Genomic DNA, 56167 nt, shown 5'->3' with positions numbered 1-56167 from the left:
CTACCGGGTTATCCCGGCCTGCAATGGGGTCAGTCGTCGATGCACAAGCTGCTGCGGCGCTGGACGCGTCATCGCCCGGATGTGCTCTACATCGCCACCGAGGGCCCGCTGGGCCTCTCTGCATTGCGTGCGGCACGGCGACTGGGGATTTCCGTGGTCAGCGGTTTTCACACCAATTTCCAGCAATACTCCAACCAGTACGGGCTTGGTTTGCTCACGCGCCTGCTGACTCACTACCTGCGCTGGTTCCACAACCGCTCGACCATGACCCTGGTGCCCAGCGTCAGTCAGCGCATGGAACTGGAGCGACGTCATTTCGAACGACTGGCGTTGCTGTCCCGAGGGGTCGACAGCGAATTGTTTCACCCGGCCAAACGCTTGAATGCCCTGCGCGAGCAATGGGGACTGGCCGAGGCAGACATCGCCGTCATTCATGTCGGACGCCTGGCCCCGGAAAAAAACCTCGGCCTGCTCAAGCGTACCTTCAATACCCTCAAGGCGAGTTATCCCCAGCGCATCCTGAAACTGATCGTTGTCGGCGATGGCCCGCAGCGCCAGGAACTGGAAAACGAAATCCCCGAGGCGATTTTCTGTGGTACCCAACGGGGTGAAGCCCTGGCGTGTCACTACGCTTCGGGCGACGTGTTTTTGTTTCCGAGCCTGACCGAAACCTTTGGCAATGTAGTGCTTGAAGCACTTGCCTCGGGGCTCGGCGTGGTGGCCTACGACCAGGCGGCAGCCGCCCAGCATATTCGTCATGGCTACAACGGCGTGCTGGCGATGCCGGGAGATGAAGAAGCGTTCTGCGATGCAGCGGCATGGCTGCTGGAGGAAAGGGAAGCCTTGCGCAATGTGCGGCTCAATGCCCGCCAGCATGCCAGTCGCCAGGGTTGGGCGACGATTATCGAACAGTTCGAGGGACAGTTGCGCGGGGCTTGCATGCAGCAACAGTCAGTGCCGGATGCTGCGTTGCTGCCTTGAAAAGCTTCGCTGGCAAGCCAGCTCCTACAGGATTTGCGCGTTTTCTATAGGAGCTGGCTTGCCAGCGAAGAGGGCTTCGAAGACGCCGCTTAAACCAGCGTCATCAACGCCTCACGGCTGAACGGCAGAATGTCTTCCTCACGGCCGTCGCGCACTTTCTGCGCCCAGTCCGGGTCCACCAGCAACGCACGACCGACCGCTACCAGGTCAAACTCGTCGTTGTTCAGGCGCTCCAGCAGTTTTTCCAGGCTGGCGGGCTGTGCGACCTTGTCGGTGTTGACCATGAACTGCAGGAACTCGCCATCCAGGCCGACGCTGCCTACGGTGATGGTCGGCTTGCCGGTGAGTTGACGGGTCCAGCCGGCCAGATTCAACTCGGAACCGTCGAACTCCGGCTCCCAGAAACGGCGGGTCGAGCAGTGGAAAATATCCACGCCCGCATCCGCCAGCGGCTTGAGAAACTCGCCCAAGGCTTCCGGGGTTTGCACCAGGCGTGCGGTGTAGTCCTGCTGCTTCCACTGGGAGAAACGGAAGATGATTGGGAAACCTTCACCGACTGCGGCACGCACGGCCTGAATCAATTCAATGGCGAAGCGCGAACGGTTGGCCAGGCTGCCGCCGTACTCGTCGGTACGCTGGTTGCTGCCTTCCCAGAAGAACTGGTCGATCAAGTAACCGTGGGCACCGTGGATTTCCACGCCGTCCATGCCGATGCTCTGGGCATCCTTGGCGGCCTGGGCGAACGCGGCGATCACGTCCTGGATGTCTTGCTTGGTCATGCCGTGCACCACGACCTGACCTTCCTTCACTTTTTCCGACGGGCCATAACCCGGCACGCTGGCGTCCGGCTCGGTGCCGATACGACGTACGCTGCCCACATGCCACAACTGTGGAACGATCTTGCCGCCTTCGGCGTGAACGGCATCGACGACTTTCTTCCAGCCGGCCAGGGCCGCTTCACCGTAGAAATGCGGAACGTTCGGGTAGCCGTTGGACGCCTTGTGACCGACGGTGGTGCCTTCGGTGACGATCAGGCCGACGCCCGCTGCGGCGCGGCGACGGTAGTATTCGATCACTTTGGAATCAGGCACGCCGCCCGGGGAAAAGGAGCGGGTCATCGGCGCCATGACGACGCGGGTCGGCAGTTCGAGGGTGCCGAGGTGGAACGGTTTGAACAGGGCTTTGACGGGCATGGGACGCTCCACGGGAAGAAATTTTATGACGACGATAATATGAAGTGAGCGCCGCTTTGAACAGCACTATTGATTGCGGTGATTAAGGATCAAAAGATAGTAAATAACGTAGGAGCCGGCTTGCTGGCGAATCAGGCGACGCGGTGTGTCAGGGACACCGCTTTCGCTGGCAAGCCAGCTCCTACAGGAGAATGTCAGCCCAATGCTTTTTCGATCGCATGAACCACAGACGGATCATCCGGCGCCGTTCGCGGCGAGAACCGCGCCAGCACGCGGCCGTCCTTGCCCAGCAGGAACTTCTCGAAGTTCCAGGTGATGTCGCCGGGAAATTCCGCACCCTCGCCCGCCAGCAAGCGGTACAACTGATGACGGTCATGCCCGTTGACTTCCAGCTTGCTGGACAACGGGAAGGTCACGCCATAGTTGAGGCTGCAGAAATCCTTGATCTGCTGCTCGGTCCCCGGTTCCTGCCCGGCAAACTGGTTGCACGGCAAGCCCAACACGCTGAAGCCTTTGGCCTTGTATTGCTGGTAGAGGTTTTCCAGCGCCGCGTACTGCGGGGTCAAGCCGCATTTGGAGGCGACGTTGACCACCAGCACGACTTGGCCTTTGAAAGGCGCCAGAGGTAGCTCCTGACCATCCAGGGCTGTCAATTTAAGGTCGTGAAAAGCACTCATGGCGTACTCCAGATTCCCGTGTTCTTCTTGAAACAGTCACTTGGCGGTGTCGTCAGAGACAGCCGCATACTAAAAAGGCGCCCACAAGGCGCCTCTCCAGTTATCTGAGCTTAGCGCAGAAATCAGTGGTGATGGCCACCTTCGCCATGGACGTGGCCATGAGCGATTTCTTCCTGGCTGGCATCACGGATGGCAACGATCTTGACCTGGAAATTCAGGCGCTGACCGGCCAACGGGTGGTTGCCGTCAACGGTGACGTCGTCGCCGTCCAGATCACGGATGGTCACGATCTGCATCTGGCCGTCCGGTGCGGAAGCGTGGAACTGCATGCCCACTTCCAGCTCATCGACGCCTTCGAACATGCTGCGGCTCAGGGTGCTGACCAGTTCGGCAGCGTACTCGCCGTAAGCGTCTTCCGGTTCAACGGCTACGGTCAGTTCGTCGCCGACCGCTTTGCCTTCCAGAGCCTTTTCCAGGCCCGGGATGATGTTGCCTGCGCCTTGCAGGTAGACCAGCGGCGCGCCGCCGGCGGAGCTGTCGATGACCTCACCAGCGTCGTTGGTCAGGGTATAGTCGATGGAGACAGCCTTATTGGCGGCGATCAGCATGGGGCGAGACCTTTTGCATAAGAAGATTGAAAGGCCAAGTTTAGCGAAGCAATCGTCCGAAAGCGAACACAACACGGACAGACGGGACTCGACGATCACAGGCTTCCACCAGGACGAGGACGGACACTGGGTGGCCGAGCTTTCCTGCGGCCACACCCAACACCTGCGGCACCAGCCACCATGGCAATCGCGCGCCTGGGTCATGGACCCTGCGCAGCGCCAGGAAAAAATAGGCCAACCCTTTGATTGTGGTTGGTGCGCACAAGGCTCGGTTAGCGATAACCTTGGCGACTGAATTTCGGTAGATCGCCAGTTATAGGCGTTCACCTTTGCCATGCACCTCCAGAGAATCCGCATGCAAACTTTTTTTATCGCGCCCACCGATTTTGGTGTGGGTCTGACCTCCATCAGCCTCGGGCTGGTGCGTACTCTTGAGCGCGCCGGCCTCAAGGTCGGCTTTTTCAAACCGATTGCCCAGCCGCATCCGGGCGACACGGGCCCGGAACGTTCCACCGAACTGGTGGCGCGTACCCACGGCTTGAAACCACCCCAGCCCTTGGGCCTGGCCCATGTCGAGCGCATGCTCGGCGACGGTCAGCTCGATGAGTTGCTCGAAGAAATCATCGTCCTTTATCAGCAGGCGGCCATCGGCAAGGACGTGCTGATCGTCGAAGGCATGGTGCCGACCCGCAGCGCCAGTTATGCCGCGCGGGTCAACCTGCATCTGGCCAAGAGCCTCGACGCCGAGGTGATCCTGGTCTCGGCACCGGAAAACGAAGTGCTGACCGAGCTCTCCGGTCGCGTCGAGTTGCAGGCGCAATTGTTCGGCGGCCCGAAAGACCCGAAAGTCCTTGGTGTGATCCTCAACAAGGTCAAGACCGAGGAAAGCATGGAGGCCTTCGCCACGCGCCTGAAGGAACATTCGCCGTTGCTGCGCAGTGGGGATTTCCGTCTGCTCGGCTGCATTCCGTTCCAGCCGGAACTGAACGCCCCGCGCACCCGCGACGTCGCCGACCTGATGGGCGCGCAAGTGCTCAACGCCGGTGATTACGAAACCCGGCGCATGACCAAGATCATCATTTGCGCCCGCACCATGCGCAACACCGTGGAGTTGCTCAAGCCCGGCGTGCTGGTGGTAACCCCCGGCGACCGCGATGACATCATCCTCGCCGTCAGCCTCGCGGCCTTGAACGGCGTACCGCTGGCCGGCCTGCTGCTGACCAGCGACACCCTGCCCGACCCACGCATCATGGACCTGTGCCGCGGCGCCCTGCAGGCCGGGTTGCCGGTGCTGTCGGTGAGTACCGGCTCCTACGACACCGCCAACCTGCTCAATGGCCTGAACAAGGAAATTCCCATCGATGACCGCGAGCGCGCCGAAATCATCACCGATTTCATCGCCAGCCACCTCGATGCCAACTGGTTGCATCAGCGTTGCGGTACGCCGCGGGAGATGCGCCTGTCGCCAGCAGTTTTCCGCTATCAATTGATCCAGCGCGCCCAGGCGGCCAACAAGCGCATCGTGTTGCCCGAAGGCAGCGAGCCGTTTACCGTACAGGCTGCCGCGATCTGCCAGGCCCGTGGCATCGCTCGCTGTGTGTTGCTGGCCAAGCCCGAAGACGTGCAGGCCGTCGCCCGCGCCCAGGGCATCGAATTGCCGCCAGGCCTGGAAATCATTGATCCGGACTTGATCCGCGAGCGTTATGTCGAGCCAATGGTCGCGCTGCGCAAAAGCAAAAGCCTCAACGCGCCGATGGCCGAGCAACAACTGGAAGACACTGTGGTGATCGGCACCATGATGCTGGCCCTGGATGAAGTCGACGGCCTCGTGTCGGGCGTGATCAACACCACCGCCAACACCATCCGCCCGGCCCTGCAACTGATTAAAACCGCGCCTGGCTGCACCCTGGTGTCGTCGGTGTTCTTCATGCTGTTTCCGGAAGAGGTGCTGGTTTATGGCGACTGCGTGATGAACCCGCACCCAAGTGCCAGCGAACTGGCCGAGATCGCCCTGCAAAGCGCTGACTCGGCCGCCGCCTTCGGCATCACGCCACGGGTAGCGATGATCAGCTACTCCAGCGGTGAATCCGCCAGCGGCGAAGAAGTCGAGAAGGTCCGCGAGGCGACCCTGCTCGCCCACGAACAACAGCACTCGCTGCTGATCGACGGCCCCTTGCAATACGACGCCGCCGCCAACGAAGACGTCGCCCGGCAACTGGCGCCGAACAGTCAGGTCGCCGGTCGCGCCACGGTATTCGTGTTTCCCGACCTGAACACCGGCAACACCACGCACAAAGCCGTGCAGCGCAGCGCCGACTGCGTCAGCCTCGGGCCAATGCTGCAAGGCCTGCGCAAACCGGTGAACGATTTGCCGCGCGGCGCGCAGGTCGATGACATCGTCTACACAATCGCGTTGACCGCGATCCAGGCAGCCAACCGACCTATGGATGTGTAAATGCTGGATTTTCTACCTGCTGCGCTGCGGGGCGTGATCGCCTCGCTGCTGTTGGCGCTGAACACGATTTTGCTCTGCTCGTTTCTGTTCTGCGTGGCGCTGGTCAAGGTATTGCCGTTCGCCTTCACCCAGCGTCTCGCGGGCTGGCTGATGAGTCATACCCACGAAGCCTGGATCAGCATCAACAAAGGCTGGATGAATCTGGTGCGCCGCACGCGCTGGCACATCAGCGGCCTGCAAGGCCTCGACTATCAGCACTCGTACCTGATTACCAGCAACCACCAGAGCTGGGTCGACATTCTGGTGCTGCAATACGTGCTCAACCGGCGCATTCAGCCGCTGAAGTTCTTTCTCAAGCAGGCGCTGATCTGGGTCCCGGTGATCGGCCTGGCCTGGTGGGCGCTGGGCTTTCCGTTCATGAAGCGCTACTCCAAGGCTTATCTGGAGAAGCATCCGGAGAAGAAAGGCAAGGACCTGGAAACCACGCGCAAGACCTGCGCGAAATTCCGCGACAACCCGGTGGGCATTTTCAACTTCGTCGAAGGCACGCGCTTCACCAAGGGCAAGCATGCCCAGCAGCAGTCACCCTTCAAGTACCTGCTCAAGCCCAAGGCCGGAGGCATTGCCTTTGTGCTGGATGCAATGGGTGAGCAGCTGGAGTCGATCGTCAACGTGACCATCCACTACCCCGCCGGGCGCCCGGGTTTCTGGGACTTGCTGTGCGGGAATGTGGCGGACGTGGTGGTGCACTTTGAAGAGCTGAAAATTCCGCCGCAATTCATTGGCAAGAACTATGACCAGGATGGTGAGTACCGCCTGCAGTTTCAGGGCTGGATCAATCAGTTGTGGCAGGACAAGGATGCTCTGCTTGCGCAGATGCATCGCGAATATCCGGGCAAACACTAATCCCCTGTAGGAGCGAGCCTGCTCGCGATAGCGGTCGTACATTCAGAATTTATGTCGACTGATCCACCGCTATCGCGAGCAGGCTCACTCCTACAGTTGACCGAGTCGATCTGAAATAAAAAAACCCGCCGATGATCACTCATCGACGGGGTTCTTTTTACCGGCTAGCGCTTAGATCGCACCACGCTCACGCAGCAGACCCAGCACTTGCTTGACGCTTTCCTCCAGCGACACGGACTGGGTGTCGATCACCAGGTCGGCATCCAGCGGCACGTCGTACGGGAAGGACTCGCCCGGGATGTTATCCCCGGCCGCTGCGTACAAACCTTGCGGATCACGCTCGGCGCAGACTGTCGGCGAAGCCTGGACATAGACCGTCAGCAGACGCTCCTTGCCGATCAGTTCACGGGCCTGCTCACGACCTTCGGCACTCGGCGCAACGAACGCTGCCAGGGTCAGCAGACCGGCTTCGTTGAACTGACGCGCGACGTGCGCGGCACGACGCCAGTTCTCGGTACGCCCGGCGCGGTCCTGTGGCAGACCTTTGTTCAGGTCGTGACGCAGGTTCTGGCCATCGAGCACGAACACTGCACGGCCCAGGTCGAACAGCTTGCGTTCAACCGCATAGGCCAGCGTGCTTTTGCCCGCGCCGGACAAGCCGCTGAACAACACGGTGGCCGGTTGCTGGCCGAAGCGCTGGGCGCGTTCTTCGGTGGCGACGTGCGCGAGTTTGCCGTGATGCGTGCTACTGCCGTGCGCCACTGGTTGAGCGATGATCATGCCGGCGGCGACGGTGCCATTGGTCAAACGATCGATGACGATGAACGAACCGGTGGTGCGGTTGCTCGCGTAACCGTCCAGCGCGATGGCTGCATCGAGGCTGATCTTGACCCGACCGATCTCGTTCAGCTGCAAGGCACTGGCAGGGCCTTCTTCCAGGGTGTTCACGTCAACGCGGTTGACAATGCTGGTGATCGAACCCGGCACGTACGTCGTAGCGCGCTTGATGTCGTATTTCTTGCCCGGCAGCATCGGCTCTTCGGCCATCCACACCAGCATGGCATCGAAGCCGTCAGTCACTTGCGGCTGGTTGTCGGCATGCACCAGCAAGTCGCCGCGGGAGATATCGATCTCGTCTTCCATGGTCAGCGTCACCGCTTGACCCGGACCTGCATGCTCCAGCTCACCTTCGAAGGTGACGATGGATTTCACGCGACTGCTCTTGCCCGACGGCAGCACCACGACTTCGTCGCCCTTGTGCACGACGCCACTGGCCAGGGTGCCGGCGAAACCACGGAAGTTCAGGTTCGGACGGTTGACGTACTGCACCGGGAAACGCAGGTCGGTGTAGTTGCGGTCGCTGGCGATTTCGACGGTTTCGAGGATTTCCATCAGCGACTGGCCGGTGTACCACGGCGAGCGCTCGGACTTGTTCACTACGTTGTCGCCCTTGAGCGCCGACATCGGTACGAACGCCATGGTGGTCGGCTTGAACGCGATGCCTTCGGCGAACTTCAGGTAATCGGCCTTGATCGACTCGAACACGTTTTCGTCGAAGCCGTTGAGGTCCATCTTGTTGATGGCGACAACGATGTGCTTGATGCCCAGCAACGAGGCAATGAAGCTGTGGCGACGGGTCTGGGTTTGCACGCCGTAACGGGCGTCGACCAGGATGATCGCCAGGTCACAGGTGGATGCACCGGTGGCCATGTTGCGAGTGTACTGCTCATGGCCGGGAGTATCGGCGATGATGAATTTGCGTTTGGCGGTGGAGAAATAGCGGTAGGCGACATCAATGGTGATGCCTTGCTCACGCTCGGCCTGCAAGCCGTCGACCAGCAACGCCAGGTCGATATCTTCACCGGTGGTGCCGACTTTTTTCGAGTCGCGGGTGATGGCTTCCAGATGATCTTCGTAGATCATTTTGGAGTCGTGCAGCAGACGCCCGATCAGGGTGCTCTTGCCGTCATCGACGTTGCCACAGGTAAGAAAGCGCAGCATTTCCTTGCGTTCGTGCTGGCCCAGATAGGCGAGGATGTCCTCGCTGATCAAATCAGATGCGTGCGACATGACAACCCCTTAGAAATAACCCTGACGTTTCTTTTCTTCCATCGAGCCTGCGCCATCGTGATCGATGACCCGGCCCTGGCGTTCGGAAGTTCGCGTCAGGAGCATTTCCTGAATGATGTCGGTCAGGCTGGTGGCCTCGGACTCGACCGCACCGGTCAACGGGTAGTCACCCAGTGTGCGGAAACGGACCTTCTTCTTGACGATGCGCGCCTTGTCTTCATCGCTCAGGTGATTGAGCAGGCGTTCGTCGTCGATCATGATCCAGGTGCCATTCATCTCGATGACGTCGCGCTCGGCGGCGAAATACAGCGGCACGATCGGGATGCCTTCGAGGTAGATGTACTGCCAGATGTCCAGTTCGGTCCAGTTCGACAACGGGAACACGCGGATCGATTCGCCCTTGTTGACCTTGCCGTTGTAGACGTTCCACAGCTCGGGACGCTGGTTTTTCGGGTCCCAGCGGTGCTTGGTATCGCGGAAGGAATACACGCGCTCTTTGGCACGGGACTTCTCTTCGTCACGACGGGCACCACCGAAAGCAGCATCGAAACCGTACTTGTCGAGGGCCTGCTTGAGGCCTTCGGTTTTCATGATATCGGTGTGCTTGGCACTGCCGTGGGTCAGCGGGTTGATGCCCTGCGCAACACCCTCGGGATTCACGTGCACCAGCAGGTCAAGGCCCAGTTCTTCGACCATGCGGTCGCGGAACGCGTACATTTCCTTGAACTTCCACTGGGTGTCGACGTGCATCACCGGGAACGGCAGTTTGCCCGGGAAGAATGCCTTGCGCGCAAGGTGCAGCATCACGGCGGAGTCTTTACCGACGGAGTACAGCATCACCGGGTTATCGAACTCGGCGGCGACCTCGCGGATGATGTGGATGCTTTCGGCCTCCAGCTGTTTCAGATGCGTCAGTTTGTCGACCATGGCTACTCACGAAAACGATCTTATGGACGGCCAGCGGGCCGTGTTCGAGCGGGGAATCCTAGCACAGCGACCTCTTCTAATCAGGACGCCAACTAGATCGAAAGAGCATATGAATATGCCTGCCTGTTTGGGCTGTCGAACTGCGAACTCTTCCTTGTAGGAGCTGCCGGAGGCTGCGATCTTTTGATTTTGATTTTTAAGATCAAAAGATCGCAGCCTCCGGCAGCTCCTACAAAAGCGATCACATTGCAGTCGGAAATCAAATCGGATTCGGGCAATCGATGAAGATGTGTTCCAGCGCAAAGCGCCGCGCCAGATAATCCCCCAGCGCCTGAACGCCGTAGCGCTCGGTGGCATGGTGACCGGCGGCGATGAAGCTGATGTCGTTTTCCCGGGCGCTGTGGAAGGTTTGCTCGGAAGCCTCGCCGCTGAGGTACAGATCGACGCCTGCCAGTATGGCCTGATCGATGTAACCCTGGCCACCACCGGTGCACCAGCCGACGCGGCGGATCATCGCGCTGCCTTCGATCAACAGCGGCTCACGGCCCATGACTTCCTTGACGCGGCGGGCGAAATCCCGGGGCGTCATCGGCTCATTCAGCGAGCCGACCAGGCCGACAATCTTCAGATTGTCCGGGTCCAGCGGGCCTTCGACGGTGATGTCGAGTTGCCGCGCGAGCTGCACGTTATTGCCGACGTCCGGGTGCAGATCCAGCGGCAGGTGATAGGACAACAGGCTGATATCGTGCTTGAGCAGGGTCTTCAAGCGGCGCTGCTTCATGCCGGTGATGCACGGGTTCTCGCCCTTCCAGAAGTAGCCATGATGCACCAGCACCAGGTCGGCATTGGCCTCCACTGCCGCATCGAGCAAGGCCTGGCTGGCAGTGACGCCACTGACAATGCGCATCACTTGCGGACGGCCTTCGACCTGCAGGCCATTGGGACAGTAATCGGCGATTTTGGCGCTGTTTAGGTAACGGTCGGCTTCTTCGACCAGGGTGCTCAGGGCGACGGCCATAAAAGACTCCTAAATATCCCGTTCAGAGGCGCGTGCGGCCTCGTATAATGCGCGTCATTATGAGCGGTCTCATACCGCCTGCAACTCTCTCAGGAAGTGCTTAATGCTCAAGGCGCTGCGTTTTTCCGGCTGGCCGCTGCTGGCCGGCGTGCTTGTCGCTCTTTTGATAATCCAGCGTTACCCGCAGTGGGTCGGGCTTCCAAGCCTCGACGTCAATCTGCAACAAGCGCCGCAAACCACCAGTATGCAGCAGGGCCCGGTGTCTTATGCCGAAGCGGTATCCACCGCGGCGCCGTCGGTGGTGAACCTGTACACCACCAAAGTCATCAACAAACCCAACCATCCGTTGTTCGAAGATCCGCAGTTCCGTCGCTTCTTCGGCGATAACTCGCCCAAGCAGAAACGCATGGAATCGAGCCTCGGCTCCGGCGTGATCATGAGCCCGGAAGGCTACATCCTGACCAACAACCACGTGACCAGCGGCGCCGACCAGATCGTGGTGGCGCTCAAGGACGGCCGGGAAACCCTGGCGCGGGTGATCGGCAGCGATCCGGAGACTGATCTCGCGGTGCTGAAAATCGACCTGAAAAACCTGCCGTCGATCACTGTCGGGCGTTCCGACAACATCCGCATCGGCGACGTCGCGCTGGCCATCGGCAACCCGTTCGGCGTCGGCCAGACCGTAACCATGGGCATCATCAGCGCCACCGGTCGCAACCAACTGGGCCTGAACAACTACGAAGACTTCATCCAGACCGACGCCGCAATCAACCCCGGCAACTCCGGCGGTGCGCTGGTGGATGCCATCGGCAACCTGACCGGCATCAACACGGCGATCTTCTCCAAATCCGGCGGTTCCCAGGGCATCGGTTTCGCGATCCCGGTAAAGCTGGCGATGGAAGTGATGAAGTCGATCATCGAGCACGGCCAGGTGATTCGTGGCTGGCTGGGTATCGAAGTGCAGCCGCTGACCCAGGAATTGGCCGAATCGTTCGGCTTGTCCGGACGCCCGGGCATTGTAGTGGCGGGGATTTTCCGCGACGGTCCGGCACAGAAGGCCGGCCTGCAACTGGGGGATGTGATTCTTGCCATCGATGGCGAACCGGCCGGTGATGGCCGCCGCTCGATGAATCAGGTGGCGCGGATCAAGCCGACAGACAAGGTCGCGATCCAGGTGATGCGCAACGGCAAGGAACTCAAGCTGACAGCGGAAGTCGGCCTGCGTCCGCCGCCGGCTCCGGTCAAGGAAAAAGAAGAAGAGTAAGCGGCTGAGACAAGCCCCTGTAGGAGCGAGCTTGCTCGCTCCTACAGGGGTCAGCGGTGGTTTACAGGTCGCCCAGGCCGTCGATCAGCGCCTGATTCTGCTCTGGCGTGCCGATGCTGATCCGCAGGAACTGGGCAATCCGCTCCTGCTTGAAGTGCCGGACGATCACGCCCTGCTCACGCAACTTGGCCGCAAGCCCCGCCGCATCGTGCCGGGGGTGACGGGCGAAAATGAAGTTCGCCGCCGATGGCAGCACTTCAAACCCCTTCTCCTCTAGCTGCGTAACGACCTTCTCGCGATTCTCGATCACCAACCGGCAGGTCTTGTCGAAATACTCGCGATCCTCGAACGCCGCGGCAGCGCCGACATTCGCCATGCGATCCAGCGGATAGGAGTTGAAGCTGTTCTTGATCCGCTCCAGCGCCTCGATCAGGTCCGGATGGCCGACCGCCAGCCCCACCCGCAGGCCGGCCAGGGAACGGGACTTGGACAGGGTCTGGGTCACCAGCAGGTTCGGATAACGCTCGACCAGCGTGATTGCCGTCTCGCCGCCGAAGTCGATGTAGGCCTCGTCCACCACGACCACAGAATCCGGGCTGGCCTTGAGAATCTGCTCCACCGCCTCCAGCGCCAACAGGCAACCTGTAGGTGCGTTCGGGTTGGGGAAGATAATCCCGCCGTTCGGCTTGGCGTAGTCCGCCGGGTTGATCTGGAATTGCTCGTCCAGTGGCACGGCGTCGAACTTGATGCCGTACAACCCGCAGTAAACCGGATAGAAGCTGTAGCTGATGTCCGGGAACAGCAGCGGCTGATCGTGCTGCAGCAAACCGTGGAAGATGTGCGCCAGCACTTCATCGGAACCGTTGCCGAGGAACACCTGATTGCCTTGCACGCCGTAGTACCTGGCAACGGCCTGCTTGAGCAGATCGCTGTTCGGGTCCGGGTACAGACGCAGATTGTCATTCAGTTCGGTTTGCATCGCCGCAAGGGCTTTTGGCGATGGGCCGTACGGGTTTTCGTTGGTGTTGAGCTTCACCAGCTTTGCCAGCTTCGGCTGCTCACCCGGGACGTAAGGCACCAGATTCTTGACGAACGGGCTCCAGAATTTACTCATGTTCAGTTCCCCTTTTGTTCATCAACGATGCGGTATTCGGCGCTACGCGCGTGGGCGGTCAGCGACTCGCCACGGGCCAGCACGGAAGCGGTCTTGCCCAACTCGGACGCGCCCTGCTCGGAGCAGAAGATGATCGACGAGCGTTTCTGGAAGTCGTACACACCCAGCGGCGAGGAGAAACGCGCAGTGCCGGAGGTCGGCAATACGTGGTTCGGGCCGGCACAGTAGTCACCCAAGGCTTCGGACGTGTGACGGCCCATGAAGATCGCGCCGGCATGGCGGATTTGCGGCAGCCAGGCCTGTGGATCGGCAACGGACAATTCGAGGTGCTCCGGCGCGATGCGGTTGGCGACTTCGATGGCCTGTTCCATGTCGCGCACCTTGATCAGTGCACCACGGCCATTGATCGAGGTTTCAATGATCGAGGCGCGTTCCATGGTCGGCATCAGCTTGGCGATGCTGGCGGCGACCTTGTCGAGGAACTCGGCGTCGGGGCTGACCAGAATGGCCTGGGCGTCTTCGTCGTGCTCGGCTTGGGAGAAAAGATCCATGGCGATCCAGTCCGGATCGGTCTGGCCGTCGCACACCACGAGGATCTCGGAGGGACCGGCGATCATGTCGATACCGACCTGGCCAAACACGTGGCGCTTGGCGGTGGCGACATAGATGTTGCCCGGGCCGACCACTTTATCGACCTTCGGCACGCTTTCGGTGCCGTAAGCCAATGCGGCAACGGCTTGAGCGCCACCGATTGTGAACACGCGGTCGACACCGGCGATGCAGGCAGCGGCCAGCACCAGCTCGTTGATTTCACCGCGCGGGGTTGGCACCACCATGACCACTTCGGTGACGCCTGCAACCTTGGCCGGAATCGCGTTCATCAGCACCGACGACGGGTACGACGCCTTGCCGCCCGGCACGTACAGACCGGCGCGGTCCAGCGGCGTGACTTTCTGGCCCAGCACCGTGCCGTCGGCCTCGGTGTAGCTCCAGGAATCCTGCTTCTGTTTTTCGTGGTAGCTGCGCACTCGAGCCGCGGCGACTTCCAGCGCTTCGCGCTGCGGCACGGAGATACGGGTAAGTGCCAGTTCCAGACGCTCGCGCGGCAGGATCAGGTCGGCCATGGACTTCACGTCCAGGCCATCGAACTGGCGGGTAAAGTCCACCAGTGCCGCGTCGCCACGCTCACGCACGGCCTTGATGATGTCCAGCACCCGCTGATTGACCGAGTCGTCAGACACACTTTCCCAGCTCAGCAGATGATCCAGATGATGCGCGAAATCCGGGTCAGCAGCGTTGAGTCGGCGAATTGCAGTCGGTGCGGTCATAGCGAGAGCCTCATAGGAATGGCAAAAACTCAGGCACCCGAAGCTAGCACTCCATCCGCTTGGGCACCTGAGAATTCTGGCTATGAGGCGGATAGACGGGCGCGACTTAACGTCGCGCTGGTGAATCAGCCGCGGTGTCGAGACTCCACTGCCTTGCGCAGGGTGTCGATCAACGCCTGGATACGGGCGTGCTGCATTTTCATCGAAGCTTTGTTGACGATCAGCCGGGAGCTGATGGCAGCAATGAAATCCTGTGGCTCCAGGCCGTTGGCCCGCAGCGTGTTACCGGTGTCGACCACGTCGATGATCTTGTCGGCAAGGCCGATCAGCGGTGCCAGCTCCATCGAGCCGTACAGCTTGATGATGTCGACCTGACGACCCTGTTCAGCGTAATAACGCTTGGCAACGTTGACGAACTTGGTGGCGATGCGCAGGCGACCCTTGGGCTCGACCGCACCGACCTTGCCGGCCGTCATCAACTTGCACTGGGCAATTTGCAGGTCCAGTGGCTCGTACAGACCCTGGCCGCCATATTCCATCAGCACATCTTTACCGGCGACACCGAGGTCGGCAGCACCATGTTCGACATAGGTCGGCACATCGGTGGCACGCACGATCAGCAGGCGTACATCTTCCTGGGTCGTGGGAATGATCAGCTTGCGGCTCTTGTCCGGATTCTCGGTCGGCACGATGCCCGCTTCAGCCAGAAGCGGCAGGGTGTCGTCAAGGATGCGGCCCTTGGACAGTGCGATGGTCAACATGGGAAACGTCAGTCCTTATCAAGGTACTCATGCCCGGTCGCAAATGGCGCCGGACATACATCGAGCCGAAAACGGCCCGACTTCAACAAATCAACGGGCACGTCCTTATGCCCATGCAGCAGGTACTAGCCCGGAACGCGACGGATCTTGGCACCCAGCATCTGCAGTTTTTCTTCGATGCACTCGTAGCCACGGTCTATGTGGTAGATGCGGTCGATCAGGGTGTCGCCGTCGGCGATCAGGGCCGAAATCACCAGGCTGGCCGAGGCACGCAGGTCGGTCGCCATCACTGGCGCGCCCTTGAGTTTTTCGGTGCCGGTGACGATCGCGGTGTTGCCCTCGACCTGGATCTTGGCGCCCATGCGGTGCAGCTCATAGACGTGCATGAAGCGGTTTTCGAAGATCGTCTCGATCACAGCACCGGTGCCTTCGGCAATGGCGTTGAGGGAGATGAACTGGGCCTGCATGTCGGTCGGGAACGCCGGGTACGGAGCGGTCCGCACGTTGACGGCTTTCGGCCGCTTGCCGTGCATGTTCAGCTCGATCCAGTCTTCGCCGCAGGTGATTTCGGCACCGGACTCACGGAGTTTTTCCAGAACGGCTTCGAGGATGGTCGGATCGGTGTCCTTGACCTTCACGCGGCCGCCGGTCACGGCAGCGGCAACCAGGTAGGTACCGGTTTCGATACGGTCCGGCATCACCTTGTAAGTGGTGGTGTGCAGACGCTCGACGCCGTCGATGGTGATGGTGTCGGTGCCAGCGCCGGAAACCTTGGCACCCATGGCGTTCAGGAAGTTCGCCAGGTCGACCACTTCAGGCTCGCGCGCGGCGTTAGCCAGGACGCTGCGGCCTTTGGCCAGCGCTGCGGCCATCATGATGTTTTCGGTACCGGTCACACTGACGGTATCGAAGAAGAAGTGCGCACCGCGCAGGCCGCCTTCAGGCGCCTTGGCCTTGATGTAGCCGCCTTCAACGTCGATGACTGCACCCATGGCTTCCAGGCCACGGATGTGCAGGTCAACCGGACGCGAACCGATGGCGCAACCGCCAGGCAAGGCGACTTCGGCTTCACCGAAACGGGCAACCATCGGGCCCAGCACCAGGATCGACGCACGCATGGTTTTAACCAGTTCGTACGGTGCGACCAGGGTCTTGATGGTGCGCGGGTCGATTTCGACGGAGAGTTTTTCGTCGATCACAGGCTCGATGCCCATGCGGCCGAACAGCTCGATCATGGTGGTGATGTCGTGCAGGTGCGGCAGGTTGGCCACGGTCACCGGGCCATCGCACAGCAAAGTGGCCGCCAGGATCGGCAGGGCAGAGTTCTTTGCCCCGGAGATGCGGATTTCGCCATCAAGACGAACGCCACCGGTAATAATCAATTTATCCATAAGAATCTCGACGCCCTTGGGCTCAGGTGCGCTCGGCCCAGGCCGTGCTGCTGAAAAATTTCATAGTCACCGCGTGGATGCTGCCATCAGCGATCCATGGGTTCAAATGGGCATAGATGCTCTGCTGACGCTTCACCGGGCTCAATGCCGCCAGTTCATCGCTAATCACGTTCAGCTGGAAATTGCAGCCTTCGCCCTCAACTTCTATCTGAGTTCCGGGCAGCTTTCCTTCAAGGAAGCTCTTCACTTCTACGGCCTGCATGCTCAACCTCATTCGGCGCCCTGTGCGCGCGGGTCGGACATCATACAAAAAAGCCCCGCGCCTGCGAACCCCGCCAAACAGGACTCGGACGGGGGGCTTCTTTATAGATGCGTGTCAGGGGTGCGCCAACAGCTCGGTCAGCTCGCTGACCTGAGCAATTTCACGCATGTCATCCGGCATTCCGCTGATGCTCAGGGCCTTGCCGGCCGCCTGCGCATCGCGGATAAAGCACAGCAGCAACGACAAACCGACACTGCTGGACTTGGTCACCGCCGAGCAATCGACCACCAGCGCCGCAGCCTTGCTGGCCTTGATCAGCGCCTTGCCCTGCTCGCGCAGGCCAGGGCCGGTGCGGTAATCCAGCACACCACTGAGTCGCAGCTCGCCCGCTTCGTCCATCTGGACTGCCGACTCACTCATTGGGCTGACTGCCCTGGCTTCTTGTCGGTGGCTTCCTTGGCCTTGGCAACTTCCCCGGCCCAACCATTGATGGTCTTGTCCAGGTCGTTGCCATTGCGTTGCATCGCATCGGCGAACTGATCGCGGAACAGCTTGCCGATGTTGATGCCATTGATGATGACGTTACGCAGTTTCCACTCGCCGTTGATTTTTTCCAGCGTGTAGGACACTGGATAGATCGCACCGCTGCTGCCCTTGACGGTCATGCCAACGGTGGTACGGTCGCCCGACTCGTCTTTGGCCGGATCAACGGTGATGCCCTGGTTGTTATACTCCAGCAAGGCATTGCCATAGAACTGGAACAGACCCTTCTTGAAGTTTTCTTCGAAGGTCTTCATCTGCGCCGGGGATGCTTTCTTCGAGTATTTGACCGTCATGATGCTCTTGGAAATGCCCTCGGCATCCACGACCGGCCCGACGATGGTGTTCAGCGCCGCATAAAAGTCTTGCGGATCCTGCTTGTACTTTTCTTTGTTGGCCGCCAGATCGGCCAGCATCCGATTAGTGGTGTCCTGTACCAGATCGTGCGCGGAAGGCGCCGCCACGGCGTGGGACACCAACGGAAACACCGCGAGTATTACCAACAGGCCACGTCGCAAGGTAGAGATCATTTAACAGTTCCTCATTTAGCTTCTTTGCTAACGGTATTGAGCAGGAATTTACCGATCAGGTCTTCGAGCACCAGCGATGACTGCGTGTCATGGATGGTTCCACCATCCTTGAGCAGGGTATCTTCCCCGCCCACGCTGATACCGATGTACTTTTCGCCCAACAGGCCAGCGGTCAGGATAGATGCAGTAGAGTCCGCCGGAAGATTATCGATGCGTTTTTCCAACTGCATGGTCACCCGACCAGTAAAACTGTCGCGATCCAGATCGATGGCCGTGACCTTGCCGATGGTCACACCGGCCATGGTCACTTTAGCTCTGACCGTCAAACCGGCGATATTGTCGAAGTAGGCGTAAAGTTTATATGTATCGGTGCTCGGACTCGGGGACAGGCCACTGACCCGCAACGCCAACAAGAGCAAAGCCAGGATGCCAGCCAGCAAGAAAAGGCCGACACCGATTTCCAGGGTGCGGTTTTGCATCAGAAATCTCCAAACATCAAGGCGGTCAGAATAAAGTCCAGGCCGAGTACTGCCAACGAGGCATATACAACGGTCTTGGTAGTGGCACGACTGATCCCCTCGGAAGTGGGTTCGCAGTCATAGCCTTGGAATACGGCGATCCAGGTCACGACAAAGGCAAAGACGATACTTTTGATGATCCCGTTGAGCACATCGTCGGTGAACGTCACGCTGTTCTGCATGTTCGACCAGTAGGAACCTTCATAGACTCCCAGCCAGTCGACAGCTACCCACGAGCCGCCCCAGATACCCACCACGCTGAAAATCATCGCCAGCACCGGCAGGGAAATGAAACCGGCCCACAAGCGTGGCGCGATGATGTACTTGAGCGGGTCAACCCCGATCATTTCCAGGCTGGACAACTGCTCGGTGGACTTCATGTTGCCGATTTCGGCGGTCAACGCCGAACCTGCGCGCCCGGCGAACAGCAAGGCAGTCACCACCGGCCCCAGTTCACGCAGCAGCGTCAGGGCAACCATCTGCCCGACAGCCTGCTCCGAACCATAGCTGGAAAGAATGTTGAAGCCCTGCAGCGCCAGCACCATGCCGATGAACACCCCGGAGACCACAATGATCACCAGGGACATCACGCCCACCGAATGCAGCTGCTTGACCAGCAGCCCAAAGGCGCCACCGATACCGCCCCGGCCGAGCAAGGCATGGAACAGGAACAAGCTCGAACGCCCGAACACCGCCAGCGCATCGATGCCGGCCTGGCCGAAGCGGCGAACGCGTTCTATCAATGAAATTCTGCGCATCAGCGCTTCCCCAGAAGATCTGCGCGGTAATCCGTCGCTGGAAAGTGGTACGGGACCGGGCCGTCGGGTTCGCCGGTCATGAACTGACGAATGCGCGGTTCATCCGAGTTCATCAACTCGTCCGGCGTCCCCTCCCCCAGCACCTGACCATCGCCCACCACATAAATGTAATCGGCAATGCTCGCGGTCTCGGCCAGGTCATGGGACACCACGATGCTGGTGATGCCCAGCGCATCGTTGAGCAAACGAATCAGGCGCACCAGAACGCCCATTGCGATGGGGTCCTGGCCGACAAAGGGCTCGTCGTACATGAGGATCTGTGGATCGAGCGCAATCGCCCGGGCCAGCGCAACACGGCGTTTCATGCCGCCGGAAAGCTCGTCGGGCATCAGGTCGATGGCACCGCGCAAGCCCACAGCCTGCAGCTTGAGCAGGACGATGTCGCGGATCATTTCATCCGGCAGTTGCGTATGGACCCGCAACGGAAAGGCGACGTTCTCGAAGACATCGAGGTCGGTGAACAGTGCGCCGCTCTGAAACAGCACGCCCATATGCTTGCGCGCATCGAACAGGTCGCTGCGCGACAGTTTTGGCAGATTCTGACCGTTGACCCAGACTTCGCCCCTGGTAGGCCGCAACTGGGCACCCATCAGACGCAAAAGCGTGGTCTTGCCACACCCGGAAGGCCCCATGATGCCGGTGACCTTGCCGCGCGGGATACGGATATCGACATTATTGAAAATGCTGCGCGCACCGCGCTTGAAGGACAGTCCCTTCAGCTCGACCGCGTAGGCGTTATCGGCACTCATCTAAACTCCTTGCGATGCAGCCTCTCACTCGGACGCCTGGCTTCCTGACGAAAGCACATACCTCCCGGGCAGGCCGAACTGGCGGCGAACTATATCACTGCAAAGGCTGCGCGCCCAAGGCCAAAGCCGGGGCAAGTTCAACTGCATGACGGGTTGAAAGCGCCATTTAGAAGGTTTCCCGCAACAGGTAATGACAATGCGCGACGAACTTGCGTGAGGGATTCGATCATTACCGTTATAATCGCCGACTTTTCATCAGGCTATACGATTTCTGACATGAGCCAATCCAGCGACCTGATTCAATCAGCACAACGCACCATCCGCCTCGAGGTAGAAGCCGTGCAAGGCCTGCTGCCCCATATCGATGCTGATTTCGTACGCGCTTGCGAGATGATTCTGGCCAGCAAGGGCCGCGTGGTCGTGGTCGGCATGGGCAAGTCGGGGCACATCGGCAACAAGATTGCCGCGACCCTGGCCAGCACCGGCACCACGGCATTTTTTGTGCACCCGGCTGAAGCCAGCCACGGCGACATGGGCATGATTACCCGCGACGACATCATTCTGGCGCTCTCGAATTCCGGCTCCACCAATGAAATCGTGACCCTGCTGCCGCTGATCAAGCGCCTGGGCATTCAATTGATCAGCATGACCGGCAATCCTGACTCCGCGCTGGCCAAGGCCGCCGAGGTCAACCTGAATGTTCACGTCGAGCACGAAGCCTGCCCGCTGAACCTGGCACCAACCTCGTCGACCACCGCCGCCCTGGTCATGGGCGACGCCCTGGCAGTCGCGCTGCTGGAAGCCCGTGGCTTTACCGCCGAAGACTTCGCCTTTTCCCATCCCGGTGGTGCCCTGGGCCGACGCCTGCTGCTGAAAGTGGAAGATGTCATGCACGCAGGCCAGGAACTGCCGCAGGTCCAGCGCGGCACCCTGCTCAAGGATGCCCTGATGGAAATGACCCGCAAGGGCCTGGGCATGACCGTCATTCTGGAAGCCGACGGCAAACTGGCCGGAATCTTCACCGACGGCGATTTGCGCCGCACACTGGACCGCAGTATCGACATCCACAACGCCATCATCGACCAGGTCATGACGGCCCATGGCAAGACCGCGCGCGCCGAGATGCTCGCCGCCGAAGCGCTGAAAATCATGGAAGACCATAAAATCAACGCATTGGTCGTGGTCGACAGCGAAGACCGCCCGGTCGGCGCCCTGAACATGCACGACTTGCTGCGTGCAGGAGTAATGTAATGAGTGCGGACCTGCTGCAACGCGGTAAACAGATCAAACTGGCGGTGTTCGATGTCGATGGCGTGCTGACCGACGGGCGCCTGTACTTCCTCGAAGACGGCAGCGAATTCAAGACGTTCAACACACTCGACGGCCAGGGCATCAAGATGCTGATGGCCGCCGGCGTGCAGACCGCCATCATCAGTGGCCGCAAGACTCCGGTGGTCGAGCGACGAGCCAAAAACCTCGGCATCCCGCATCTCTATCAGGGTCGTGAGGATAAACTGGTGGTACTCGACGAACTGCTGGCCCAACTCAACCTGAGCTATGAACAGGTGGCCTACCTCGGCGATGACCTGCCGGACCTGCCGGTGATTCGCCGCGTCGGCCTGGGCATGGCGGTGGCCAATGCCGCCAGCTTCGTGCGTGAACACGCTCACGGCATCACCGTCGCCCGTGGTGGTGAAGGTGCCGCTCGCGAATTCTGCGAACTGATCCTGCGCGCCCAGGACCGCCTCGATGCGGCCAATGCGGCGTACCTGTGAGCCCACTATGCTGAGCAAAAAGTTTCGCAACACCCTGATGTACAGTTGCATCGCGGCGATATTCGCCGCGGCTGGCTACTGGAACATCAGCCCGGAACGCTTCCTCGACAAGCCGGTAACGCCGGTCGATGAAAGCGCGATCGACTATTACGCCATCAACGCCCACAGCGTGCAGTACCTGCCGGACGGCAAGCTGCAATATGATCTGGTGTCCGACAAGGTCGAGCACCTGAAAGCGACCGAGGTGACATTGCTGACCAACCCCGACCTGAATGTGTTCCGCGGCACTGAATTTCCGTGGCACGTCCAGAGCCTGCACGGCGAGGTCAACCCTGATGGCACACAGGTCGAACTGATCGATGACGTGCGCATCACGCGCTTCGACGAGAAAAACCGTAAAACCCTGATCACCAGCACCCGCATGACCGTGTTCCCGCAGCAGCAATATGCGCAGACAGAGCAAGACGTTAGAATCGACGGCGCTGGCGGTGTATCGACTGGCAAGGGAATGAAGGCGTATTTGAAAGAAAGCAGGATACACCTGCTATCGAACGTAAGAGGACAGTATGAGGCTCGTTAAAACCCTCCCGATTTTGCTCAGTCTGGGCGCAGCACTGGGAAGCGTGAGCGCCTGGGCTCTGCCGGAAGATCAACAGCAGCCTATCCGCATTCAGGCCGACGATGCCCAACTGGACGACAAGCAAGGTATTGCCATCTATACCGGTGACGTGATCATTACCCAAGGTACGATGAAGGTTACCGGCAACAAGGTGACCATGACCCGCACCCCGAATGGCGACATCGACGTGGTTACCTCGGTGGGCAACCTGGCCTACTTCGAGCAACTGCAAACGGCGGGCGACACCAAACCCGTCCAGGGCTGGGGTGTGACCATCCAGTACCACGCAACGCAAAATCGCGTTGTGCTGATCGACAAGGCCAAAGTCATCGACAAGGACAACAACACCACCCAAGGTGAGAAAATCGTCTACGACACCGAGAAGAAGCTGGCCAGCGCCGGTCGCGCCACCGGCAGCAAGGTGACCGAGTCGCGTCCGCGTATCGACATGGTGATCCAGCCGAAGAAGAAAACCGACGAGAAAAAGGCCCAGTAATGGCAACTCTGAAAGCTCAGCATCTGGCCAAGAGCTACAAGAGCCGCCAGGTCGTGCGCGACGTCAGCCTGTCCATCGACAGCGGTCAGATCGTCGGCCTGCTTGGCCCGAACGGCGCCGGCAAGACCACCTGCTTCTACATGATCGTCGGTCTGGTGCAGGCCGACCAGGGCCGCGTCCTGATCGATGACCTGGACATCAGCCACCAGCCGATGCACGGCCGCGCAAAGGCTGGTATCGGCTACCTGCCGCAAGAAGCATCGATCTTCCGCAAACTGTCGGTGGCCGACAACATCATGGCCATCCTCGAGACCCGCAAGGAACTCGACAAGGCCGGTCGGCGCAAGGAACTGGAAAGCCTGCTGCAGGAATTCCACATCAGCCACATCCGCGACAACCTCGGCATGAGCCTGTCTGGTGGTGAGCGCCGTCGCGTGGAAATCTCCCGAGCCCTGGCCACCAACCCGAAATTCATCCTCCTCGACGAACCCTTCGCCGGCGTGGACCCGATTTCGGTCGGGGACATCAAGCAGATCATTCACCACCTCAAGGCCAAAGGCATTGGCGTGCTGATCACCGACCACAACGTTCGTGAAACCCTGGATATCTGCGAAACCGCCTACATCGTCAACGACGGCCAATTGATCGCCGAAGGCGACGCTGAAACCATCCTGGCCAACGACCTGGTGAAGGAAGTGTACCTGGGCCACGAATTCCGCCTGTAAGACACCGAGGTGCGAGACTGGTCGACGAGCGCTTGTCTCGATAAAAAACAACTCTTTTTTATTGTTACAGTGCTCTAGGCAAACACGACGCCTCAAAGATGTTCAAGAGTCGGCCGGAGCAACCTGTCAACAAAACATTGCAGCTTTTTATTGTTACAGTGCTCTAGGCAAACACTACAGTTTCAGGCATATAATTTGCTTATGTTTGGCGCCCCGGCGCCCTGTAGTGGATGGCGCGTGTGCGCCGGCGAATAAGGTGTTAAGCCCCTGCCATGAAACCATCGCTAGTCTTGAGAATGGGCCAGCAGCTGACGATGACACCGCAGCTGCAACAGGCTATCCGCCTGCTCCAATTGTCGACCCTGGACCTGCAACAGGAAATCCAGGAGGCCCTGGAGTCCAATCCGATGCTCGAACGCCAGGAAGAAGGCGACGACTTCGATAACACCGACCCCTTGGCCGACAACGCCGAACAGAAGCCCAACACCGACATCCAGGAACCCTCCTACCAGGAAACCGCCCCGACGGTTGATAACCTCGATGAGGGTGACTGGAACGAGCGCATCCCCAACGAACTCCCCGTCGACACCGCGTGGGAAGACGTTTACCAGACCAGCGCCAGCAGCCTGCCCAGCAATGACGACGACGAGTGGGACTTCACCACCCGTACCTCGGCCGGCGAAAGCTTGCAAAGCCACTTGCTGTGGCAACTGAACCTGGCCCCGATGTCCGACACCGATCGCCTGATCGCCGTGACCCTGATCGACTGCATCAACAATCAGGGCTACCTGGACGAAACCCTCGAGGAAATCCTCGACGCCTTCGATCCGGAACTGGACATCGAACTGGACGAAATCGAAGCGGTCCTGCATCGCATCCAGCAATTCGAGCCCGCCGGCATCGGCGCCCGCAACCTGGGCGAATGCCTGCTGCTGCAATTGCGCCAGCTACCCGCCAAGACCCCTTGGCTGGCTGAGGCCAAGCGCCTGGTCACCGATTACATCGACTTGCTTGGCAGCCGCGACTATAGCCAACTGATGCGCCGCATGAAGCTCAAGGAAGATGAACTACGCCAGGTCATCGAGCTGGTCCAGAGCCTTAACCCGCGCCCGGGTTCGCAGATCGAGTCCACCGAAGCCGAGTATGTCGTTCCTGACGTTATCGTGCGCAAGGACAACGAGCGCTGGCTGGTGGAGCTGAATCAGGAGTCGGTGCCACGGCTGCGGGTCAACGCCCAGTACGCCGGTTTCGTGCGCCGCGCCGACACCAGCGCCGACAACACGTTCATGCGCAATCAGTTGCAGGAGGCCCGCTGGTTCATCAAGAGCCTGCAAAGCCGCAATGAAACCCTTATGAAGGTTGCCACCCAGATCGTCGAGCATCAGCGTGGTTTCCTCGAATATGGCGACGAAGCCATGAAGCCGTTGGTCCTGCATGACATCGCCGAAGCGGTCGGCATGCATGAGTCGACGATTTCACGGGTGACCACCCAGAAGTTCATGCACACCCCCCGGGGCATTTATGAACTGAAGTACTTTTTCTCCAGTCACGTCAGCACCTCCGAAGGCGGCGAATGCTCGTCCACGGCGATCCGCGCGATCATCAAAAAACTGGTTGCCGCGGAAAATCAGAAAAAGCCATTGAGTGACAGCAAGATCGCTGGTTTACTGGAGGCACAAGGCATTCAGGTGGCTCGCCGCACCGTCGCCAAGTACCGCGAATCCCTCGGGATCGCGCCTTCGAGCGAACGCAAGCGGTTGATGTAGAGCCACGCCACAGCGTTCCAGTGGCAGGCATTTCTGCCTGCCGCTTTATGCACTGGCAACGAAGGAGAAGCTGTATGCAAGTCAACATCAGTGGACACCAACTGGAAGTGACCGAACCTCTTCGCACCTACATCGGCGAAAAACTCGAACGATTGGAGCGACATTTCGACAAGATCACTAATGTGCAGGTCACGATGACCGTCGAAAAACTGAAGCAGAAAATCGAAGCCACGCTGCATATTCCCGGGAATGAAGTGGTCGCCAACGCGGAACATACCGATATGTACGCCGCGATCGACGCACTCACCGACAAGCTGGATAAACAACTCAAAAAGCATAAGGAAAAGACCCAGAGCCTCCTCCAGGGTGCAACCGGTCGTTAACACTCCCAACCCATGATCCGACTTGAAAGTATCCTGACCCCCGGCCGTTCCCTGGTGAACGTGCCGGGCGGCAGTAAAAAGAAAGCCCTCGAGGAAATTGCCAATCTGATCGCCCGCGAAGTGCCGGCCCTGGAGATGCAAGATGTCTTCGAGGCACTGATTGCCCGTGAAAAACTCGGCTCCACCGGTTTTGGCAACGGCATCGCTATTCCACACTGCCGTCTCAAGGGCTGTGTTTCACCCATCAGTGCATTGATGCACCTGGACGCCCCTATCGACTTCGACGCCATCGACGGCGCGCCGGTTGACTTGCTGTTCGTATTGCTGGTCCCGGAAGCCGCCACCGATGCGCACCTTGAGCTGCTGCGACAAATCGCCAGCATGCTCGACCGCAAGGAAGTTCGCGAAAAACTGCGTAATGCTGCAAGCAACGAAGCCCTGTATCAGGTTGTCCTGGACGAGCAAAACGGTCAGTAATCATGCGCTTGATCATCGTCAGTGGCCGTTCCGGCTCAGGTAAAAGTACCGCCCTCGACGTTCTTGAGGACAACGGCTACTACTGCATCGACAACCTGCCTGCCGGTCTGCTGCCGGAACTGGCCGAACGAGCCTTGATTCATACCGAGCTGCTACAGCCGCTGGTCGCCGTTTCCATTGATGCGCGCAACCTGCCCAGCCACCTGTCACGCTTCCCCGATCTGCTCGAAGAAGTCCGCAACCGCCACATCCAGTGCGATGTGCTGTACCTGGATGCCGACGAAGAAACCTTGCTCAAGCGCTTCTCGGAAACCCGCCGTCGTCACCCCCTGACCAACGCCAACCGCTCGCTGGCCGAAGCCATCAGCGTCGAGAGCGACCTGCTCGGGCCGATTGCCGACCTCGCCGATCTCAAGATCAACACCACCAGCCTGAACCTGTACCAGCTGCGCGACGCCATCAAACTGCGTCTGTTGAATCAGCCCGAGCCGGGCACTGCGTTCCTGGTGGAATCCTTCGGGTTCAAGCGTGGCATGCCGGTGGACGCCGACTTGGTGTTCGATGTGCGTTGCCTGCCCAACCCTTACTGGAAACCGGAATTGCGCGAGCAGTCCGGGCTCGATCAACCGGTTGCCGAATACCTGGCGGCACAGCCGGATGTCGAAGAGATGTTCCAGGACATTTCCACATACCTGCTAAAGTGGCTGCCTCGTTTTGCCGCCAGCAACCGCGCCTATGTCACCATTGCCATTGGCTGCACTGGCGGACATCACCGCTCCGTCTACCTGACCGAGCGTCTGGGGCAGGCGCTGCAAAAATCCCTGAAGAACGTCCAGGTTCGCCACCGCGACCTCAGCTAAAGGATTCACATCGCGATGCCTGCTCTGGAAATCGAAATCATCAACAAGCTGGGCCTGCATGCCCGTGCTTCTGCAAAATTCGTCGGGGTCGCCGGCCAGTTCAAGGACTGCACGATCAGGGTAGGACGCACACCTGAATCCACAGTAGATGGCAAAAGCATCATGGCCATGATGATGCTCGCTGCCGGTAAGGGCACCAAAATCCATCTGAGCACGGAAGGCGAGCAGGAAAAGGAAGCGATGGACGCGCTGGTAGCCTTGATCAATAACTACTTCGACGAAGGCGAATAAACATCAAAAGAAAGGCGCGCCACCCATTGGGTGGCGCGCCTTTTTTATGCAACGGTCTGAGCTTAGCTACCCGCCACCGTCATCCGCTCGATCAACACCGAACCAGTGCGAATGTTGCTGCGCAGTTCCAGGTCGTTACCCACGGCAACGATCTGTTTGAACATATCGCGCATGTTGCCGGCGATGGTCACTTCCTGGACCGCGAACTGGATTTCGCCGTTCTCGACCCAGTAACCCGCCGCGCCCCGGGAATAATCGCCGGTGACCATGTTCAGCCCCTGGCCCATCAACTCGGTGACCAACAGTCCGCGTCCCATGCGCCGCAGCAAGGCCGCCTGGTCTTCATCACCATGGGTGACGAACAGGTTGTGCACGCCGCCGGCGTTGGCCGTACTTGGCATGCCGAGCTTGCGGCCGGAGTAGGTACCGAGGATGTACGACACCAACTCGCCTTTTTCGACGAACGGTTTGGCGTAGGTTGCCAGGCCATCGCCATCGAACGCCGCGCTGCCCAAGGCTCGCATCAAGTGCGGACGTTCGTCGATGGTCAGCCACTCCGGAAACAGCTTCTGGCCGAGAGTGCCCTCAAGGAACGAAGACTTGCGATACAGGCTGCCGCCGGAAATCGCCGACAGGAAACTGCCAAACAGGCCCCCGGCCAACTCTGCGGAAAACAGCACCGGCACCTCACAAGTCGGCACCGGACGCGCTCCCAGACGGCTCGCCGCCCGTTGCGCGGCACGCTGGCCGATGCTGACCGGATCGGCCAGCAGATTGCCCTGGCGGTTCACGTCGTACCAGTAATCGCGCTGCATCTGGCCGTCCGCTTCGGCGATCATCACGCAGCTCAAGCTGTGACGAGTCGATGCGTAACCACCGATAAACCCGTGGCTGTTGCCATAAACGCGGCAACCCTGATGGGTACTGAGAGTGGTGCCGTCAGCGTTCTTGATCCGGCTGTCGGCAGCAAACGCCGCGGCTTCACAGGCCAAGGCCTGTTCGATGGCTTGTTCCGGAGTGATGTCCCATTGGTGGAACAGGTCGAAATCCTGAATATCCCGCGCCATCAGCGCGGCATCCGCCAGGCCCGAGGCTTCGTCTTCCGAAGTGTGTTTGGCGATGGCCAGTGCCGCGGCGACGGTTTCGCGAATCGCTTCCGGACCACTGGCCGATGTGCTGGCCGAGCCTTTGCGCTGACCGACGTACAAGGTGATGCCAAAACCCTGATCGCGGTTGAATTCTACCGTTTCGACTTCACGCTGACGCACCGTGGTCGACAAGCCCTGCTCCAGTGACACCGCCACTTCACAGGCGCTGGCGCCCTGGCGCCTGGCTTCAGCGATGATCTGCTCGACTTGTTCCTGCAGTGCCGGCAACGCTTGTGGGCCGACGCTTTCAACTGCACTCATGCTGTTCTCCACTCAAATTCTGCTTTCGGTAACGGTCATCGAGCGACCGGGCCGGACAAGCGGCCCCCGACTGGTTATCATGGCGGCGTTTCTTTGCGGACGGCCACCATGGTTGATTCTTACGACGACTCCCTCGATACGGGAGAAAAAAGCAAATCCCAGGTTAAACGCGAGCTGCATGCTCTGGTTGACCTTGGCGAGCGCCTTACAACACTCAAGCCTGACTTGCTGGCAAAACTGCCCTTGACCGACGGAATGCGTCGGGCTCTGGCCGATGCGCCCAAGCACACCGCGAACATCGCGCGTAAACGGCACCTTCAGTTCATCGGCAAACTGATGCGCGATCAGGACACTACCGCCATTCTGGTTCTGCTCGATCAACTCGATGCCTCCACCCGTCAATACAACGAACGCTTCCATAACCTGGAGCGCTGGCGCGATCGTCTGATCGCGGGCGACGATGCCGTTCTGGAGAAATTCGTCGTCGACTACCCGGACGCGGACCGCCAGCAATTGCGTTCCCTGATCCGTCAGGCCCAGCATGAGGTTGCGCAAAACAAGCCTCCTGCTTCCAGCCGTAAAATCTTCAAGTACATCCGTGAGCTGGACGAGACTCAACGCGGTCTGCGTTAATTCTCCGAAGCTCTTGTAGGAGCTGCCGAAGGCTGCGATCTTTTGATCATTAAAAAAGGCAAAGATCGCAGCCTTCGGCAGCTCCTACAGGAGATGTCCCTATCCTTATGCGCCCGTGCCACCCACGGTGATCGCATCAATCTTCAGCGTTGGCTGGCCGACACCCACCGGCACCGATTGCCCATCCTTGCCACACGTGCCCACACCGCTGTCCAGCGACAGGTCATTACCGACCATCGACACCTTGCTCATGGCTTCCGGCCCGTTGCCGATCAGGGTCGCGCCCTTGACCGGAGCGGTGATCTTGCCGTCCTCGATCAGGTACGCCTCGCTGGTGGAGAACACGAACTTGCCGCTGGTGATGTCCACCTGACCACCACCCAGGTTGGCGCAGTAGATGCCGCGCTTCACCGAGGCGATGATTTCCGCCGGGTCGCTTTCGCCGGCGAGCATGTAGGTGTTGGTCATGCGCGGCATCGGCAGGTGCGCGTAGGATTCGCGACGGCCGTTACCGGTACGCGCCACGCCCATCAGGCGCGCGTTGAGCTTGTCCTGCATGTAGCCTTTGAGTACGCCGTTTTCGATCAGCGTGGTGCACTCGGTCGGCGTGCCTTCGTCGTCGACGCTCAACGAGCCGCGGCGACCGGCCAGGGTGCCGTCATCGACAATGGTGCACAGCTTCGATGCGACCATCTCGCCCATGCGCCCGCTATAAGCTGAGCTGCCCTTGCGGTTGAAGTCGCCTTCCAGGCCATGACCGACGGCTTCATGCAGCAGCACACCCGACCAGCCGGAACCGAGCACCACCGGCAAGGTACCGGCCGGTGCCGGGATGGCTTCAAGGTTGACCAGTGCCTGACGCAACGCTTCACGGGCATAGCCCATGGCGCGGTCTTCGCCAAGAAAATAACGGTAATCGGTCCGCCCGCCACCGCCATGACCGCCGCGCTCGCGGCGACCGTTCTGCTCGACGATCACGCTGACGTTGAAGCGCACCAACGGCCGCACATCCGCCGCCAGACCGCCATCGGTGGAAGCCACCAGAATCCGCTCCCAGACACCGGCCATGCTCACGGTGACTTGCTGGATGCGTGGGTCGAGGGCGCGGGTCGCGGCGTCGACTCGCTTGAGCAAATCGACTTTCTCGGCACGGGTCAGCACTTCCAGGGGATTGTCCGGCGCATACAACTGCGCGACGTCCTGGCTGGTGAATGCCTGTACGGTGCCGTGCTGCCCGGCCCGGGAAATCGAACGGGCGGCACGCGCCGCCGCGCCCAGGGCTTCAAGAGTAATAGCATTGCTATAGGCAAAACCGGTTTTTTCACCCGATTGCGCGCGCACGCCGACACCCTGGTCAAGGTTGAAGCTGCCTTCCTTGACGATGCCGTCTTCCAGCGCCCAGGACTCGGAGATCTGCCCCTGGAAATACAGGTCGGCGGCATCGATGCCTGGCCCGGCCAAGTCGCCGAGCACGCCTTGCAGGCTCTCGATCGTGACGCCACCGGGCGCCAGCAGGTGTTCACTGACTGAGGACAACAACTCGCTCATATGCTTTACGCCTTAAATTCGTCGTTCTGATGCAGGTCGCTGGGCGCCCTGCGAGAAAAATCGCCGGTGACTGGACACCGGCATCCGCGCCCGGATGGACGCCTGTTCATTGCTGTCGCGTTCGGCCAGCAGCACGGCCTCGCCTTGATCCTGTTGCGCCAGTACCCGGCCCCATGGGTCGATGATGGCGGCATGGCCAAAGGTTTCCCGCGGCCCCGGATGCGTCCCGCCCTGGGCCGCGGCGAGCACATAACATTGCGTCTCGATGGCTCGCGCACGTATCAGCACATCCCAATGCGCCGCGCCGGTCACCGCGGTGAAGGCCGAAGGGGCGGTAATCAGTTCCGCGCCGGCCGCGCGCAATTCGCTGTACAGCTCGGGAAAGCGCAGGTCATAGCAGACCGTCAGGCCAACCCGGCCGACCGGTGTGTCCGCCACAACCACTCCGTTGCCATAAGCATAGTCATCGGATTCACGATAACGGCCACGATTGTCCGCCACGTCCACATCGAACAGGTGCAGCTTGTCGTAGCGCGCCACCGTATCGCCCTGGTCATCGACCAGCAATGAACAGGCATGGGCTTTCGCCGTCGGCTGATCCACCGGCGGCAACGGCAACGTGCCGGCCACAATCCATAACTTGAGGTCGCGTGCGGTCTGTTTCAACCAGGGCAGGATCGGGCCTTCGCCCAAGGCTTCGGCGCGCCCGATGTCGGCAACGTCGCGCCGGCCCATGGCGGCGAAGTTTTCCGGCAATACCGCGAGCTTCGCGCCACCGGCGGCCGCTTGCTCGAGCAGTCGACGGGCCTGGGCCAGATTAGCCAGCACATCGCTCTGGCTGACCATTTGAATCACCGCTACAGACATGGCCCTTTCCTTGATTGAAATCAACGCATAACCGTAGGAGCCGCCGCAGGCTGCGATCTTTTGATTTTGCTTCTGAAAAACAAGATCAAAAGATCGCAGCCTGCGGCAGCTCCTACAGGGGAGTTACGGCCATGCTACTCCATAGGTCCGAAGGATGGCTTTTCAAAAAGCCTTGTCGAAGGTGATTTTCGGTTCTTTCCACGGCCCTTGGACCGTGTACTTCACACTGGCGAAACGGGAGACCCGGTCACCGATCAGCTTGTCGATCAGGAATAGCGCTCCGCCGACCGCGGGTGCACCGACGATCAGTGCGGCAATCGGCAGGTTATTGGTCACCGGCAAGGTTACCATCAGTTTCGCATCGATCTGATCGGCCACCATGTTCAGGGTGCCGTCGAGTTCGATGGTGCTCGACGGGCCGGTCAGCCGGATCGGCTCACGGGTGACATACACCCCATTGGTCCCAACCAGCAGCCCCTTGACCCGGTCATAACTCAGACCTTTGCCGAACAGGTCGGAGAAGTCCAGGCGCAGGCGCCGGCCGATGGAGTTGAAGTTGAGCAAACCAAATACCCGCAGCGCCTGGGCACTGCCTTCGACCTCGACGAACTGGCCCTGATTGAGCGTCGCATCGAGCGAGCCGGAGAATCGTTTGGTCGCCACCCAGGCCGGCGATCCGGGCCAGCGGCCATCGACATCCATATAAAAGTCCCGGCTGGTGACGCTTGGCGCAAAACCCCAGCCCTTGAGTACATCGGCGAGGTTCTTGCCGCTGATGCGTCCCTTGTACCAGCTGTTGCTGGCGCCAGGCGCGCCTTCCCAGCCACCGCTGCCCACCAACAGCATGCCCTTGAGGCCCAGGTCCAGCGAGTTGAACACGATGCCCTTGGCCGTCGGACGAATCTTCAGCGACCAGCCCCCCACCAGATCCTGGCCCTGGAATAACTGATTGATGGTGATGTCCATCGCAGGGATTATCGTCGGGTCCACCGACGCCAGCGGATCCGGCGAGTTTTCATCGGCCAGCACGGCCGGGTCCGGTGCGGGCAGGCGCACGGTTTGCAGATTGATCATGATCGGCGTGGCCTTCGAATCAGGAAGGTTCGCGCTGCCCTTGATCTGCTGGCTGTCGAGTTGCAGCGCCCAGGCGGAAGGTTTGCGCGCCAGCTGAATCGAGGCCTGATCGAGCGTGGTGCCGATACCGCTGAGCTTGCCCACCTTGAAATCCGCGCCGCTGAGCAATTGCTTGGCGCTGCCGCCGGGGTCCTGTCCGGCGTATTTATCCACCAGATCCTTCCACGGGCCAACGTCCAGCTCCGACAACACACCCTTTATCCGCAGGCCTTTGGTGCCAGGCAACACAGCCTCGCCACCACCGAGGAACAATTCCCCGCGACCGTCGGCGAAATTGCTGGCCGGGGCGGCAAACGTGAAACTCGCCAGGTCCGCGTAGTTGACCCAATAGCGCCGTTCGTCACCCTGCAAGGTCATACGGAACGTCGTGTCGCGCCCGGCATCGGCAGTCATGCCGAACGGCGCAGGCAAATCGACGGCCACGCCCTTGAGATTGGAATTGACCAGCAATTGGCTGTCGGCGCCATTCAGGGTCAGTTGCAGTTGATAAGGGATCACGCCACTCACCGGCAGAGGCTGGGTCACCTTCAGCCAGTCGGTCAGTTTCCTGACCTCGACCTGGCCCGACGCGGTCACCCGGGTATTAAGCTTACCCGGGCTGCCGTCGGCAAAAATCTGTGCGGTGACCGGCTTGTCGAACGCCCGTGCGCTGATGTTCTGCCCACTCAGGCCCTTGGCACTGTCGAAACGGAAATCACCTTTGAGTTGGGTCAGCTCCAGCACAGGTTCAGCCAGTTTCAAGCGTGCCTTGGCGGTCTTGAAATCGACGAGGATCTTCGGCTCCTCGCCTTTCGCCAGCGGAATATCCAGCTTCAAGTTGCCTTGCAGATCACCCTCGCCTTCCCACCCGGCAAAGGTTGCCCCGGTACCGATCGGCGCGTCCTGGAGGATTTTCAGGCCATCGCCCAAACCGCCGGTAAACCCGCCATCGAGGAACAAATGAACGTTCTGCCCGGCAGGCACATGGGGAATGTTGACGTAGATATCGCTGACCTGCGTGTCGAGCAACTGGCCCTTGCTGGCCAGAATCCGCACGCCGCTGTCTTCGACAAACACATCGCCGCTGACCTTGCTGACATGGGGCCAGCCCGGCTGGAAGGCCAGTTCGGCATCGTGAACCTTGAAGAACAGGCTGATGCTGCGATCGACGTCCGCGGCACCATGGCTGAGCGACCCTTGATACTGGAAGAAGCCTTGGTCCACCGCGCCCTTGAGAATCGCCGTGCGCAGCCATTCATCCAGCGCCGGGCTGAGGACTGCCGGCAAGTACTTGGCGGTGTAGCGACCGTCACCATCCACCATGCCGACCCGCAGGTCCATGTAGTCTTCCTGGGTGTGATCGAAGTGCAGGCGAATCAGGAAGTCGCCGGCGATCTTGCCTTCCTCGCCCAGCACCTTCAGGTACGGCGCGATCAGGGTGAAACCTTCTTTATCGAGCTTCCAGGTCAGCCGCGCATTGGCCTGAATGTACTGCCATGGCTTGGCGAAAATCGGGTCCAGATGCAGCATGAAATCCTTGCTGTCCATACGCAATTCGCCGCGCCCCAGGTCACCACTGATGCTGCCGCTGACATTTCGCGCCGCCGGCGCACCGTGATAGGCATCGAAGCCTACCTGGTCGAGGTTGGCGGCAAAGCCGAACTTGCTGTCGTCTGTGGCATTGGGGCGCAAGTCGACCAGCACGTTACGCAGGCTGCCCGTGACTTTGAGCCGCTCGACGACAGTGGCAAGACCTTCTGGCAACGGCGCCAGCGCGTTGAGCAGCGGGGTCAGCGGAGTGAGATCGACCCGGTCGGCTTGCAGGCGCCAGAGCTCTTCGGTTTTATCAGTGGCCGCGTTTTGCTTGAGTTGCAAATGCGTTTCCCAGCGGGTCTCGCCAAGGTTCATCGCCAGGGAATCGAAAGTCACTGACGCGCCTTCGGCACTGCGCTGGAAGTAGCCGTTCAGGGCCAGATTGTTGATCTGGATCTGCTTGCGCTCGGCGTAGGCACCCTTGAGTTGTGGTGCATTCAAACGGACCGCAGCACTTTGCAGGGCACCTTTGCCCCAGGTCAGCCAAAGCTCGCCGCCGGCTTTGATCTCAGAGAAACTCCACTCTTGGGTCACTCGCTCGGGCAACCACTTCGACCAGTCGCTTTGCGGCAGGCTCAGGTAAACCTCGGCTTCAGCGTCCCTCCATTGACTGGCTCGAATGCGGGTGCGCAGACTCATGGCCACGGGCTGGCCGTCGGGCAGGGTCAGGCGGGCGTCGAGTCGCTGCCGCGACGCCCCGGTTTTCAGATTCAGGCCGACATAAGTCAGGGTCAGCGGCGACTGCGCAAACGGCTGCAAGGTCACCTGGCTGTCGAGCACCGACAGTTGCTGGATCATCTGCATGCGATTGAGCAGCTGTTCCGGATCGGTTGGCTGGTCCTGCTGTACCGGCAAACCTTCCAGCGCCCATTGACCGTCGTTACCCTCCTTGACGCTGATCTTCAGGCCGCTGAGCTCCAGATGAGCGATGCGTACCTGACGTGCCAGCAGGCTGGCCCAAAGGTCCGGCACCGCGCGCACCTGATCCAGGTGCAAGGCATTGGCGCCCTCGCCGACCGTCACGTCGTGCGCCATCAGTATGGGGGCGAATCCACTCCAGTTGCCTTCGAGCTCGCCGATCTGCAACGGCATGCCCAAGGCATCGCTGGCTTTGGTTTCGATGTCGGCACGGTACTCGGCGACTAACGGCGTCAGCTCCCGGCCCAGGCTGACGTAGAGCGCCATCAACACCAAAACCAACGCGCACAGGCCCAGACCCCAGCGGGTCAGTGCGGCCAAAATGCGTGTCAGACGGTCCATGTCAGGTGGCCCCCATGGCAAAAGTTTTGCAAAAAGCTGAGGCCAGCCATTCTCGAACAATCAAAACGATACGCTTCAGAGCAGCACCACGTCGTATTGTTCCTGGGAATACATGGTTTCGACCTGAAAGCGGATGGTGCGCCCGATAAACCCCTCCAGTTCGGCGACGTTGCCCGACTCTTCGTCGAGCAGGCGGTCCACCACTTTCTGGTTTGCCAATACACGATAGCCTTCCGCCTGATAGGCGCGCGCTTCACGCAGGATTTCGCGGAAGATTTCGTAGCAAACGGTTTCCGGGGTTTTGAGCTTGCCGCGCCCCTGACAGGCGTTGCACGGCTCGCACAACACTTGTTCAAGGCTTTCGCGGGTGCGCTTGCGGGTCATCTGCACCAGGCCCAGTTCGGTGATACCGATGATGTTGGTTTTGGCGTGATCGCGCTCCAGTTGCTTTTCGAGCGTGCGCAACACCTGGCGCTGGTGTTCTTCATCTTCCATGTCGATGAAGTCGATGATGATGATTCCGCCAAGGTTGCGCAGGCGCAATTGACGAGCGATGGCTGTCGCGGCTTCGAGGTTGGTCTTGAAGATGGTTTCTTCGAGGTTGCGATGGCCGACGAACGCCCCGGTGTTGACGTCGATGGTGCTCATGGCTTCAGCCGGGTCGACCACCAGATAACCGCCGGACTTGAGCGGGACCTTGCGCTCGAGAGCCTTCTGGATTTCGTCTTCGACGCCATACAGGTCAAAAATCGGCCGCTCGCCCGGGTAATGCTCCAGACGGTCGGCAATCTCGGGCATCAATTCGGCGACGAATTGCGTGGTTTTCTGGAAGGTTTCCCGGGAGTCGATGCGGATCTTCTCGATTTTCGGGCTCACCAGATCACGCAGGGTGCGCAGCGCCAAACCGAGGTCTTCGTAGATCACGCTGGGCGCGCTGATGGTTTTGATCTGGGCGCTGATCTGGTCCCAAAGCCTTCGCAGGTAGCGGATGTCCATGAGGATTTCATCGGCGCCGGCGCCTTCGGCTGCCGTGCGCAGAATGAAACCGCCGGCTTCCTTGATCCCTTCCTTGGCCACGCAATCAGTGACCACTTGCTTGAGTCGCTCGCGCTCGGCCTCGTCTTCGATCTTCAGGGAAATGCCGACATGGGCCGTGCGTGGCATGTACACCAGGTAACGCGAAGGGATCGACAGCTGAGTGGTCAGGCGTGCGCCCTTGGAACCGATCGGGTCCTTGGTCACTTGCACCACCAGGCTCTGGCCTTCGTGCACCAGTGCACTGATGCTCTCGACCGCCGGACCTTCGCGCAGGGAAATTTCCGACGCATGAATGAATGCGGCACGATCCAGGCCGATATCGACGAATGCCGCCTGCATCCCCGGCAATACCCGCACGACTTTGCCTTTATAGATGTTGCCGACGATCCCGCGCTTTTGCGTACGCTCGACGTGGACCTCTTGCAGGACACCGTTTTCGACCACCGCCACGCGCGACTCCATCGGCGTGATGTTGATCAGGATCTCTTCACTCATGGCAGGGTCTCGTTCAGGCATGTTCACGATAATGGCCGCATCTGTTCAGGACGACGCTTAAAGCGCGTTCCCGGGTTGCCAACAGGGTATGCCGAAATGGCCGAGCAGTTCCGCGGTTTCGCAAAGCGGTAGTCCGACTACCGCTGAATAACTTCCATTGAGTCCGGCGACAAACACCGCACCCAGTCCTTGAATGCCATAACCGCCCGCCTTGTCCCGTGGTTCGCCGCTGGCCCAGTAGGCCGCGGCTTCATCGCGACTGATAGCACGAAATCGCACCCGACTGGTGACAACCCGAGACTCGCAACGTTCGCCATCGAGCACTGCAATCGCGGTCAGGACCTCATGCTCACACCCTGACAACATCATCAGCATGGCGCACGCATCCGCTTCATCAACCGGTTTGCCGAGAATTTTTCCATCGAGCACCACGGCGGTATCGGCGCCGAGCACGCAGAACGGTTTTTCAGACACGACGCCGCCGCACCCGGCTTCGGCCTTGCCGCGCGCCAGACGCTCGACATAGGCCGATGGGGATTCTTTGAGTACAGGGGTTTCATCGATGTCCGCACTGACGGCGGAGAACGGAACGCCGATCTGCGTGAGCAATTCACGCCGACGCGGCGAGCCAGAGGCGAGGTACAACCGTTTCATCAAGACCTCTCCCTGTCCAATGCCTGAGCGAATTAATTGATTTTGTAGCGTCGACGCAATCCGCGCAAACCGAAACTGATCCAGGGCCAGAGCAATGCACTGACCAGTGCCGGCAGTACCAGCGCCAGCGTCGGTTGACGATTGCCGGTCAAGGCACTGAGCCATAGTTGTACAAGCTGGGCGAGGCCGAAGATCACCAGGATCACCAGGCTCTGCTGCCACATCGGGAACATCCGCAGACGTTGCTGCAGCGCCAGTACCAGGTAGGTGATGAGCGTCAGGATCAAGGCATTCTGACCCAGCAAGGTACCGTAGAGCACGTCTTCAGCCAGCCCCAGGCAAAACGCCGTCACCATCCCGACGGTCTGCGGCAGGTTCAACGCCCAGAATGCCAGCAACAAGGCCAGCCACAGCGGGCGCAGGATTTCCATGAATTGCGGCAGAGGTGAAACGCTCAGCAGCAGACCGACGGCAAATGTCAGCCAGACTATCCAGCCGTTTCGGGATGCTTTTACACCGCCCATTATTCTCTCCCCACTGGAGTGGCCGGCACGGAGACTGGCGGTTTGGCGGCAGGTTTCGCGGCAGCGGGTTGCGCCGCCGGCGGTTTAGCCGCCGCAGGATGCGTGGCCGCAGGTTTGGCTGGCGTGGTGGCTGGCTTGACTGGCGCAGTGGCCGCGGGCGCCACCGTAGCAGGAGCAACCGGTGCGGCGGCCGGTGCAGCGGGGGCTACAGGGTTGACCAGTTTCGGAACTGTCGCCGGAATGATCGGGCCACCACCCTGTGCATCCAGGCTTTCCTGAGCCTGGGCGGCATCGTTGGCGCGCTCTTCAGCCGTACGGTTGTCGCTGAACACCAGCAGCAGGTAACGGCTGCGGTTCAAGGCAGCGGTCGGAATGGCGCGGACAATGGCAAACGGCTGGCCGGAATCGTGAATCACTTCCTTGACCGTCGCCACTGGATAACCTGCTGGGAAACGCTGACCGAGGCCGGAGCTGACCAGCAAATCGCCTTCCTTGATGTCGGCGGTATCGGCCACATGCCGCAATTCGAGACGTTCCGGGTTGCCGGTGCCGCTGGCAATCGCCCGCAACCCGTTGCGGTTCACCTGCACCGGGATGCTGTGGGTGGTATCGGTCAGCAGCAAGACGCGGGAGGTGTAGGGCATCAACTCGACCACCTGGCCCATCAGGCCACGGGCATCGAGTACCGGCTGACCGAGGACCACGCCGTCGCGCTCACCTTTATTGATGATGATGCGATGGGTGAACGGGTTGGGGTCCATACCGATCAACTCGGCCACTTCGACCTTCTCGTTGACCAGTGCCGAAGAGTTGAGCAACTCGCGCAGCCGAACGTTCTGCTCGGTCAGGGCGGCAAGCTTCTGCATGCGTCCCTGCAACAGCAGGTTCTCGGTCTTGAGTTTTTCGTTTTCGGCGACGAGTTCGGTCCGGCTGCCAAACTGACTGGCGATACCTTCCCACAGTCGTCCAGGCAGGTCAGTGATCCAGTAGGCGTCCATCAGCACCAGCGACATCTGGCTGCGTGCAGGCTTGAGCAGACTGAAACGGGCATCGACCACCATCAGCGCGACCGATAGCACGACAAGCACCAACAGGCGCACGCCCAGTGAAGGGCCCTTGGTGAAAAGCGGTTTAATAAGCCGCTCCTCCCAGGCAAATGTTCTGTTTATTCATACGGCAGCAATCCGGCCAGGATGCAAAGTGACAGAAAATAAACGCGAACAGGCAGCACTGCAAAGTGCCGCCTGCGCGCTCAACAGCATAGAGGCAATCCGGCGACTTATTCGCTGGAAAGCAGGTCCATGGTGTGTTTATCCATCATTTCCAATGCACGGCCACCGCCGCGAGCAACGCAGGTCAGCGGGTCTTCGGCAACGATCACCGGCAGACCGGTTTCCTGGGCCAGCAATTTGTCCAGGTCACGCAGCAAGGCGCCACCACCGGTCAGTACCAGGCCACGCTCGGCGATGTCGGAAGCCAGTTCCGGAGGCGATTGCTCCAGGGCGCTTTTCACGGCCTGAACGATAGTGGCCAGGGACTCTTGCAGAGCTTCCAGCACTTCGTTGGAGTTCAGGGTGAATGCGCGCGGAACGCCTTCGGCCAGGTTACGGCCACGAACATCGACTTCGCGAACTTCGCCACCCGGGTAGGCCGTACCGATTTCCTGCTTGATGCGCTCGGCGGTGGATTCGCCGATCAGGCTGCCGTAGTTGCGACGCACGTAGGTGATGATCGCTTCGTCGAAGCGGTCGCCGCCAACACGCACGGATTCGGCGTAAACCACACCGTTCAGGGAGATCAGCGCGATTTCGGTGGTACCGCCACCGATATCCACGACCATCGAACCGCGAGCTTCTTCAACCGGCAGGCCGGCACCGATCGCAGCGGCCATTGGCTCTTCGATCAGGAATACTTCACGGGCACCGGCGCCAAGGGCCGATTCACGGATGGCACGACGCTCAACCTGGGTGGATTTGCATGGAACGCAGATCAACACGCGAGGGCTAGGCTGCAGGAAGCTGTTTTCGTGAACCTTGTTGATGAAGTACTGCAGCATTTTTTCGCAAACGCTGAAGTCGGCGATCACACCGTCCTTCATCGGACGAATGGCAGCAATGTTGCCCGGCGTACGGCCGAGCATGCGCTTGGCTTCGGTGCCGACAGCAACGACACTTTTCTGGTTACCGTGTGTCCGAATGGCCACAACGGAGGGCTCATTCAGGACGATACCGCGCTCGCGCACGTAAATAAGGGTGTTGGCAGTGCCCAGGTCAATGGAAAGATCGCTGGAAAACATGCCACGCAGTTTCTTGAACATGGGAAAGGGACCCTAGGCAACGCGTGGGTAAAAAAGTGCGGCAAACTCTAACAACGACAGGGATTTTGGGCAAGGCGCCAATATGTTAAATTGGCCGCTTTTCTGTGCACCAAGCCCCACAATCGCGGCCTTGAGACCGTAGAAATGCGGTAGTGTTCCGACAATCTAACACACGGACGCCGTCCGTTCTGTTTTCCACTGGAGAATCCCATGGCGCTTGAACGCTCCGACGTGGAAAAAATCGCTCATTTGGCCTGCCTTGGCCTCAATGATGCCGATCTTCCACACATCACTTCGGCCCTGAACAGCATTCTCGGGCTGGTCGACGAAATGCAAGCGGTCAATACCGACGGTATCGAACCGCTGGCCCACCCACTGGAAGCCAGCCAGCGCCTGCGTGCAGACGTCGTGACCGAGACCAATCACCGCGAGGCCTACCAGTCCATCGCACCAGCGGTCGAAAACGGCCTGTACCTGGTTCCGAAAGTCATCGACTAAAGGGAAAGAGCCTGCAATGCATCAATTGACTCTGGCCGAGATCGCCCGCGGACTCGCCGATAAAAAGTTTTCCTCCGAAGAGCTGACCAAAGTCCTGCTGGCGCGCATCGCCCAGCTCGATCCGCAGCTCAACAGTTTCATCAGCCTCACCGAGGACCTGGCGCTGACGCAGGCGAAAGCCGCTGACGCTCGTCGGGCCAATGGTGAGAGCGGCGCCCTGCTCGGCGCGCCGATCGCCCACAAAGACCTGTTCTGCACCCAGGGCATTCGCACCAGCTGCGGCTCGAAGATGCTCGACAACTTCAAGGCACCGTACGACGCCACCGTCGTCGCCAAGCTGGCTGCGGCCGGGGCCGTGACCCTGGGCAAGACCAACATGGACGAATTCGCCATGGGGTCGGCCAACGAGTCGAGCTACTACGGCGCGGTGAAAAACCCGTGGAACCTGGAACACGTGCCGGGCGGCTCGTCTGGCGGTTCGGCGGCGGCGGTAGCTGCTCGTCTGTTGCCAGCAGCCACCGGCACCGACACAGGCGGTTCGATCCGTCAGCCTGCGGCCCTGACCAACCTCACCGGCCTGAAACCGACCTACGGTCGCGTTTCGCGCTGGGGCATGATTGCCTACGCGTCCAGCCTCGATCAGGGCGGCCCATTGGCCCGCACCGCCGAAGACTGCGCGATCCTGCTGCAAGGCATGGCCGGTTTCGACCCGCAAGACTCCACCAGCATCGACGAACCCGTGCCTGATTACAGCGCCGGCCTCAACGGCTCGCTGCAAGGCCTGCGCATCGGCGTGCCGAAGGAATACTTCAGCGCCGGTCTCGACCCCCGCATCGCCGATCTGGTCATGGCCAGCGTTGAAGAGTTGAAAAAGCTCGGCGCGGTGGTCAAGGAAATCAGCCTGCCGAATATGCAGCACGCGATTCCTGCGTACTACGTGATCGCCCCGGCGGAAGCGTCCTCCAACCTGTCGCGTTTCGACGGCGTACGTTTCGGCTATCGTTGCGAAGACCCGAAAAACCTGGAAGACCTGTACAAGCGTTCCCGTGGCGAAGGCTTCGGGCCGGAAGTTCAGCGCCGGATCATGGTTGGCGCCTATGCGCTGTCGGCCGGTTACTACGACGCCTACTACCTGAAGGCGCAGAAGATCCGTCGCTTGATCAAGAACGACTTCATGGCGGCCTTCAATGAGGTCGACATCATCCTCGGCCCAACCACGCCGAACCCGGCCTGGAAGCTCGGCGCCAAGAACAGCGACCCGGTCGCCGCCTACCTGGAAGACGTCTACACCATCACCGCCAACCTCGCCGGTCTGCCGGGCTTGTCCATGCCGGCAGGTTTTGTCGATGGCCTGCCGGTCGGCGTGCAACTGCTCGCTCCGTATTTCCAGGAAGGTCGCCTGTTGAACGTTGCCCATCAGTATCAGCAAAACACTGACTGGCACACCCGCACCCCAACCGGCTTCTGAGGAGAAACACATGCAATGGGAAGTCGTGATCGGGCTGGAGATTCATACCCAGCTCACCACCCGGTCGAAAATCTTTTCCGGTAGCTCCACCACCTTCGGTTCCGAGCCGAACACCCAGGCCAGCCTGGTAGACCTCGGCATGCCCGGCGTATTGCCGGTGCTGAACCAGGAAGCGGTGCGCATGGCGGTGATGTTCGGCTTGGCGATTGACGCCGAGATCGGCCAGCACAACGTGTTCGCCCGTAAAAACTATTTCTACCCGGATCTGCCGAAGGGCTATCAGATCAGCCAGATGGAATTGCCGATCGTCGGCAAGGGCCACCTGGACATCGCCCTCGAAGACGGCACGGTCAAACGTGTCGGCATCACTCGCGCGCATCTGGAAGAAGACGCCGGCAAGAGCCTGCACGAAGAATTCAGCGGCGCCAGCGGCATCGACCTGAACCGTGCCGGCACGCCGTTGCTGGAAATCGTCTCCGAGCCGGACATGCGCAGTGCCAAGGAAGCCGTGGCTTACGTCAAGGCGATCCACGCGCTGGTGCGCTACCTGGGCATCTGCGACGGCAACATGGCCGAAGGCTCGCTGCGTTGCGACTGCAACGTGTCGATCCGTCCGAAAGGCCAGGTCGAATTCGGCACCCGCTGCGAGATCAAGAACGTCAACTCGTTCCGCTTCATCGAGAAGGCGATCAACTCCGAGATCCAGCGTCAGATCGAGCTGATCGAAGACGGCGGAAAAGTGATCCAGCAGACCCGCCTGTACGATCCGAACAAGGACGAAACCCGTCCGATGCGCAGCAAAGAGGAAGCCAACGACTACCGTTACTTCCCCGATCCGGACCTGCTGCCGGTAGTCATCGAGAACTCGTTCCTCGACGACGTGCGCGCCACCCTTCCGGAATTGCCACCGCAGAAGCGCGAGCGCTTCCAGGAGCAGTTCGGTCTGTCGGTCTACGACGCCAGCGTCCTGGCCACCAGCCGTGAGCAAGCCGACTACTTCGAAAAAGTCGCGAGCATCGGCGGCGACGCCAAACTGGCGGCGAACTGGGTGATGGTCGAGTTGGGCAGCCTGCTCAACAAGCAAGGCCTGGACATCGAAGAGTCTCCGGTTTCCGCCGAGCTTCTGGGCGGCATGCTGTTGCGCATCAAGGACAACACCATCTCCGGCAAGATCGCCAAGGTGGTGTTCGAAGCAATGGCCAACGGCGAAGGCAGCGCGGACGAAATCATCGACAAGCGCGGCCTCAAGCAAGTGACCGACACCGGCGCCATCTCGGCGGTGCTGGACGAAATGCTCGCAGCCAACGCCGAACAGGTCGAGCAATACCGCGCGGCAGACGAAGCCAAGCGCGGCAAAATGTTCGGCTTCTTCGTCGGCCAGGCCATGAAAGCCTCCAAAGGCAAGGCCAACCCGCAACAAGTCAACGAACTGCTGAAAAGCAAGCTCGAAGGCTGATGAGAATGGAGCCAGCTCTAAAATCTGGCTCCATTCTCCTGTGGGAGCGGGCTTGCTCCGGGCGGCGTTCCGACGAATGCGGTTTGGCACTCAATTCAATGTTGACTGTCAGAATGCATTCGCGAGCAAGTCGAATCGTCACACCGCCGCTCCCACATTTGTTTTTTGGAACGCCCAAATGAAGCGTCTACTCAGCGCCTGCGCCCTCCTCTCGCTCCTGGCCGGTTGCGCCAGCACCGACACCGTCGATCCGCATGGCTACGACAAAACCGGCGTGGCTTCGTATTACGGCGCCAAACACCAAGGCAAACGTACCGCCAACGGCGAGCGTTTCGACAAGAATTCCATGACTGCCGCCCATCGCCAGCTACCCTTCGGTACGCGGGTGAAGGTGACCAATCTGAATAACGACAAATCCTGCGTGGTGCGCATCAATGATCGCGGGCCGCACACCCGTGGCCGTCTGATCGACCTGTCCCACGAAGCCGCCGCGCGCCTGGGCATGCTCAAAAGCGGCACCGCACGGGTTCGTGTACAAGCCCTCGACGACTGACCGATGGAGCCCCGACCATTTTCGGATTAGCCGATTTACCCCTGATCAGCGTGATCGAATTGCTCAGCGGATTGCTCCTGCTGATTGTCGGCGCCGAATTGATGGTGCGCGCCGCCGTACGCATCGCCGCGCGGTTGCACATACGACCGCTGATCATCGGCCTGACCATCGTCGCCCTCGGCAGCAGCGCACCGCAGATGGCAGTCAGCCTGCAAGCGACCCTGGCACACAATGCCGACATCGCGGTCGGCAGCGTGATTGGCAGCAGCATTTTCAACATCCTCGTCACCCTCGGGTTGTCCGCGCTGATCATTCCGTTGAGGGTTTCCCGACAACTGGTGCGTCTGGATATTCCGTTGATGATCGGCGCCAGCCTGTTGGTGTTCGTACTCGCCTGGAATGAAGAACTGACCCGGGCCGACGGCATGATATTGCTTGCGGCACTGGCGATTTACCTGGGCTTGTTGCTGCGCCAGTCGCGACACTCGGCACGGCCGGTATCGAGCCATGACCACCACCCGCAAGCGCCATGGTTGAGCAGCCTGCTGATGATCGTCGCAGGACTGGCGATGCTGGTGTACGCCGGGCACTTGTTGCTGGGTGCAGCGGTTGCGGTCGCCACCGATTTGGGGTTGTCGGAGCGGATCATCGGCCTGACCATCGTCGCTGTCAGCACGTCACTGCCTGAGCTCGCCACTTCGTTGATCGCCGCAATGCGCGGCGAGCGCGAGATTGCCGTGGGCAACGTGATTGGCAGCAACCTGTTCAACCTCTTGGGCGTGCTCGGCTTTACCGCACTGGTGGCGCCGTCGCCCCTGTCGGTGTCGCCCAACGCCCTGGATTTCGACCTGCCGGTGATGCTCGGCGTCGCGGCGCTGTGCCTGCCGGTGTTCTACTCCGGCTACCGGGTGACCCGCGCCGAAGGCCTGCTGTTTCTGGGTTTGTACCTGGCCTATGGACTGCACGTGGTGTCGTTCACCACCGGCATGCCACTGGCCGGCAAGCTGGAACACTTGATGCTGTTTTTCGTCCTGCCGGCGTTGGTGGCGTTTTTGCTGTTCACGTCGCTACGCGCCTGGCGTCGCCAACACCATAAGAGGGAAGTCCCATGACCGAGAATAAAAAAACCGGCGTTGAAGTCCGCCGCCAAGTGATGGGCGACGCCTTCGTCGACCGCGCACTGGGCAACGCCACCGAGTTCACCCAGCCGCTGCAGGACTTTGTCAATGAACACGCCTGGGGCGGGGTGTGGAATCGCGAAGGTCTGCCGCTGAAAACCCGCAGCCTGATCACCCTCGCGGCCCTGACCGCACTGAAGTGCCCGCAGGAATTGAAAGGTCACGTGCGCGGTGCGCTGAACAACGGCTGCACTGTGGAAGAAATTCGCGAGGCACTGCTGCATTGCGCGGTGTATGCCGGTGTGCCAGCGGCGATCGATGCGTTTCGGGCAGCGCAGGAAGTGATCGACAGCTATCAGACGCCGAAGTGATCACCATCGCCAGAGTGGTTCGCCGCCCTCGGTAACGCTTGTGATTGAACGGTTCAACCACATATTTCGACAATAAAAGACACCCCGCCAACCCTGTTCGCCCAAGCCTCTTTTCGACACACTGCGCCGACAAAAATCCACCAGGGGGATGGTCGGTGCAGCGTCGCTGTACCCAGGACTCGAACCTCTCCCAGCTTTACAAGGAAGGTTCCCATGCGCTTGAACGCCAGGTTCATATTGTCGAAATTGATGTTGTCCAGCCTGCTCGTCAGCAGCTCGATACATGCCTCTGCCCAGGCGTGTTTCGAGGCCAGCAATCAAGACTTCAGCGAAGTGCTTGCCTGCTACACGAAAGCCGAAGACGCCAATCCATTGGTTTACACCGCCAAAGGCAACACATCATTTCCAGGTGTGGAAAAGCGCGGTTTCGACCTGTCCTCCCAGCAATGGTCGCCACAAGGATTGGTCAGCCCCGCACAGTGGAAACACACCGTGGACATCTACATCCCGGACAATGCCCTGCGCGGCCAGTCGCTGCTGGTGGCCAATAACGGAACCCCTAACGCAGGGCAAAACAACGCCGACGAGCCGACGGACTTTACCGAAGCCATGGCACTTGAAGTGGCGCGTAAAACACGCACGATTGTCATTTCAGTCAGCAACGTTCCGAACCAGTACCTGACCTATACCGACGACGGCATTGCGCGCACTGAAGATGCCAGCGTCGCCCACAGCTGGAAGCTCTTTCTCGATGACCCGTACCAGCGCCCGTACATGTCGGTGCGCCTACCCATGGTGGTGTCGATGATCAAGGCCATGGACCTCGCGCAAAAGGAGCTGCAACCCTGGGGAATAGACCGTTTCATTGCCAGCGGCGCATCAAAACGTGGCTGGACCACCTGGCTGGCAGCGATTGCCGATGAGCGGATCAAAGCCATCGTGCCGTTTGTGATCGACGTACTGGGCACGGACAGTGTGCTTGAACATACCTGGCAGGCCTACGGAAAGAACTGGCCACTGGCATTTTTTGACTACCATCACGAGGGCATTACCCAACGAATCAAGACTGAAAACTTCGCACACCTGATGAAAATCGAAGACCCGCTAAGCTACTTGCAAACCCGCTATGCCGATCGCCTGGCGATCCCGAAATACATCGTCAATGCCAGCAGCGACGATTTTTTCCTGCCAGACAATTCACAGTTTTTCTTCGATCAGCTACCCGGTCCGAAAGCCTTGCGAATCGCGCCCAATGCGAGCCACTACGGCATCAATCGGTTCGTCGAGAACTCGCTGATACCGGTCATCAATCGCTGGCAACAGAACAAGCCTTTGCCGGTCATTTCCATGCGCTCGAATCCGCACGTTTCAACACAAAGGATGGGGCTGCACTTTTCCGAGGCACCGGTGCGAGTCGTTCAATGGACGGCGATAAATCCGGTCGCCCGGGACTTTCGTCACCCCTGTGGCGTCCAGTACGTGCCTGAAGACGTAAAGCTCACAGACCCGCTCAACGCTGACATGCAGATCGACACACCGGAAAATGGCTGGAAAGCGACCTTTGTCGAAACGACCTTTGCCGATGGCTTCGTCGTGACAACCCCGGTGCAGGTCATGCCCACGCACTATCCGACCCAGGCGCCTCCGGTTATCGAACCGGCGTGCAAAACCCTGGCCGATGAACAGGGGCGCTAAATCCAGCCACCCCACTGCAAGAAGAAGATCCCGATGTTGGTGGTGACAGCCGCCATCAACGTAGTGATCACGATAATCGCCGCCGCCAGTTCGTGATTGCCATCCGCCGCCCGGGCCATGACGAAACTGGCAGCGGCGGTCGGGCTACCGAAGTACAGAAACAGAATCCCCAGTTCCGCCCCACGAAAGCCCCACAGCCATGCCCCCAGCGTCGCCAGCACCGGCAGGCCGATCATCTTCACCAGGCTTGAACTCAGCGCCATGTTACCGCTTTTGCGCAGTGCCGCCAGGGACAGCGTGCCGCCGATGCAGATCAGCGCCAGCGGCAGCGTGGTTTGCGCCAGGTACTGGCCGGAGGTCTCCAGCCAGCCGGGCAAGCCGATCTTGAAATAGGCGAAGGGTGCAGCCGCAATCACGCTGATGATCAGCGGATTGCTGAACACGCTTTTGCAGATGCTCCAAGGATCGGATTTGATCACCGGACTGTAGACCGCCAGCACGATAGTCGAGAGGGTGTTGTAAAACAGGATCACCAGTGCCGCGAGGATCGCCCCGAGGGAAATCCCGTAGTCGCCGTACATGCTGGCCGCCAGCGCCAGGCCGATGACCCCGTTGTTACCGCGAAAGGCGCCCTGGGTGTAGATCCCGCGATCTTCCCGCGGGCACTTCCAGATCGCCCAACCCCAGGCAATGGCAAAACACACCAGCGTCGCCACGGAGAAATAGATCAGCAGCGCCGGCTGCAATGCCGCGCGCAGGTCAGCATGCAGGATGCCCAGAAACAGCAACGCCGGCATGGTGACGTTGAACACCAGTGCCGACGCCGTGTGGATGAAGTTGTCGTTGATCCAGTCGATGCGCTTGAGCAGCACCCCCAAAAACAGCATGGCAAACACCGGCGCGGTGATGTTCAGGGTTTCGAGGAAAATTGCCAGCATGCCGGGAGGACCTTGGGGTGGGCGTCGTTAGGGGGCTAATGATAAGCCACACGAGCGCATTAAGATCAAAAGATCGCAGCCTGCGGCAGCTCCTACAGGGAAAATCGTGCTCTGTAGGAGCTGCCGCAGGCTGCGATCTTTTCCCGGGCAATGCAGTATCAGGTGATCGGCGCCGGGTTGAACAAGGTGATGTCGTTATGCAGCTTGTGCTGCTCGGCCCATGTCTGTTTCTTGCCGCTAGCCACATCCAGGTAGTAATGGAACAGCTCCCAGCCCAGTTCCTCGATCGATGCGCGCCCGGTGGCAATACGCCCGGCGTCGATATCGATCAGGTCAGGCCAGCGCTGCGCCAATTCAGTCCGGGTCGATACCTTGACGACCGGGGCCATGGCCAACCCGTAAGGCGTACCACGACCGGTGGTGAACACATGCAGGTTCATCCCCGCCGCCAGCTGCAAGGTCCCACAGACAAAGTCACTGGCCGGGGTCGCGCAGAAGATCAGGCCTTTGCGTTTGAAGCGCTCGCCAGGGCCAAGCACGCCATTGATCGCGCTGCTGCCGGACTTGACGATCGAGCCCAAGGACTTCTCGACAATGTTCGACAACCCGCCCTTCTTGTTGCCCGGCGTGGTGTTGGCGCTACGATCTGCTTCACCCTTGGCCAGGTAGCGGTCGTACCAGTCCATTTCCCGCACCAGTTCCTGGGCGACGTCCTGGTTTTCCGCGCGGGAGGTCAGCAGATAAATGGCATCGCGCACTTCGGTGACTTCGGAAAACATCACCGTCGCACCGGCCCGCAGCAGCAGGTCCGAGGCATAACCGAGTGCCGGGTTGGCGGTGATACCGGAGAACGCATCACTGCCGCCGCATTGCATGCCCAGGATCAGCTCGGACGCCGGCACGGTTTCCCGGCGACGCTGATCGAGCTTCTTCAAGCGCGTCTCGGCCAGTTCCATGATCTGCTCGATCATCTCGGTGAAGCCGTGGCTGGAATCCTGCAAGCGGTACAACCATGGCTCGCTCAGATCCACCGAGCTGTCGTTGTCGTGCATCACCTGCCCGGCCTGCAATTTCTCGCAGCCCAGGCTGATCACCAGGGCTTCGCCGCCCAGGTTCGGGTTGCGGGCCAGGTTGCGCACGGTGCGGATCGGGATGTATGCGTCAGTCGCAGTGATCGCCACGCCACAGCCGTAGCTGTGGGTCAGCGCCACCACGTCATCGACGTGCGGGTACTTGGGCAGCAACTCATCCTTGATGCGCTTGACCGCATGATCCAGCACCCCGGTCACGCACTGTACGGTGGTAGTGATGCCGAGAATGTTGCGCGTGCCGACGGTGCCGTCGGCGTTGCGATAACCCTCGAAAGTGAAGCCTTCCAGCGGTGCCTGCGCGGCCGGCACATCGGTGGACAGCGGCAGGCTGTCCAGCGGTGGCGCGGTCGGCATGCGCAGTTGATCTTCCTTGACCCAACTGCCACGGGGAATCGGCTGCAAGGCATAGCCAATGACCTGGCCGTAACGAATCACCTGGCCACCTTCGGGAATGTCTTCCAGGGTGACCTTGTGGCTCTGCGGCACGAAGTCCACGGTGACCAGGCCGTCCGCAAACTCGGTACCGGCTGGTACGCCCTGATCATTGACCACGATGACCACGTTATCCCGCTCGTGCAGGCGGATGTAGCGCGGCGAGTCGGAATGTTCAATCAACTGCATGACGCCGCTCCTCAGGAATGCGCTTGAGACAATTTGCCAGGGGCTTCAGTACCGTTCGCTGGTGGCTCTTTGAGCACCACACGTTTGATCGGGCCCACGATCACCAGATAGCTGAACACCGCGACCAAAGCGTTGCAACCAACGAACACCAACGCCCATTTGAACGAACCGGTGGAGCTGATGATGTAGCCGATCACGATCGGAGTGGTGATGGATGCAATGTTACCGAAGGTGTTGAACAGGCCACCGCTCAGGCCGGCGATCTGCTTCGGCGAGGTGTCGGACACCACCGCCCAACCCAGTGCACCCACGCCTTTGCCGAAGAACGCCAGGGCCATGAAGCCGACCACCATCCATTCAACATCCACGTAGTTGCAGGCCACGATGCTGCTGGAAACCAGCAGGCCGGCAATGATCGGCGCCTTGCGGGCGAAGGTCAGGGAATGGCCTTTGCGCAGCAGGTAATCGGAAATCACCCCGCCGAGCACACCACCGATGAAGCCGCAGATCGCCGGCAAGGACGCAATGAAACCGGCCTTGAGAATGGTCATGCCGCGTTCCTGCACCAGGTACACCGGGAACCAGGTCAGGAAGAAGTAGGTGATGCCGTTGATGCAATACTGGCCCAGGTATACGCCGAGCATCATGCGGTTGGTCAGCAACTGCCGGATGTAGTCCCACTTCGGACCATCGGTCTTCTTGCCTTTGCCCTTGTCCTGATCCATGTCGACCATACCGCCGTTGTCGGCGATGTGCTTGAACTCGGCATCATTGATCATCGGGTGCTGACGCGGGCTGTGGATAACCTTCAGCCAGATCCCGGAGAAGATGATGCCGATCACGCCCATGACGATGAACACGTGCTGCCAGCCGAAGCTGTAGACGATCCAGCCCATCAGCGGTGCGAACAGTACCGTGGCGAAGTATTGCGCCGAGTTGAAGATCGCCGAGGCAGTGCCGCGCTCAGCGGTCGGGAACCAGGCCGCTACGATACGTGCGTTGCCGGGGAAGGATGGCGCTTCAGCCAGGCCCACCAGGAAGCGCAGCATGAACAGCGCAACCACTGCCGTGGACATGCCGAACTCGCCGACATAGCCCTGCAGCACGGTGAACAGTGACCAGGTGAAGATACTCAACGCGTAGATTTTTTTCGAACCGAAACGGTCCAGCAGCCAGCCACCGGGGATTTGCCCGGCCACGTAGGCCCAACCGAATGCGGAGAAGATGTAGCCGAGGGTAACGGCATCAATGCCCAGGTCTTTCTGCAGGCTGGAGCCGGCGATTGCAATGGTAGCCCGGTCGGCGTAGTTGATCGTGGTCACCAGAAACAGCATGAGCAGGATCAAATAGCGGACGTGAGTCGGCTTTTGGGTCGATTGCATGTAGATGTACTCCCACTGATTATTTTTATGCGCGGGTGAATCTTTGGTTGTTCCCCGTAGGAGCTGTCGAGTGAAACGAGGCTGCGATCTTTTGATTTTTAAAAGCAAAGATCGCAGCCTGCGGCAGCTCCTACAGGGGTATTGCGGTGAATCAACCGATGTAGGCAGTCTTCACAACGGTGTAAAACTCTTGCGCATAGCGACCTTGCTCACGTGATCCATAGGATGAACCTTTACGCCCACCGAACGGAACGTGGTAATCCACGCCGGCCGTCGGCAGGTTGACCATCACCATCCCTGCCTGGGAGTGGCGCTTGAAGTGGTTGGCGTACTTCAAGGACGTGGTAGCGATGCCCGCCGACAGACCGAACTCGGTGTCGTTGGCCATGGCCAGGGCTGCTTCGTAATCGGCGACGCGGACGATGTTGGCCACCGGACCGAAGATCTCTTCACGGCTGATGCGCATCGAGGCTTCGCTGTCGGCAAACAGGGTTGGCGCGAGGAAGTAGCCTTCGGTATCGCAGGTCACCAGACCACCGCCGCTGACCAGACGTGCACCTTCGGACTGGCCGATATCGATGTACTTCATGTCCTGTTCAAGTTGTGCTTGCGAGACCACCGGACCGATATCGGTTCCGGCTTTCAAGGCGTGACCGACCTTGATCGACTTCATGCGCTCGGCCATGGCTTCGACGAACTGGTCGTGGATGCCAGCGGTGACGATAAAGCGGCTGGAAGCGGTGCAACGCTGGCCGGTGGAGTAGAACGCGCTCTGTACCGACAGTTCGACCGCTTGCTTGAGGTCGGCGTCGTCGAGAATGATCTGCGGGTTCTTGCCACCCATTTCCAGCTGAACCTTGGCCTGGCGCGACACGCAGTTGACGGCGATCTGACGACCCACGCCCACGGAACCGGTGAAGCTGATGCCATCGACTTTCGGGCTGTTGACCAGTGCATCGCCCACCACGCGACCGCTGCCCATCACCAGGTTGAACACACCGGCCGGGAAGCCTGCGCGGGAGATGATTTCGGCCAGGGCCCAGGCGCACCCCGGAACCAGGTCCGCCGGCTTGAGCACGACGCAGTTGCCGTAGGCCAGGGCCGGAGCGATTTTCCATGCCGGGATGGCAATCGGGAAGTTCCACGGGGTGATCAGACCGACCACGCCAAGGGCTTCGCGAGTGACTTCAACGTTGACGCCCGGACGCACCGACGGCAGATAGTCACCGGAGAGGCGCAGGCACTCGCCGGCGAAGAATTTGAAGATGTTGCCGGCGCGGGTCACTTCACCGATGGCTTCAGGCAGGGTCTTGCCCTCTTCCCGGGCCAGCAGGGTGCCGAGCTCTTCGCGACGGGCGAGGATTTCAGTGCCGACTTTATCCAGCGAATCGTGACGTGCCTGGATGCCCGAAACGGACCAGGCCGGGAACGCGGCGCGAGCAGCGTCGATGGCGGCGTGGACCTGAGCCAGATCGGCTTTGGCGTAGTTGCCAATGGTGTCGGTCAGTTCGGACGGGTTGATGTTGGCGCAGTAATCACTGCCCGCGACCCATTCACCATTGATGTAGTTATCAAAACGCTTTGCTTCTGCCACGAGATGTCTCCTCACGCAAAAGGCCGCTGATTACTCAGCGGCCTTGTTAAATCGGATGTGTTATTGCGCACCTTGCTTGTCGATCAGCGCGGCGAGCATTTCGTACTCTTCGCCGGTCAGATCGGTCAGCGGTGCGCGCACAGGACCTGCGTCGTAGCCGGCAATTTTTGCCCCGGCCTTGACGATGCTCACGGCATAACCAGCCTTGCGGTTACGGATGTCCAGGTACGGCAGGAAGAAGTCGTCGATGATCTTGCCGACGGTGGCATGATCTTCACGAGCGATCGCGTGGTAGAAGTCCATCGCGGTTTTCGGGATGAAGTTGAACACCGCCGAGGAGTAGACCGGTACGCCCAGGGCCTTGTAGGCGGCGGCGTAGACTTCGGCGGTCGGCAAGCCACCCAGATAGCTGAAGCGATCACCGAGGCGGCGACGGATCGACACCATCAACTCGATATCACCCAGGCCATCCTTGTAGCCGATCAGGTTCGGGCAGCGCTCGGCCAGACGTTCCAGCAACGGCGCGGTCAGGCGGCAGACGTTACGGTTGTAGACCACCACGCCGATGTTGACCGATTTGCACACGGCTTCAACGTGGGCGGCAACGCCGTCCTGGCTGGCTTCGGTCAGGTAGTGCGGCAGCAGCAACAGACCTTTGGCGCCCAGACGCTCGGCTTCCTGAGCGTATTCGATGGCTTGACGGGTCGAACCGCCCACGCCAGCCAGAATCGGCACGCTGGTGGCGCAGGTGTCGACGGCGGTCTTGATGATTTCCGAATATTCGCTGGCCGCCAGAGAGAAAAACTCACCGGTGCCGCCCGCAGCGAACAGCGCCGAGGCGCCGTATGGGGCCAGCCATTCGAGACGCTTGATGTAACCCGCGCGATTGAAGTCGCCCTGAGCATTGAAATCGGTGACCGGGAAAGACAGCAGACCGGCAGAGAGGATGGACTTCAGTTCTTGTGGATTCATTATTCGAACACCCTGGGTAGCGACGTTATGTGTGAGAAAACCGTTCAGCCTGCGCTGAGGTTGTAGGTCATCGTACAACTTAAAATACAACCGTCAACTGCATTTCATCGCTGGGGGTGAAAATTGTTCGACAACAGGCTAAAGCGCCCGTAAATCTGGCACGAAAATGGGCTGTTCGAGGATCGATTGCTTAAAGAGAGATACGTTGTCCTAACATTGGACGCGATTAGACTGCAGGGGGGATGCTCGGCCTTGGTACGCCGTGTACGGTGAAAATCAGGAGGTGCAGGGGTACCGTCCATCAAAACTGGTATTTCTAATAGTTATGAGTAATCGCTGAAGAAGGCTAAATCGAGGGCTCAATCACTGCCAGGGAACCCCCTCATGAAAACTAGATCTCGATTTACCTTCCCAACCGTATCCAGGCTCGCAGCCAGAGAGATGCCGATGGACTTCGACTTGCATGTAAATATCGGAGACTGGATCGAATTTGAATCGGTGCCGGGAAACACCTGGGAGGTGACCCGGAAAAAATTCAAAGTACTGAGTGACAACACCATTGAGTATGTCGATTACGTCACGGTGCCGGTGAGCAACCCTGAACTCCCCTAACCCCGCTGCGCCTCAGCCTCTTCATGGGCATGACGCAACCGTTCACGGCTGTTGGTCAGGTGCAAACGCATGGCCGCCCGCGCCGCATCGGAATCCTGACGGGCAATGGCGTCGTAGATTTCCTCGTGCTCACGGCTCAGGCGACTCATGTAGTGCTGCTGGTCGTCATGGGCCAGGCGCGCGGAATTCAGCCGGGTGCGCGGGATGATGCTGGTGCCCAGGTGGGTCATGATGTCGGTGAAGTAGCGGTTGCCGGTGGACAACGCGATTTCGAGGTGGAAGGCGAAGTCCGACGCCACGGCATCACTGGCATGAGCGGCGCTTTCGTTCAACGCATCGAGGGCGGCGCGCATGTTGGCCAGTTGCTCCGGACTGCGGCGTTGCGCCGCCAGCCCGGCAGACTCCACTTCGAGACTGATGCGCAGCTCCAGGATCGCCAACACATCTCGCAAAGTCACCACAGTCGCCGGGTCGATACGGAAACCGCTAGGGCTCGGCGTGTCGAGCACGAAGGTGCCGATACCGTGGCGGGTTTCCACCTGGCCGGCCGCCTGCAAACGGGAAATCGCTTCGCGCACCACGGTGCGGCTGACGCCATGGGCATCCATGATGGCCGACTCGGTGGGCAACTTGTCGCCACGCTTGAGATGACCGTCGCGGATCTGCTCGGACAGCACCGTCACCAGTTCCTGAGCGAGGCTGCGGCGCTTGCGTGGGAGGCGTGGTGCGTCGTTCGGGTTTTCCATGGTGAACATCTGTCTCGAAAAGTTCGGCTGCTGAAAGCGCATCATAGCGCAACGCGGTTGTACGATCACCACACCTCCTGTAGGAGCTGCCGCAGGCAG

The 56167-nt window shown here is 60.0% G+C and carries 55 protein-coding genes (1 of these 55 cut by a window edge); 24 read left to right on the top strand and 31 right to left on the bottom strand.

Features of this window, described 5'->3' with window-relative positions; genetic code table 11:
* Positions 1–981 carry the 3' portion of a glycosyltransferase family 4 protein gene (locus tag AC1DWG_RS19250; protein WP_477763225.1) on the top strand. The gene continues 219 nt to the left of window position 1, outside the view, so 981 of the gene's 1200 nt are visible here — the last part of the coding sequence; its start codon lies beyond the left edge, outside the window; it ends in the stop codon at positions 979–981.
* Between the two features lie 89 nt (positions 982–1070).
* Here the strand turns inward: AC1DWG_RS19250 and AC1DWG_RS19245 are convergent, their stop codons facing one another.
* The 3 genes from AC1DWG_RS19245 to AC1DWG_RS19235 form a co-directional block, all read right to left on the bottom strand.
* A complete protein-coding gene (locus AC1DWG_RS19245; RefSeq protein ID WP_477788200.1) occupies positions 1071–2174 on the bottom strand; it encodes an NADH:flavin oxidoreductase in 1104 nt (367 codons plus the stop codon).
* Between the two features lie 194 nt (positions 2175–2368).
* Entirely contained in the window at positions 2369–2851 is a 483-nt protein-coding gene (locus AC1DWG_RS19240) for a glutathione peroxidase (RefSeq protein ID WP_477763223.1), read from the bottom strand.
* Positions 2852–2973: 122 nt separating this feature from the next.
* Positions 2974–3459 (bottom strand): FKBP-type peptidyl-prolyl cis-trans isomerase, encoded by a 486-nt coding sequence (locus AC1DWG_RS19235; protein ID WP_007942189.1) that lies wholly within the window; start codon positions 3457–3459, stop codon positions 2974–2976.
* On the opposite strand from AC1DWG_RS19235, the gene AC1DWG_RS19230 reads away from it, so the two are divergent.
* From AC1DWG_RS19230 to AC1DWG_RS19220, 3 genes are read left to right on the top strand one after another with little or no spacing between them, the layout of a single operon-like run.
* A complete protein-coding gene (locus tag AC1DWG_RS19230) occupies positions 3428–3754 on the top strand; it encodes a DUF3565 domain-containing protein (protein ID WP_477755365.1) in 327 nt (108 codons plus the stop codon). The two genes, AC1DWG_RS19235 and AC1DWG_RS19230, sit on opposite strands and share 32 nt — an antisense overlap.
* 60 nt (positions 3755–3814) lie before the next feature.
* The gene (gene pta, locus AC1DWG_RS19225) at positions 3815–5914 is read left to right on the top strand and encodes a phosphate acetyltransferase (protein WP_477755364.1); all 2100 of its coding nucleotides are present in this window, start codon (positions 3815–3817) and stop codon (positions 5912–5914) included.
* Entirely contained in the window at positions 5915–6820 is a 906-nt protein-coding gene (locus tag AC1DWG_RS19220; protein ID WP_477763222.1) for an acyltransferase, read from the top strand. It begins immediately after the preceding gene.
* Between the two features lie 171 nt (positions 6821–6991).
* On the opposite strand, the gene cysN is transcribed toward AC1DWG_RS19220, so the two are convergent.
* The 3 genes from cysN to AC1DWG_RS19205 form a co-directional block, all read right to left on the bottom strand.
* A complete protein-coding gene (gene cysN / locus AC1DWG_RS19215; RefSeq protein WP_477755362.1) occupies positions 6992–8890 on the bottom strand; it encodes a sulfate adenylyltransferase subunit CysN in 1899 nt (632 codons plus the stop codon).
* A gap of 9 nt (positions 8891–8899) precedes the next feature.
* Positions 8900–9817 carry a sulfate adenylyltransferase subunit CysD gene (cysD, locus tag AC1DWG_RS19210; RefSeq protein WP_008008639.1) on the bottom strand — a complete coding sequence of 306 codons (918 nt, stop codon included), beginning with the start codon at positions 9815–9817 and terminating at the stop codon, positions 8900–8902.
* Positions 9818–10076: 259 nt separating this feature from the next.
* A complete protein-coding gene (locus AC1DWG_RS19205) occupies positions 10077–10835 on the bottom strand; it encodes a Nif3-like dinuclear metal center hexameric protein (protein WP_477753423.1) in 759 nt (252 codons plus the stop codon).
* A 103-nt stretch (positions 10836–10938) separates the two neighbouring features.
* On the opposite strand from AC1DWG_RS19205, the gene algW reads away from it, so the two are divergent.
* Positions 10939–12099 carry a Do family serine endopeptidase AlgW gene (algW, locus tag AC1DWG_RS19200; RefSeq protein WP_223455591.1) on the top strand — a complete coding sequence of 387 codons (1161 nt, stop codon included), beginning with the start codon at positions 10939–10941 and terminating at the stop codon, positions 12097–12099.
* Positions 12100–12160: 61 nt separating this feature from the next.
* Here algW and hisC read toward each other — a convergent pair whose 3' ends face one another.
* From hisC to AC1DWG_RS19150, 10 genes are all read right to left on the bottom strand, one after another.
* On the bottom strand, positions 12161–13213 hold the full coding sequence (hisC, locus tag AC1DWG_RS19195; protein WP_477753421.1) for a histidinol-phosphate transaminase: 1053 nt from the start codon (positions 13211–13213) through the stop codon (positions 12161–12163).
* Positions 13214–13215: 2 nt separating this feature from the next.
* Positions 13216–14541: a histidinol dehydrogenase gene (hisD, locus tag AC1DWG_RS19190; RefSeq protein ID WP_477763221.1), complete on the bottom strand. Its 1326-nt coding sequence runs from the start codon at positions 14539–14541 to the stop codon at positions 13216–13218.
* Between the two features lie 125 nt (positions 14542–14666).
* On the bottom strand, positions 14667–15302 hold the full coding sequence (gene hisG, locus AC1DWG_RS19185; protein ID WP_008018703.1) for an ATP phosphoribosyltransferase: 636 nt from the start codon (positions 15300–15302) through the stop codon (positions 14667–14669).
* A 125-nt stretch (positions 15303–15427) separates the two neighbouring features.
* Complete coding sequence (gene murA, locus AC1DWG_RS19180) at positions 15428–16693, bottom strand: UDP-N-acetylglucosamine 1-carboxyvinyltransferase (protein WP_223455589.1); 1266 nt, start codon at positions 16691–16693, stop codon at positions 15428–15430.
* 22 nt (positions 16694–16715) lie between these two features.
* Positions 16716–16955 carry a BolA family protein gene (locus AC1DWG_RS19175; RefSeq protein WP_223546387.1) on the bottom strand — a complete coding sequence of 80 codons (240 nt, stop codon included), beginning with the start codon at positions 16953–16955 and terminating at the stop codon, positions 16716–16718.
* A 114-nt stretch (positions 16956–17069) separates the two neighbouring features.
* Entirely contained in the window at positions 17070–17375 is a 306-nt protein-coding gene (locus tag AC1DWG_RS19170; RefSeq protein WP_477763220.1) for an STAS domain-containing protein, read from the bottom strand.
* Positions 17372–18025: an MlaC/ttg2D family ABC transporter substrate-binding protein gene (locus AC1DWG_RS19165; RefSeq protein ID WP_477753417.1), complete on the bottom strand. Its 654-nt coding sequence runs from the start codon at positions 18023–18025 to the stop codon at positions 17372–17374. The genes AC1DWG_RS19170 and AC1DWG_RS19165 overlap by 4 nt, the downstream gene beginning before the upstream one ends.
* Positions 18026–18036: 11 nt before the next feature.
* Positions 18037–18504, bottom strand: coding sequence for an outer membrane lipid asymmetry maintenance protein MlaD (gene mlaD, locus AC1DWG_RS19160; RefSeq protein ID WP_056728368.1), 468 nt, complete (start codon positions 18502–18504; stop codon positions 18037–18039).
* Positions 18504–19301, bottom strand: coding sequence for a lipid asymmetry maintenance ABC transporter permease subunit MlaE (gene mlaE / locus AC1DWG_RS19155; protein ID WP_223546373.1), 798 nt, complete (start codon positions 19299–19301; stop codon positions 18504–18506). The genes mlaD and mlaE overlap by 1 nt, the downstream gene beginning before the upstream one ends.
* On the bottom strand, positions 19301–20110 hold the full coding sequence (locus AC1DWG_RS19150) for an ATP-binding cassette domain-containing protein (RefSeq protein WP_477759871.1): 810 nt from the start codon (positions 20108–20110) through the stop codon (positions 19301–19303). Before AC1DWG_RS19150 ends, mlaE begins: the two co-directional genes overlap by 1 nt.
* Before the next feature lie 276 nt (positions 20111–20386).
* On the opposite strand from AC1DWG_RS19150, the gene AC1DWG_RS19145 reads away from it, so the two are divergent.
* From AC1DWG_RS19145 to AC1DWG_RS19100, 10 genes are all read left to right on the top strand, one after another.
* On the top strand, positions 20387–21361 hold the full coding sequence (locus tag AC1DWG_RS19145) for a KpsF/GutQ family sugar-phosphate isomerase (protein ID WP_477788199.1): 975 nt from the start codon (positions 20387–20389) through the stop codon (positions 21359–21361).
* Positions 21361–21885 carry a KdsC family phosphatase gene (locus AC1DWG_RS19140; protein ID WP_477788198.1) on the top strand — a complete coding sequence of 175 codons (525 nt, stop codon included), beginning with the start codon at positions 21361–21363 and terminating at the stop codon, positions 21883–21885. The genes AC1DWG_RS19145 and AC1DWG_RS19140 overlap by 1 nt, the downstream gene beginning before the upstream one ends.
* A gap of 7 nt (positions 21886–21892) precedes the next feature.
* Positions 21893–22465: an LPS export ABC transporter periplasmic protein LptC gene (gene lptC / locus AC1DWG_RS19135; protein WP_477753414.1), complete on the top strand. Its 573-nt coding sequence runs from the start codon at positions 21893–21895 to the stop codon at positions 22463–22465.
* A complete protein-coding gene (lptA, locus tag AC1DWG_RS19130) occupies positions 22452–23000 on the top strand; it encodes a lipopolysaccharide transport periplasmic protein LptA (RefSeq protein WP_477753413.1) in 549 nt (182 codons plus the stop codon). The genes lptC and lptA overlap by 14 nt, the downstream gene beginning before the upstream one ends.
* Positions 23000–23725: an LPS export ABC transporter ATP-binding protein gene (lptB, locus tag AC1DWG_RS19125; protein WP_477788197.1), complete on the top strand. Its 726-nt coding sequence runs from the start codon at positions 23000–23002 to the stop codon at positions 23723–23725. The genes lptA and lptB overlap by 1 nt, the downstream gene beginning before the upstream one ends.
* A 272-nt stretch (positions 23726–23997) precedes the next feature.
* Positions 23998–25491 carry an RNA polymerase factor sigma-54 gene (locus tag AC1DWG_RS19120; RefSeq protein ID WP_477753411.1) on the top strand — a complete coding sequence of 498 codons (1494 nt, stop codon included), beginning with the start codon at positions 23998–24000 and terminating at the stop codon, positions 25489–25491.
* Positions 25492–25565: 74 nt separating this feature from the next.
* Complete coding sequence (hpf, locus tag AC1DWG_RS19115; RefSeq protein WP_007941242.1) at positions 25566–25874, top strand: ribosome hibernation-promoting factor, HPF/YfiA family; 309 nt, start codon at positions 25566–25568, stop codon at positions 25872–25874.
* 12 nt (positions 25875–25886) lie between these two features.
* A complete protein-coding gene (ptsN, locus tag AC1DWG_RS19110) occupies positions 25887–26351 on the top strand; it encodes a PTS IIA-like nitrogen regulatory protein PtsN (RefSeq protein WP_477788196.1) in 465 nt (154 codons plus the stop codon).
* Between the two features lie 2 nt (positions 26352–26353).
* Complete coding sequence (gene rapZ, locus AC1DWG_RS19105) at positions 26354–27211, top strand: RNase adapter RapZ (RefSeq protein ID WP_477753410.1); 858 nt, start codon at positions 26354–26356, stop codon at positions 27209–27211.
* A 15-nt stretch (positions 27212–27226) separates the two neighbouring features.
* On the top strand, positions 27227–27502 hold the full coding sequence (locus tag AC1DWG_RS19100) for an HPr family phosphocarrier protein (protein ID WP_008046141.1): 276 nt from the start codon (positions 27227–27229) through the stop codon (positions 27500–27502).
* Positions 27503–27564: 62 nt separating this feature from the next.
* Here the strand turns inward: AC1DWG_RS19100 and pmbA are convergent, their stop codons facing one another.
* Positions 27565–28911, bottom strand: coding sequence for a metalloprotease PmbA (pmbA, locus tag AC1DWG_RS19095; RefSeq protein ID WP_008018721.1), 1347 nt, complete (start codon positions 28909–28911; stop codon positions 27565–27567).
* A 108-nt stretch (positions 28912–29019) separates the two neighbouring features.
* On the opposite strand from pmbA, the gene yjgA reads away from it, so the two are divergent.
* Complete coding sequence (yjgA, locus tag AC1DWG_RS19090) at positions 29020–29544, top strand: ribosome biogenesis factor YjgA (protein WP_057716427.1); 525 nt, start codon at positions 29020–29022, stop codon at positions 29542–29544.
* A 105-nt stretch (positions 29545–29649) separates the two neighbouring features.
* On the opposite strand, the gene tldD is transcribed toward yjgA, so the two are convergent.
* The 8 genes from tldD to mreB form a co-directional block, all read right to left on the bottom strand.
* A complete protein-coding gene (gene tldD, locus AC1DWG_RS19085) occupies positions 29650–31092 on the bottom strand; it encodes a metalloprotease TldD (RefSeq protein ID WP_218429285.1) in 1443 nt (480 codons plus the stop codon).
* A gap of 12 nt (positions 31093–31104) precedes the next feature.
* Positions 31105–31959 (bottom strand): carbon-nitrogen hydrolase family protein, encoded by an 855-nt coding sequence (locus AC1DWG_RS19080; protein WP_477753408.1) that lies wholly within the window; start codon positions 31957–31959, stop codon positions 31105–31107.
* Positions 31960–32121: 162 nt separating this feature from the next.
* Entirely contained in the window at positions 32122–35925 is a 3804-nt protein-coding gene (locus AC1DWG_RS19075; protein WP_477763218.1) for a YhdP family protein, read from the bottom strand.
* Positions 35926–36000: 75 nt separating this feature from the next.
* Positions 36001–37458, bottom strand: a complete 1458-nt coding sequence (gene rng / locus AC1DWG_RS19070; protein WP_007970246.1) for a ribonuclease G — start codon at positions 37456–37458, stop codon at positions 36001–36003.
* Between the two features lie 57 nt (positions 37459–37515).
* Positions 37516–38112, bottom strand: a complete 597-nt coding sequence (locus AC1DWG_RS19065; RefSeq protein WP_477788195.1) for a Maf family protein — start codon at positions 38110–38112, stop codon at positions 37516–37518.
* Between the two features lie 32 nt (positions 38113–38144).
* Positions 38145–38636, bottom strand: a complete 492-nt coding sequence (gene mreD, locus AC1DWG_RS19060) for a rod shape-determining protein MreD (RefSeq protein ID WP_007970244.1) — start codon at positions 38634–38636, stop codon at positions 38145–38147.
* On the bottom strand, positions 38636–39772 hold the full coding sequence (gene mreC / locus AC1DWG_RS19055; RefSeq protein ID WP_477763333.1) for a rod shape-determining protein MreC: 1137 nt from the start codon (positions 39770–39772) through the stop codon (positions 38636–38638). Before mreC ends, mreD begins: the two co-directional genes overlap by 1 nt.
* A gap of 143 nt (positions 39773–39915) precedes the next feature.
* Positions 39916–40953, bottom strand: coding sequence for a rod shape-determining protein MreB (mreB, locus tag AC1DWG_RS19050; RefSeq protein WP_002555108.1), 1038 nt, complete (start codon positions 40951–40953; stop codon positions 39916–39918).
* A 210-nt stretch (positions 40954–41163) separates the two neighbouring features.
* Here mreB and gatC point away from each other — a divergent pair, with 210 nt between their 5' ends.
* The 7 genes from gatC (at position 41164) to AC1DWG_RS19015 (ending at position 48112) form a co-directional block, all read left to right on the top strand.
* Complete coding sequence (gene gatC / locus AC1DWG_RS19045; protein ID WP_007901429.1) at positions 41164–41451, top strand: Asp-tRNA(Asn)/Glu-tRNA(Gln) amidotransferase subunit GatC; 288 nt, start codon at positions 41164–41166, stop codon at positions 41449–41451.
* A gap of 16 nt (positions 41452–41467) precedes the next feature.
* Positions 41468–42919 carry an Asp-tRNA(Asn)/Glu-tRNA(Gln) amidotransferase subunit GatA gene (gene gatA / locus AC1DWG_RS19040; RefSeq protein ID WP_477753405.1) on the top strand — a complete coding sequence of 484 codons (1452 nt, stop codon included), beginning with the start codon at positions 41468–41470 and terminating at the stop codon, positions 42917–42919.
* Positions 42920–42929: 10 nt separating this feature from the next.
* Positions 42930–44375, top strand: a complete 1446-nt coding sequence (gene gatB, locus AC1DWG_RS19035) for an Asp-tRNA(Asn)/Glu-tRNA(Gln) amidotransferase subunit GatB (protein WP_347910607.1) — start codon at positions 42930–42932, stop codon at positions 44373–44375.
* 178 nt (positions 44376–44553) lie between these two features.
* Entirely contained in the window at positions 44554–44928 is a 375-nt protein-coding gene (locus tag AC1DWG_RS19030; protein ID WP_218429275.1) for a septal ring lytic transglycosylase RlpA family protein, read from the top strand.
* Between the two features lie 50 nt (positions 44929–44978).
* The gene (locus AC1DWG_RS19025) at positions 44979–46040 is read left to right on the top strand and encodes a calcium/sodium antiporter (RefSeq protein ID WP_477763215.1); all 1062 of its coding nucleotides are present in this window, start codon (positions 44979–44981) and stop codon (positions 46038–46040) included.
* Positions 46037–46417 (top strand): carboxymuconolactone decarboxylase family protein, encoded by a 381-nt coding sequence (locus tag AC1DWG_RS19020; RefSeq protein WP_477763214.1) that lies wholly within the window; start codon positions 46037–46039, stop codon positions 46415–46417. The genes AC1DWG_RS19025 and AC1DWG_RS19020 overlap by 4 nt, the downstream gene beginning before the upstream one ends.
* A gap of 213 nt (positions 46418–46630) precedes the next feature.
* On the top strand, positions 46631–48112 hold the full coding sequence (locus AC1DWG_RS19015) for a PhoPQ-activated pathogenicity-related family protein (protein ID WP_477763213.1): 1482 nt from the start codon (positions 46631–46633) through the stop codon (positions 48110–48112).
* Here AC1DWG_RS19015 and AC1DWG_RS19010 read toward each other — a convergent pair.
* The 5 genes from AC1DWG_RS19010 to kdgD form a co-directional block, all read right to left on the bottom strand.
* Positions 48109–49050 carry an AEC family transporter gene (locus AC1DWG_RS19010; RefSeq protein WP_477763212.1) on the bottom strand — a complete coding sequence of 314 codons (942 nt, stop codon included), beginning with the start codon at positions 49048–49050 and terminating at the stop codon, positions 48109–48111. The genes AC1DWG_RS19015 and AC1DWG_RS19010 overlap by 4 nt on opposite strands.
* Positions 49051–49208: 158 nt before the next feature.
* A complete protein-coding gene (garD, locus tag AC1DWG_RS19005; protein ID WP_223448107.1) occupies positions 49209–50762 on the bottom strand; it encodes a galactarate dehydratase in 1554 nt (517 codons plus the stop codon).
* An 11-nt stretch (positions 50763–50773) separates the two neighbouring features.
* Positions 50774–52144 (bottom strand): MFS transporter, encoded by a 1371-nt coding sequence (locus tag AC1DWG_RS19000; RefSeq protein WP_477763211.1) that lies wholly within the window; start codon positions 52142–52144, stop codon positions 50774–50776.
* A 151-nt stretch (positions 52145–52295) separates the two neighbouring features.
* On the bottom strand, positions 52296–53738 hold the full coding sequence (locus tag AC1DWG_RS18995) for an aldehyde dehydrogenase family protein (protein ID WP_477763210.1): 1443 nt from the start codon (positions 53736–53738) through the stop codon (positions 52296–52298).
* Positions 53739–53798: 60 nt separating this feature from the next.
* Entirely contained in the window at positions 53799–54710 is a 912-nt protein-coding gene (gene kdgD, locus AC1DWG_RS18990) for a 5-dehydro-4-deoxyglucarate dehydratase (protein ID WP_007981458.1), read from the bottom strand.
* Positions 54711–55094: 384 nt separating this feature from the next.
* Here kdgD and AC1DWG_RS18985 point away from each other — a divergent pair, with 384 nt between their 5' ends.
* Positions 55095–55322 (top strand): hypothetical protein, encoded by a 228-nt coding sequence (locus AC1DWG_RS18985; RefSeq protein WP_477763209.1) that lies wholly within the window; start codon positions 55095–55097, stop codon positions 55320–55322.
* Here the strand turns inward: AC1DWG_RS18985 and AC1DWG_RS18980 are convergent.
* A complete protein-coding gene (locus AC1DWG_RS18980) occupies positions 55319–56068 on the bottom strand; it encodes a FadR/GntR family transcriptional regulator (protein ID WP_008018739.1) in 750 nt (249 codons plus the stop codon). The genes AC1DWG_RS18985 and AC1DWG_RS18980 overlap by 4 nt on opposite strands.
* Positions 56069–56167 lie beyond the last annotated feature (99 nt).

It is taken from the genome of Pseudomonas sp. P4_B3 (genome assembly GCF_056402295.1).
This window is presented reverse-complemented; position numbering and strand designations above follow the sequence as displayed.

Excerpts from the sequence above, each read along its gene's own strand:
- AC1DWG_RS19245 (WP_477788200.1), bottom strand. The coding sequence starts at position 2,174 with ATGCCCGTCAAAGCCCTGTTCAAACCGTTCCACCTCGGCACCCTCGAA.
- AC1DWG_RS19240 (WP_477763223.1), bottom strand. The coding sequence starts at position 2,851 with ATGAGTGCTTTTCACGACCTTAAATTGACAGCCCTGGATGGTCAGGAG.
- AC1DWG_RS19230 (WP_477755365.1), top strand. The coding sequence starts at position 3,428 with ATGGAGACAGCCTTATTGGCGGCGATCAGCATGGGGCGAGACCTTTTG.
- AC1DWG_RS19235 (WP_007942189.1), bottom strand. The coding sequence starts at position 3,459 with ATGCTGATCGCCGCCAATAAGGCTGTCTCCATCGACTATACCCTGACC.
- pta (WP_477755364.1), top strand. The coding sequence starts at position 3,815 with ATGCAAACTTTTTTTATCGCGCCCACCGATTTTGGTGTGGGTCTGACC.
- AC1DWG_RS19220 (WP_477763222.1), top strand. The coding sequence starts at position 5,915 with ATGCTGGATTTTCTACCTGCTGCGCTGCGGGGCGTGATCGCCTCGCTG.
- cysN (WP_477755362.1), bottom strand. The coding sequence starts at position 8,890 with ATGTCGCACGCATCTGATTTGATCAGCGAGGACATCCTCGCCTATCTG.
- cysD (WP_008008639.1), bottom strand. The coding sequence starts at position 9,817 with ATGGTCGACAAACTGACGCATCTGAAACAGCTGGAGGCCGAAAGCATC.
- AC1DWG_RS19205 (WP_477753423.1), bottom strand. The coding sequence starts at position 10,835 with ATGGCCGTCGCCCTGAGCACCCTGGTCGAAGAAGCCGACCGTTACCTA.
- algW (WP_223455591.1), top strand. The coding sequence starts at position 10,939 with ATGCTCAAGGCGCTGCGTTTTTCCGGCTGGCCGCTGCTGGCCGGCGTG.
- hisC (WP_477753421.1), bottom strand. The coding sequence starts at position 13,213 with ATGAGTAAATTCTGGAGCCCGTTCGTCAAGAATCTGGTGCCTTACGTC.
- hisD (WP_477763221.1), bottom strand. The coding sequence starts at position 14,541 with ATGACCGCACCGACTGCAATTCGCCGACTCAACGCTGCTGACCCGGAT.
- hisG (WP_008018703.1), bottom strand. The coding sequence starts at position 15,302 with ATGTTGACCATCGCACTGTCCAAGGGCCGCATCCTTGACGACACCCTG.
- murA (WP_223455589.1), bottom strand. The coding sequence starts at position 16,693 with ATGGATAAATTGATTATTACCGGTGGCGTTCGTCTTGATGGCGAAATC.
- AC1DWG_RS19175 (WP_223546387.1), bottom strand. The coding sequence starts at position 16,955 with ATGCAGGCCGTAGAAGTGAAGAGCTTCCTTGAAGGAAAGCTGCCCGGA.
- AC1DWG_RS19170 (WP_477763220.1), bottom strand. The coding sequence starts at position 17,375 with ATGAGTGAGTCGGCAGTCCAGATGGACGAAGCGGGCGAGCTGCGACTC.
- AC1DWG_RS19165 (WP_477753417.1), bottom strand. The coding sequence starts at position 18,025 with ATGATCTCTACCTTGCGACGTGGCCTGTTGGTAATACTCGCGGTGTTT.
- mlaD (WP_056728368.1), bottom strand. The coding sequence starts at position 18,504 with ATGCAAAACCGCACCCTGGAAATCGGTGTCGGCCTTTTCTTGCTGGCT.
- mlaE (WP_223546373.1), bottom strand. The coding sequence starts at position 19,301 with ATGCGCAGAATTTCATTGATAGAACGCGTTCGCCGCTTCGGCCAGGCC.
- AC1DWG_RS19150 (WP_477759871.1), bottom strand. The coding sequence starts at position 20,110 with ATGAGTGCCGATAACGCCTACGCGGTCGAGCTGAAGGGACTGTCCTTC.
- AC1DWG_RS19145 (WP_477788199.1), top strand. The coding sequence starts at position 20,387 with ATGAGCCAATCCAGCGACCTGATTCAATCAGCACAACGCACCATCCGC.
- AC1DWG_RS19140 (WP_477788198.1), top strand. The coding sequence starts at position 21,361 with ATGAGTGCGGACCTGCTGCAACGCGGTAAACAGATCAAACTGGCGGTG.
- lptC (WP_477753414.1), top strand. The coding sequence starts at position 21,893 with ATGCTGAGCAAAAAGTTTCGCAACACCCTGATGTACAGTTGCATCGCG.
- lptA (WP_477753413.1), top strand. The coding sequence starts at position 22,452 with ATGAGGCTCGTTAAAACCCTCCCGATTTTGCTCAGTCTGGGCGCAGCA.
- lptB (WP_477788197.1), top strand. The coding sequence starts at position 23,000 with ATGGCAACTCTGAAAGCTCAGCATCTGGCCAAGAGCTACAAGAGCCGC.
- AC1DWG_RS19120 (WP_477753411.1), top strand. The coding sequence starts at position 23,998 with ATGAAACCATCGCTAGTCTTGAGAATGGGCCAGCAGCTGACGATGACA.
- hpf (WP_007941242.1), top strand. The coding sequence starts at position 25,566 with ATGCAAGTCAACATCAGTGGACACCAACTGGAAGTGACCGAACCTCTT.
- ptsN (WP_477788196.1), top strand. The coding sequence starts at position 25,887 with ATGATCCGACTTGAAAGTATCCTGACCCCCGGCCGTTCCCTGGTGAAC.
- rapZ (WP_477753410.1), top strand. The coding sequence starts at position 26,354 with ATGCGCTTGATCATCGTCAGTGGCCGTTCCGGCTCAGGTAAAAGTACC.
- AC1DWG_RS19100 (WP_008046141.1), top strand. The coding sequence starts at position 27,227 with ATGCCTGCTCTGGAAATCGAAATCATCAACAAGCTGGGCCTGCATGCC.
- pmbA (WP_008018721.1), bottom strand. The coding sequence starts at position 28,911 with ATGAGTGCAGTTGAAAGCGTCGGCCCACAAGCGTTGCCGGCACTGCAG.
- yjgA (WP_057716427.1), top strand. The coding sequence starts at position 29,020 with ATGGTTGATTCTTACGACGACTCCCTCGATACGGGAGAAAAAAGCAAA.
- tldD (WP_218429285.1), bottom strand. The coding sequence starts at position 31,092 with ATGAGCGAGTTGTTGTCCTCAGTCAGTGAACACCTGCTGGCGCCCGGT.
- AC1DWG_RS19080 (WP_477753408.1), bottom strand. The coding sequence starts at position 31,959 with ATGTCTGTAGCGGTGATTCAAATGGTCAGCCAGAGCGATGTGCTGGCT.
- AC1DWG_RS19075 (WP_477763218.1), bottom strand. The coding sequence starts at position 35,925 with ATGGACCGTCTGACACGCATTTTGGCCGCACTGACCCGCTGGGGTCTG.
- rng (WP_007970246.1), bottom strand. The coding sequence starts at position 37,458 with ATGAGTGAAGAGATCCTGATCAACATCACGCCGATGGAGTCGCGCGTG.
- AC1DWG_RS19065 (WP_477788195.1), bottom strand. The coding sequence starts at position 38,112 with ATGAAACGGTTGTACCTCGCCTCTGGCTCGCCGCGTCGGCGTGAATTG.
- mreD (WP_007970244.1), bottom strand. The coding sequence starts at position 38,636 with ATGGGCGGTGTAAAAGCATCCCGAAACGGCTGGATAGTCTGGCTGACA.
- mreB (WP_002555108.1), bottom strand. The coding sequence starts at position 40,953 with ATGTTCAAGAAACTGCGTGGCATGTTTTCCAGCGATCTTTCCATTGAC.
- gatC (WP_007901429.1), top strand. The coding sequence starts at position 41,164 with ATGGCGCTTGAACGCTCCGACGTGGAAAAAATCGCTCATTTGGCCTGC.
- gatA (WP_477753405.1), top strand. The coding sequence starts at position 41,468 with ATGCATCAATTGACTCTGGCCGAGATCGCCCGCGGACTCGCCGATAAA.
- gatB (WP_347910607.1), top strand. The coding sequence starts at position 42,930 with ATGCAATGGGAAGTCGTGATCGGGCTGGAGATTCATACCCAGCTCACC.
- AC1DWG_RS19030 (WP_218429275.1), top strand. The coding sequence starts at position 44,554 with ATGAAGCGTCTACTCAGCGCCTGCGCCCTCCTCTCGCTCCTGGCCGGT.
- AC1DWG_RS19020 (WP_477763214.1), top strand. The coding sequence starts at position 46,037 with ATGACCGAGAATAAAAAAACCGGCGTTGAAGTCCGCCGCCAAGTGATG.
- AC1DWG_RS19015 (WP_477763213.1), top strand. The coding sequence starts at position 46,631 with ATGCGCTTGAACGCCAGGTTCATATTGTCGAAATTGATGTTGTCCAGC.
- AC1DWG_RS19010 (WP_477763212.1), bottom strand. The coding sequence starts at position 49,050 with ATGCTGGCAATTTTCCTCGAAACCCTGAACATCACCGCGCCGGTGTTT.
- garD (WP_223448107.1), bottom strand. The coding sequence starts at position 50,762 with ATGCAGTTGATTGAACATTCCGACTCGCCGCGCTACATCCGCCTGCAC.
- AC1DWG_RS19000 (WP_477763211.1), bottom strand. The coding sequence starts at position 52,144 with ATGCAATCGACCCAAAAGCCGACTCACGTCCGCTATTTGATCCTGCTC.
- kdgD (WP_007981458.1), bottom strand. The coding sequence starts at position 54,710 with ATGAATCCACAAGAACTGAAGTCCATCCTCTCTGCCGGTCTGCTGTCT.
- AC1DWG_RS18985 (WP_477763209.1), top strand. The coding sequence starts at position 55,095 with ATGAAAACTAGATCTCGATTTACCTTCCCAACCGTATCCAGGCTCGCA.
- AC1DWG_RS18980 (WP_008018739.1), bottom strand. The coding sequence starts at position 56,068 with ATGGAAAACCCGAACGACGCACCACGCCTCCCACGCAAGCGCCGCAGC.